Below are 56,055 nucleotides of genomic sequence, written 5' to 3' on the forward strand. Positions count from 1 at the left end.
GCGGCCAGTGGGGGAAGGGCGGGCGGCGGCCGATCAGATCGTTCTCGGAGAAGCCGGTCATCGCACAGAAGGCGGGGTTGACGTAGGTGATGCGCGCGTCCATGTCCATGGCGCGCATGCCGGTCAGCATCGAGTTTTCCATCGCGCGACGGAAATTGGTCTCCGACACCAGGGCGTTCTGCATCTGCAGCCGCCGGCGCATATGGCGCCAGGTGCCCAGCAGCATCCACACCGTCAGGCCGGACAGCGATAGCACCATCCAGAACAAGGTGTTGCTGATCAGGCCTATGGACGTGCGGTAGCCCTGGCCGCGCAGCACCAGGCCGTTGACGGCCGGCGCCAGCGGCACTTCGTGCAAGATGGATGGGCGGCGCGGCACCTGGCCGGGCATGGGCGTGACGGTGCTGGTCAGCACCTGGTCGCTGGCGTCCAGCACGGCCACCGGATGGCGGGCCGACACCTCGCTGGGCACGTAGTAGCGCAGCAGGGCCTCGACCGAGTACTCGGCGATCAGGGTGCCCGAGAAACCACTGCGGTCCAGCAGCGGCACATGGATCTGGAACACATTGGCGCCGCTGGCGTCGGTGAACGGCGGCGAGTAGATCGGCTGGCGCCGTTCCTTGGCATTGGTGAAGGCGATTTCCGAGGGGGCGCCGGAGTCGGCCACCGGCATAGAGGGATCGCGCTTGTCGGAGATCGGGTCGGTCTCCGGGTGGAAGCTTGAGGCCGTGATGCTGGCCTTGCGCTCGCGCCGCGCATTGACCCAGGTGATCTGCGTGATCTCCGGGCTCTCGCGGGTGAAGCTGGCGGTCTGGGCGATGAATTCCTGCGTGTCTATGCTGCGTGTCACCAGCTCGCGGGCAATGCGCACCAGCTGCTCCTGGTTCTCGATCAGGCGCAGGCGTATCTGCTGCTGGGCGATCTCGGTGTCGCGCTTGACGGCCTCGGCCTCGCGCTCGTTCTCCTCGTTCCGCAGATACCAGAAGGCGGCAATGATGGCCGCCAGGAACAGCATCACCGAGATCAGCGGGCCCAAGGTGGCGAAGCGGTCCTGCCGGGCCGGCGACTGGCGCCGCCACCAGGTGGCATAGCGGCGCTTGAGCAGCAGGCCGAATTCGCGCAGCGCCGTCGGGACGGAAAAGGAGAGTTGCATGGGGCGATTATCCAGGGCCCCGGGGCAGGCCGAAAAATACGTAGATCCCACATAATGAAATCGACTAGCGCTATTTGAAATTACAAAAACTTGTGCGAAACTTCGCTCGCGACAAAATAGTTGTGTATGCCTAATTCAGGAGACGAGCATGAGCGCCATCCCCCAACCCTATCTAGGCGCCAGCGCCAATGATGAGGATTCGCAAGAAACCCGCGAGTGGCTGGACGCCCTGTCCGCCGTCATTGGCAGCGAGGGCGGGGACCGCGCCCACTTCCTGCTCGAGCAACTGATCGATCACGCCCGCCAAGCCGGCATCGACGTGCCGTTCTCGGCCAAGACGGCCTACGTCAACACCATCCCGACCCACCAGGAAGAGCGCTTCCCCGGCAATATCGAGATCGAGGAACGGCTGCGTGCCTATATGCGCTGGAACGCGATGGCCATGGTCGTCAAGGCCAATCGCCTGCACCCCGAGGACGGTGGCGACCTCGGCGGCCACATCTCCAGCTTCGCCTCGCTGGCGACGATGCTGGGCTGCGGCTTCAACCATTTCTGGCATGGCGACAGCGAAGGCCATGGCGGCGACCTGCTCTACATCCAGGGCCACAGCGCGCCCGGCATCTATGCCCGCGCCTTCCTGGAAGGCCGCATCACCGAGGAGCAGCTGCTGAGCTTCCGCCAGGAGGTGGACGGCAAGGGCCTGTCCAGCTACCCGCACCCGAAGCTGATGCCCGAGTTCTGGCAGTTCCCCACCGTGTCCATGGGCCTGGGTCCCTTGATGGCGATCTACCAGGCACGCTTCCTGAAGTACCTGCATGCCCGCGGCATTGCCGACACCAGCAAGCGCAAGGTGTGGGTGTTCCTCGGCGATGGCGAGATGGACGAGCCGGAATCGCTGGGCGCGATCGGCCTGGCCGCCCGCGAGAAGCTCGACAACCTGATCTTCGTCGTCAACTGCAATCTGCAGCGCCTGGACGGCCCGGTGCGCGGCAACGGCAAGATCATCCAGGAGCTGGAGGGTGAATTCCGCGGCTCCGGCTGGAACGTCATCAAGCTGATCTGGGGCGGTTACTGGGACCCGCTCTTGGCCCGCGACAAGGACGGCCTGCTGCGCAAGGTGATGATGGACACCGTCGACGGTGACTACCAGGCGATGAAGGCCAATGACGGCGCCTTCGTGCGCAAGAACTTCTTCGGCCAGCACCCCAAGCTGCTGGAGATGGTTGCCAAGATGAGCGACGACGACATCTGGCGCCTGAACCGCGGCGGCCATGATCCGCAGAAGGTCTATGCCGCTTATCACAAGGCCGTGAACACCGTCGGCCAGCCGACCGTGATGCTGATCAAGACCGTCAAGGGCTTCGGCATGGGCAAGAGCGGCGAAGGCAAGAACACCGCCCACCAGACCAAGAAGCTGACCGACGAGGACATCAAGAGCTTCCGCGACCGCTTCAACATCCCGGTCAACGACCAGCAGATCGCCGACGGCATCCCCTTCTACAAGCCGGCCGACGACACGCCCGAGATGCGCTATCTGCACGAGCGCCGCGAGAGCCTGGGCGGCTACCTGCCCAAGCGCCGGCCGAAGTCGGACGAGCAGCTGGTGGTGCCGGGTCTTGACACCTTCAAGGCGGTGCTGGAGCCCACCGCCGAGGGCCGCGAGATTTCGACCACACAGGCCTATGTGCGCTTCCTGACGCAGCTGCTGCGCGACAAGGATCTGGGCCCGCGCACCGTGCCCATCCTGGTGGACGAGGCGCGCACCTTCGGCATGGAAGGGCTGTTCCGCCAGATCGGCATCTACAACCCCGATGGTCAGAAGTACACCCCGGTCGACAAGGACCAGGTGATGTACTACCGCGAGGACAAGGCCGGCCAGATCCTGCAGGAAGGCATCAACGAGGCCGGCGGCATGGCCAGCTGGATTGCCGCGGCGACCTCGTACTCGACGAACAACCGGGTGATGATTCCGTTCTTCGTCTATTACTCGATGTTCGGCTTCCAGCGCATCGGCGACCTGGCCTGGGCGGCGGGTGATATGCAGGCGCGCGGCTTCCTGCTCGGCGGCACGTCCGGTCGCACCACGCTGAATGGCGAAGGCCTGCAGCACGAGGACGGCCACAGCCACATCCTGGCCGGCACGATACCGAACTGCATCAGCTACGACCCGACCTTCGCGCACGAAGTGGCGGTGATCATGCAGCATGGCCTGAAGCGCATGGTCGAGAAGCAGGAGAACGTGTACTACTACATCACCCTGCTGAACGAGAACTACCCGCAGCCGGGCCTGAAGCCGGGCACCGAAGAGCAGATCATCAAGGGCATGTATCTGCTTGATGAAGCAGCCAAGCTGACCCCGCGCGTCAACCTGCTGGGCTCGGGCACCATCCTGCGCGAAAGCCAGGCCGCCAAGAAGCTGCTGGAAGACGATTGGGGCGTGGCCGCCAATGTCTGGAGCTGCCCGAGCTTCAACGAGCTGGCCCGCGACGGCCAGGACGCCGAGCGCTGGAGCCTGCTGCATCCGCTCGAAGCGGCCCGCGTGCCCTTCGTGACGCAGCAGCTGCAGCCACACAATGGTCCGGTGATCGCCTCGACCGACTATATGAAGAACTACGCCGAGCAGATCCGAGCCTTCATCCCCAAGGGCCGTACCTACAAGGTGCTGGGCACCGACGGTTTCGGCCGCAGCGACTTCCGCAGCAAGCTGCGCGAGCACTTCGAGGTCAACCGTCACTACATCGTCGTCGCCGCGCTGAAGGCGCTGGCCGATGAGGGCACGGTGCCGATGGCCAAGGTGGCCGAGGCGATCGCCAAATACGGCATCAAGGCCGATCGCATCAACCCGCTCTACGCCTAATCGGCCGCGCACCGGAGACAAGACATGGCATTGGTAGACATCAAGGTCCCCGACATCGGGGACGTCAAGGACGTGGCGGTGATCGAGCTGCTGGTCAAGGTGGGCGACACGGTCAAGGCCGAGCAGAGCCTGATCACCGTCGAATCCGACAAGGCCTCGATGGAGATTCCGTCATCGGCCGAGGGCGTGGTCAAGGAGATCAAGCTCAAGGTCGGTGATGTGGTCAACGAGGGCTCGGTGGTGCTGGTGCTGGAAACGGGCGCCGCGTCAGCGGCGATACCGACGTTGGCTGTTGCAGCGGCGCCGGCACCGGTGGCTGCGCCTGCTGCTGCTGCTGCTCCGGCGGCCGCGGCGCCTGCCGGGCTGGTCGAGGTCGTTGTGCCTGATATTGGCGACTTCGAGTCCGTGGCCGTGATCGAGGTCTTCGTCAAAGTCGGCGACACGGTCAAGGCCGAACAAAGCCTGGTCACCGTCGAGTCGGACAAGGCCTCGATGGAGATTCCGTCCTCGCATGCCGGCGTGGTCAAGGAGCTGAAGGTTGCGCTGGGCGACAAGATCGCCAAGGGCAGCCTGCTGGTGGTGCTGGAGGTGGCCGGTGCCGTTGCGACTGCCGCCCCAGCGGCAGCCGCCGCCGCTCCCGTGGCTGCAGCAACAACGGTTGCCACACCTGCAGCAGCCCCGGCCGAGCGCCAGGTGCCCACCGCCGCCTTGCCGGCCCACGAGCCGACTGCGCCAACTGGCAACTTGCCGCACGCATCGCCGAGCATCCGCAAGCAGGCTCGTGAGCTGGGCGTGCCGCTGGCCGAGGTCAAGGGCACAGGCCCCAAGGGCCGCATCACCGAGGGCGATCTGCAGGACTTCGTCAAGCGCATCATGAGCGGCGAACAGCAGACCACGGCGCAGAAGGCCAAGGTGCCGGCAGCGGCGGCCACTGCCGGTGGCGCGTTCCCCGGCCTGCTGCCCTGGCCGCAGGTGGACTTCACGAAGTTCGGCCCGGTCGAGCGCAAGGACCTGCCGCGCATCAAGAAGATCTCCGGCGCCAATCTGCACCGCAACTGGGTCGTCATCCCTCATGTCACCAACCATGACGATGCCGACATCACCGAGCTGGAGGCCTTCCGTGTGGCCACCAACAAGGAGAACGAGAAGTCGGGTGTCAAGGTGACGATGCTGGCCTTCATGATCAAGGCGGCGGTCGCTGCGCTGAAGAAGTTCCCCGATTTCAACAGCTCGCTCGACGGCGATCAGCTGGTGCTGAAGAACTACTTCCACATCGGCTTCGCCGCCGATACGCCGAATGGGCTGATGGTGCCGGTGCTCAAGGATGCCGACAAGAAGGGCATCTTCCAGATCAGTCAGGAGATGGGCGAGCTGGCCAAGAAGGCACGCGACGGCAAGCTGGCGCCGGCCGAGATGAGCGGCGGCTGTTTCACGATCTCGTCGCTGGGCGGCATCGGTGGGCGCTATTTCACGCCCATCATCAACGCGCCCGAGGTGGCCATCATGGGCGTGTGCAAGAGTGCCATCGAGCCGAAGTGGGACGGCAAGCAGTTCGTGCCGCGCCTGATGCTGCCGCTGAGCCTGAGCTGGGATCACCGCGTGATCGACGGCGCTGCGGCCGCTCGCTTCAACGTCTACTTTGCGTCACTGCTTGCAGACTTCCGCCGCATCGTGCTCTAAGGCGTGTTCGTAGCCCGGATGCACTCCGGGACCGCCCCACAAGCAGAACCCCGGATTCCATCCGGGCTACCCATTTCTCGGAGAAATCCATGGCGTTGATTGAAGTTCAAGTCCCCGACATCGGCGACTTCAAGGATGTGCCCGTGATCGAATTGCTGGTCAAGCCCGGCGACACGATCAAGGTCGAGCAGAGCCTGGTCACCGTCGAGAGCGACAAGGCCTCGATGGAGATTCCGTCGTCCCATGCCGGCGTGGTCAAGGAGTTGAAGGTCGCCCTGGGCGACAAGGTCAATCAGGGTACGGTGCTGCTGATGCTGGAATCCGATGCGGCCGCAGTGCCGGCGCCGGCGCCGGCGCCGGCGCCTGCTGCTGCGCCTGCACCGGTTGCCGCCGCAGCACCTGTGGCTGCGCCCACCGCCGCCACCTACACCGGCACGGCCGATCTGGACTGCGACGTGCTGGTGCTGGGCGGTGGCCCCGGCGGCTATTCGGCCGCCTTCCGTGCCGCCGACCTTGGGCTGAAGGTCGTGCTGGTCGAGCGCTATGCCACGCTGGGCGGTGTGTGCCTCAACGTCGGTTGCATCCCCTCCAAGGCTTTGCTGCATGTGGCGGCGGTGATGGACGAGGTTTCGCACATGGCCGATCTGGGCGTGGACTTCGGCGCGCCGACGGTCGATGTCAACAAGCTGCGCGGCCACAAGGAAAAGGTCATTGGCAAGCTGACCGGCGGCCTGGCCGCGATGGCCAAGATGCGCAAGGTCACCATCGTGCGCGGCTATGGCAGCTTTGCGGATGCCAACCATCTGCAGGTCGAGGAGACCACGGGCTCCGCGCAGCAGAAGAGCGGCACGAGCAAGACCGTGCACTTCAAGCAGGCCATCATCGCTGCCGGCTCGCAGGCGGTGCGCCTGCCCTTCCTGCCGGACGACGCGCGCATTGTTGATTCGACCGGCGCGCTGGAACTGGCCGGCACGCCGAAGAAGATGCTGATCATCGGCGGCGGCATCATCGGCCTGGAGATGGGCACGGTCTATTCGACCCTGGGCGCGCGCCTGGACGTCGTCGAGATGCTGGACGGCCTGATGCAGGGCGCCGACCGCGACCTCGTCAAAGTTTGGCAGAAGCTCAATGCCAAACGCTTCGACAAGATCATGCTGAAGACCAAGACGGTGGGGGCCGAGGCCACGCCCGAAGGCATCAAGGTGCAGTTCGAGGGCCTGGACGGCGCCAAGAGCGAGGGCGTCTATGACTTCGTGCTGCAGGCCGTGGGCCGCACGCCCAACGGCAAGAAGCTTGCCGCCGAGAAGGCCGGCGTGGCGGTCACCGACCGGGGCTTCATCAACGTCGATGTGCAGATGCGCACCAATGTGCCGCACATCTTTGCCATCGGCGATGTGGTGGGCCAGCCCATGCTGGCGCACAAGGCCGTGCACGAGGGCCATGTGGCGGCCGAAGTTGCCGCCGGCACCATCCTGGGCGACGCCAAGCTGGCGCGCAGCCAGTTCGACGCCCGCGTGATCCCCAGCGTGGCCTACACCGATCCGGAAGTGGCCTGGGTCGGTCTGACCGAGGACCAGGCCAAGGCCCAGGGCATCAAGGTCAAGAAGGGCCTGTTCCCCTGGACGGCCTCGGGCCGCGCCATTGCCAACGGCCGCGACGAGGGCTTCACCAAGCTGCTGTTCGATGACAGCCCGGAAGCCCATGGCCACGGCAAGATCCTTGGCGGCGGCATCGTCGGCACCCATGCCGGCGACATGATCGGCGAGATCGCCCTGGCCATCGAGATGGGCGCCGACGCGGTGGACATCGGCAAGACCATCCATCCGCACCCGACCCTGGGCGAGTCCATCGGCATGGCGGCCGAGATCGCGCACGGCTCGTGCACGGACGTGCCGCCGCCGCGCAAGAGCTGAGCCTTCAGCCCATGCAGTCGCCGTTGCGCCGCGTCCGCGGCGCCGGCGCCTGCCCCGGCAACTCCAGCGCGTAGTGCAGCGACAGCAGCTGCCAGCCCTGCGGGCCTAGCTGCCACTGGCTGCTGTTGACACCTGTGAAGGCGGCCGGGCCGTCGGCGCTGTTGTAGCGGGTCTCGACCACGCTATAGACCTGGGCATGGGCCCCATAGCGTCGCAGCTCGCGATGGACTTCGCACTCGAAAACCGCCTTGGGCGTGGCCTCGTTCAGCGCGGCCAGGAACTCGGTGCCCGACCAACTGCGCATGTCGAGACTGGCGTCTTTCAGGCGCTGGCCCCAGACACGTGCCTGTGGATGCAGCAGCGGGCGCAGCAGCTCGGCGTTGGCCTTGCCGCCGGCGGGGCTGTTGAAGGTGCGCCACAGATCGCCGATGCGCTGTTGCAGTTGGGCCTGGCTGTGGGCCTCGGCCTGAGGGCCCAGTTCGGCCAGCAGGGCGGGCCAGCTGACCCGGTAGAGCTGCGACAGCCCTGCAGCATGTTGGCCCGGGCGGGTGGAGGCGAATATCAGCCACTGGCCGTCGCTGCTGACGGAAGGCGTGAACTCGAAGCCCGGGCTGTTGACCGGGGCCGGCAGGCGTATCGCCGGGCCGAACTCGGCGCCGACGCGTTCCGCCAGGAACAGGTCGCCGTCCTGCCTGGCCTTGCTCTCGCTGCGGTCGCTCCACCACAGCGCGTAGCGGCCATCCGGCGACAGCGTGAAGTCGCTGTTCGACGGACCCAAGTTGATCGGTGCGGGCAGCGCAAGCGGCGCGCTGTGTTCGCCACCGGCCAGGCTATCGCTTTGGTAGATGGCCAGCTCGCCCGGCCCGCCCTTGCGGTAGGACGCGAAGTACAGGCGTTCGCCATAGCGCTCCGGCCCCAACTCGTACGCGGGGCTTTGCACGGCCTCGGCCAGGCGCTGCGGCGCGCTCCATTGGCCATCGGCCCAGCGGGATTCGAACAGGTCCAGCTGCCCCAGCGGCTTCTCGCCATCAAGGGGGCGGTCGGAGAGGAAGGTCAGCGTCTTGCCGTCGCCGCTCAGGTGAGGGTCTGGGTCGCGCCAGCGCGGGTCGGCGAAAGGCAGCGCCTGCGGAGCCTGCCATAGCCCGTCGACACGGCGCTGCCAGAAGATGGCGGACTTCTTGAATCCCGCTGCCGAGCGCGCAAACACGCGCAGCTCGCGCTGCTCCTGCAGGTTGTAGCTTTGCAGGCTTGGGTCGGCCGGACCCGTTTGAACTGGCTCGACGAGAAGTTCGGCGGCGTGGGCCGATGCACTGAGCGCCAGCAGCAGGCTGGTCGCAAGGAGACGGTTTTGCATGAAGAATGGGGCGTGCCGGGAAGGGCCGTATGCTAGGGGCCGGCCTGTCGGGCAGGGACCGTCAAGCGACCAGATCGGTGCATGCGCGACGGAGCGGCGGCTGGATGGGATGACTTCGGCATCAAGGTCACGGCCAAGCAAGACCTGACACTTGTCGTCGGCCAGAATGCCGGTATTTAAGACCTGAGCGGGAATGCAAACAATGAAGATGCTGCGCATCACGGGCCGGGCCTGGGCCCTGGTCTGTCTGGTGGCCTTGAGTGCCTGTGGCGGCGGAGGCGGCTCCGCACCCGCCCCCGCACCGACCCCCGAACCTCCGCCCGTCGAGCCCTCGCTGAGCACCCAGTGCCAGACTGGCTCGGTGGCCCGGCTCGAGCTGCCCGCTGGCGCCCAGGTGGGGCGCAACGCCGAACTGAGCCTGCTCGGCTGCGCCGCCGGGCAGGTCTTCAGCGAGCTGCGCTGGACGCAGGTGGCGGGGCCCACGCTGAGGCTGATGTCCGCACGCTCGCAGGCACTCACGCTCGAGCCGTCCGAGCCGGGCAGCTATCGCTTCGAGGTGAGCTTCCAGGACGCGCAGGGCAGGGTGCGCAGTGGCCAGGCCGAATTCAATGTGGCGGCGGCCGCGGATACCGGCCTGCTGCTGCGCGGCGAGCCCTCGGCCTACAGCAATGGACCGCTGTCGGTGCGGGCCTGGGCGGCGAGCCTGAGCCAGGACGAACGCGATACCGCCACGGTGAACTGGACGGTGGTCGATGGCCCCAGCACCGCCTTGCAGGAAAGCACCGGCTGGCGCGTGCTGCTGAAAGCGCCGGTGGTGAGCCAGGACAGCCTGCTGCGCCTGCGCGCCCAGGTGAGCCTGACCGGGGGGCGCCAGCTCAGCCAGGACTTCCGGCTGCTGGTGCAGGCCCCGCCGCGGCAGGCGGCCTCGGATGCGCTGTTCCCTGCCAGCGACCCGGTCTCACGCGTCTATCCCTATCTTGCCGGGGGTCCCCATGCCCAGGCGCTGAAGGACTGCATCTACACGCCCAGCCTGGACCGCAACAACACCTGCACGCTGGGGCGTCTGCCGCTGCTGGGCCAGGAAACCCGCGGCGAGCTGCCGACCGTCGAGCAGGTGATGCGTCGCGTGCTGGTGTCGAACGACTGGATGGGCGAGGCTTTCGAGGCCTTTCTGCGCGAGCAGGACAGCCATGGCGATTTCCGTCGCCTGCTCAATGCCAGCACGGCGGTGGTGATAGGCGGGCGTGTGCGGCCGGCGTTCTACTGGGGCGCCACCGGGGCTATCTATCTCGATGCCGGCTATCTGTGGTTGACGCCTGAGCAGCGCGACACCATCAGCGAGACGCCCGATCCGCGCAGCGACTATGGCGCGCAGTTGCGCTACAGCGCGCCCTGGCGCTATGTGTTGAACAACGCCCATGCCGATGGCGTCTATCCGGTGGCCGAACGCAGGCCGCGCGAGCTGTCCAGGCTTGCCTACACGCTGGGGCCTTTGCTGTATCACGAACTCACCCATGCCGCGGATCTGGTGCCGCCCCGGTTGCACACACAGCTCAGCGGCAGCCTGCGCGTCTGGCAGGCCGGTCCGGCGCTTACGCCCGCGGCGGATCTGGCGCAGCGTCTGCCCTTCTACTCGCAGGAGATGGTCGCCCTGGGGCGGGTGCAGTTCTTCGGGGTGACGGCCACAGCGGAGCAGATCGCCTATGGGCCCGAGGACGTGGCCCGCTTCTTCAGCCTTGACCGCGTCAACGACGACTACAGCTATTCGATGCCGATTGGCGAGACGGTGTCGGCCGAGGATCCGGCCATGCTGGTCGAGGAGGCGATGATGCAGCTGCGCTACGGCGTGTTGCGTGACTTCGCCGTCACGACGCCCCGGCCCGCGGGCGGCACCAGCACCGACCTGATCGTCAGTTGGGGCCAGCGGGGTCGTATCGGCGAGCCGGCGATACGACCCCGTGTGGCCCTGGTGCTGGAGCAGATCATGCCCTGGCTGGACGCCGGCACCACCGACCGCCTGGCGCCGCCGACACCGCTGCGGGCCGGTTTGAGCTGGGGACAGAACCTGGACCAGGCCGCGATTGCCGCCAACCGGCCGCGCGTGCTGACGGCGCGTGAGCGCCTGATCGAGGCCGAGCAGGAGCAGCGGCGTGGCATCGAGCGCGCGCGCCGCGCCCAGGCCCAGGCCCTACAGGGCGGCGGTCCTCGCGTCCGTCAATGAGCCGTTGAGCGCTGGCCCGGCACGCTGCCGCAGTGGGCCACGCCGTGGCGGTCCACCTGCAGGAGAAAGCTGAGGTCCGGGGTCACGCCTTGCCATTGGGCCAGCGGCAGGCGGCAGGTCCAGGTCTGGCCCGAGGCGGCGCGCAGCCGGATCTCATAGCGTTCATGCCGCTTGCCCGGGCGCTCGGCGCCGAGCGGGGGCGGGTCGGGGACCGGCGCCAGAGAGAGCTTCGGCCACAGCGGTGGCGCCGGGGCCCGACCCTCGGCCATTGCGCTGTGCAGCGCACGCCACTGCGGACCGGTGTAGCGGCAATGCTCGGCAGGGGCGGTGCGCACGCCGCTGGGATCGATCATGGTGCGCCGCAGTGTGACGCGCACGCCGCTGGGCACTTCGTCGCACCAGCTTGAGCCATGGTCCTCGACCAGGGTCTCGATCTCGATCGCCAGCTGCCAGGTCTTTGTTTCCACCCGCACGCTCACGCCGGCGGGCTTCAGCAGCCACCAGACCAACGGCAGCAGGGCCGGGCTCATCCACAGCAGGGCAAAGAGCCGGCGGCGGTGCTTGATGGAGGGCGCTTGGGGGCGGGGCGGCATGGCGGGCATTGTCGGTGCTGGCACGCTTGGTGCAACTGCCCGAAAAGAGGACGCTCTCTCAGGGCCTACCCCAATCAAGCATTGGGTGCAGCGCTGCTAGCATGGGTTGTCACTTTGGTCACACACCGTCATTGGCTTTGCGGAGGTTACCCATGCAAGAGCAAGCGTTACGCACACTGATCGAAGACGTGCGTGAGGGTCGACTGGCCCGCCGGGCCTTTGTCCAGCGCATGCTGGCGCTGGGACTCACCGCCCCGATGGCCGGCCAGATGCTGATGCATGCAGGCATCGCCCAGGCTCAGGCGCCTTCGGGCTACAAACCGACCAAGCGCGGCGGTGGCGGGGCCTTGAAGCTCCTGTGGTGGCAGGGCGCCACCTTGCTGAATCCCCACTTCGCCACCGGCACCAAGGACCAGGAGGGCGCGCGCATCTTCTACGAGCCCTTGGCGGCCTGGAACGCCGATGGCGACCTGGTGCCGATACTCGCTGCCGAGATTCCCTCTGTGCAGAACGGCGGCCTGTCCAAGGACGGCATGTCGGTGACCTGGAAGCTCAAGCGCGGCGCCACCTGGCATGACGGCAAGCCCTTCACGGCCGATGACTGCGTGTTCAACTGGGAGTACGCCAGCCACCCCGACACCGCGGCGGTCACGGTCGGCACCTACAAGGACTGCAAGGTCGAGAAGATCGACAGCCATACCGTCAAGGTGACCTTCAAGAAGCCGACGCCGTTCTGGGCCGACCCCTTTGTCGGCACCCGCGGCATGCTGATTCCCAAGCATCTGTTCGCCGATTTCATCGGTGCCAAGTCGCGCGATGCACCCGCCAATCTGAAGCCGGTGGGCACCGGCCCCTACAAGTTCGTCGACTTCAAGCCGGGTGACATGGTGCGTGGCGCCATCAACACCAGCTACCACTTCGACAACCGCCCCTTCTTCGACACCATAGAGATGAAGGGCGGCGGCGACGCGGTATCGGCCGCGCGCGCGGTGATACAGACCGGCGAGTTTGATTACGCCTGGAATATGCAGGTCGAGGACGAGATCCTCAAGCGCCTGGAGGCCGGCGGCCGGGGCAAGGTGACGATCACCCCGGGCGGCAATATCGAGTTCATCGTGCTGAACATGGCCGACCCCTGGACCGAGGTCGACGGCGAACGGGCCCACCCGAAGAGCCGCCACCCGATCATGTCCGACCAGGCCGTGCGTCAGGCCTTGAATCTGCTGGTCGATCGCGGCGCGGTGCAGGAGTTCATCTACGGCCGCACCGGTGTGGCCACGGCCAACTTCCTGAACAACCCCGAACGCTTCCGCTCCAAGACGATGAAGTGGGAGTTCAATGTGGACAAGGCCAGCGCCGTGCTTGAGGCGGCCGGCTGGAAGAAGGGCAACGACGGCATACGCGAGAAGGGCGGCAAGAAGCTCAAGCTGGTGTTCCAGACCTCGATCAATGCGCCGCGCCAGAAGACCCAGGCCATCATCAAGCAGGCCGCGCAAAAGGCAGGCGTCGATCTGGAGCTGAAGGCCATCACCTCGTCGGTCTATTTTTCGTCCGATGTGGGCAACCCCGATACCTATACCAAGTTCTTCTGCGACGTCGAGATGTACACGACGACGATGACACAGCCCGACGCCGAGCTGTTCATGAACCAGTTCGTGTCCTGGGAGTTTTCGACCAAGGAGAACAAGTGGCAGGGCCGCAATATCGCCCGCTGGAAGAACGACGAGTACGACAAGGCCTTCCGCGCGGCGGAGAACGAGCTCGATCCTGTCAAGCGCGCCGCACTGTTCATCCGGATGAATGATCTGATCTGCAGCGACCCGGTGGTGATTCCGGTCGTCTATCGGCCCCGCGTGGCCGCCGTGGCCAGCAAGCTCTATGCGCCGCTGAGCGGCTGGGACAACGACCTCTGGAATCTCAAGGACTGGTTCCGTGAAGCCTGAGAGGGTGAGAACTTTATAGCGACGATGACACCGAGCTGAATGTTCCAGTACCTGCTGCGCCGACTCCTCTACGCCTTGCCCAGTTTGCTGGGCATCAGCGTGGTCCTGTTCACCATCCTGGCGCTCGCGCCCGGTGATCCGTTCGAGGAGTTGGCCACCAACCCCAATGTGCCGGCCGAAGTGCGCCAGATGCTGCGCGCCAAGTTCGGCCTGGACGATCCGGTCTGGCAGCGCTACTTCCGCTGGCTGTTCGCCATGCTGCAGGGCGACTGGGGCTTCTCGTTCGTGAGCCGCGTCGATGTGGACCAGCTGATACTGCAGCGCCTGCCCACTACGCTGGTGGTGATAGGCAGCTCGCAAGTCCTGGCCCTCTTGATCGCGATCCCGGTAGGCGTGTTCGCCGCCACCAGGCCGTATTCGATTTTCGACCAGGTCGCCAACACGCTGGCCTTCGTCGGCTTTTCGCTGCCGACCTTCTTCACCGGCCTGCTCTTCATCCTGCTGTTCTCGATCACGCTGGACTGGCTGCCCTTCGTCTATCGCGCCGACATCGCCGCCACCGGCTGGGCCTGGTGGTGGGAGCACATCAAGCAGTCCATCATGCCGGTGCTGGTGCTGGGCCTGTTTCAGGGTGCGAGCTGGACGCGCTATGTGCGCTCGGCCGTGCTCGACGTGATCAGGCTCGACTATGTGACCACCGCCCGCTCCAAGGGCCTGTCCGAGGGCGGGGTGGTGATCAAGCATGTGCTGCGCAATGCCCTGATACCCGTCGTGACCCTGGTGGCGCTGCAGATGCCGGCGGTGTTTGGCGGCGCCATCGTCACCGAGCAGATCTTCCGCATTCCGGGCATAGGCTCGCTCTTGATCAGCGCCATCCTGGCCAATGACACGCCGGTGATCATGGCCGTGACCTTCGTCTTCGCCTGTCTGGTGATCTTCTTCAATCTCATGGCTGATCTGCTCTATGGCTGGCTCGATCCCCGCATCAGCTACCGCTAGCGCGGCGGCGCAACATGTCTCGCCCTGGGGCGAGGCCTGGCGGCGCTTCAAGCGCCACCGCATGGCCATGCTCAGCCTGGTGATACTGGCGCTGATGGTGGCCGCCGTGCTGCTGGGCCCCATGGTGTGGAAGCTGGCCATCAATGACATTGACTTCACCGCCCGGCTGAAAGGCCCGTCGCTGGCCCATCCTCTGGGCACCGACGACCTGGGCCAGGACCTGCTGGCCCGCCTGCTCTACGGCGGCCGCATCTCGCTGGCCGTGGGCCTGGCAGCGATGCTGATGGCGGTGGTGGTGGGGGTGCTGATCGGCGCAATTGCCGGCATCTCGAGAGGCAGTGTTGACGCCGGCCTGATGTGGCTGACCGATCTGTTCCTCTCGCTGCCGCAGCTGCCCCTGCTGCTGCTGATCATCTACCTGTTCCGCGACGGCCTGAAGGACACCTTCGGCCCCGAGGTCGGCGTATTCATACTGATCGTCGTCGTCATCGGCGGCTTTCGCTGGATGCCGGTGGCGCGCTTGGTGCGGGCGCAGTTCTTCTCGCTGCGCGAGAAGGAGTTCGTCGAGGCGGCGCGGGCCCTGGGCGCCAGCACGCCTCGCCAGGTGACGCGCCACATCCTGCCCAATGCGCTGGGCCCGGTGATCGTGGCCGGCACCATCGACGTGGCGGCGGCCATCATCGCCGAATCGACGCTGTCCTTCCTGGGCCTGGGATTCCCGCCCGACATCCCGACCTGGGGCCGCATACTGTTCGACGCCAAGGACTATCTGGACATCGCGCCGCACTGGGCGATGTTCCCCGGCCTGGCGATCTTTCTGGCGGTGCTGACGATCAACTTCATTGGCGACGGACTGCGCGACGCGCTCGATCCGCGCAAGGTCATGTGATGAGCCAGGAAGCCCCATTGCTCGAGATCCGTGGCCTGAAGACCCATTTCGCCACCGATGCCGGTTGGCTGCACGCGGTCGACGGCGTGGACCTGACGGTGAACCGCGGCGAAACCGTCTGCGTGGTCGGCGAGTCCGGCTGCGGCAAGTCGGTCACGGCGATGAGTGTGTTGAAGCTGCTGCCGATGCCGCCCGGCCGCATCGCCGCCGGGCAGATTCTCTGGCAGGGCAGGGACCTGGTGACCTTGCCCGAGAGCGAGATGCGCCGCATCCGCGCCAAGCAGATCGCGATCGTGTTCCAGGAGCCGATGACCTCGTTGAACCCGGTCTATACGGTGGGCCAGCAGATCGCCGAGGTGCTGCGTCTGCAAGAGGGCTTGAACCGCAGCGATGCGATGGACCGCGCGGTCGAGATGCTGCGCCTGGTCAATATCCCGACGCCGGAGCGCCGCGTGCGCGACTATCCGCACCAGTTCTCCGGAGGCATGCGCCAACGCGTGATGATTGCGATGGCGCTGAGCTGCAACCCGCAGCTGCTGATCGCAGACGAGCCGACGACGGCGCTGGACGTCACCATCCAGGCCCAGATACTGGAGCTGCTGGCCGAGCTGAAGGCGCGGCTGGGCATGAGCATCCTGCTGATCACCCATGCGATGGGCGTCGTTGCCGAGGTCGCGCAGCGGGTGATCGTGATGTATGCCGGCAAGGTCATCGAGGAGGCGACGGTGGAGCAGTTGTTCGCCAACCCTCGCCACCCGTACACCCAGGGCCTGATCCGCTCGATCCCGCGCATCGACCTGGCCGCCACGCACAAGGTCCGGCTCGAGGCGATTGCCGGCACGGTACCCAAATTGATCAACCCGCCCGAGGGCTGCCGCTTCGCTCCGCGCTGCAAGTACGCCAGTGCTGCCTGCACCGCCGAGACGCCGATGCTGCGCGAAATCGAACCCGGCCACAAGGTAGCCTGCATCCTATGAACGCTCCGCTGCTGCGCGTCGACAAGCTGGTCAAGCACTTCGGCATCAAGGGCGGCTTTCTGGGCCGCGAGCAGGCACGGGTGCATGCGGTGGACGGGGTCACGTTTGAACTCGCGGCCGGCGAAACGCTGGGCCTGGTCGGCGAATCGGGCTGCGGCAAGTCGACCACCGGGCGCTGCATCCTGCGGCTGATCGAGCCGACCTCGGGCCAGGTCTGGTTCGACGGCCGCGAGGTCACGGCGCTGGGTAAGACCGAGCTGCGCGCCTTGGCGCGCGACATGCAGATCATTTTTCAGGACCCCTACGCCTCGCTGAACCCGCGCATGACGGTGGGCGCCATCATCGGCGAGGCGCTGACGATACACAAGCTGACCAAGACCCGGGCCGACTACGAGGCCCGCATCGTCGATCTGCTGGAGACGGTGGGCCTGTCCGCCGACCATCTGCGCCGCTATCCCCATGAGTTCTCCGGCGGCCAGCGCCAGCGCATCGGCATTGCCCGCGCGCTGGCGGTGAGCCCGAAGCTGATCGTCTGCGACGAGGCGGTGTCGGCGCTGGATGTGTCGATCCAGGCCCAGGTCATCAACCTGCTGGAAGACCTGCAGGCCAAGTTCAATCTGACCTATCTGTTCATCGCGCACGACCTCTCGGTGGTGGAGCACACTAGCACGCGGGTGGCGGTGATGTACCTAGGGCGCATCGTCGAGATCGCCAGCTCGCGCGAGCTCTACAGCCGGCCGCTGCACCCCTACACCGAGGCGCTGCTGTCGGCCGTGCCCATCCCCGACCCGACCCTGAAGCGCAAACGCATCATGCTGCAGGGCGATGTGCCCAGCCCGATCAACCCGCCGACCGGCTGCCACTTCCACACCCGCTGCCCGGTCAAGCAGCTGCCGCTGTGCGCCAGCGAGTCACCCGAGCTGAAGCAGAGCAGCGACGGGCACTGGGTGGCCTGTCACCTGCGTGGCTGAGCCCGGACACGGGGTCCGGAAGGAGCCCGTGCCTGGCGAAGGACTTGCGGCGATACAAGCCGCAAGGCCGGGCTGGTCTGAAGAGGGCTCAGGCGTCCGGCAACTGAATATCGCTGCTGCCGGGGCAGACCCAGCGCGGGCTTTCGCGGGTGCGGTCTATGCAGCCGCCGTCCAGGTACTGGCGGGCCGGGTCGCGCAGGCGCAGCATGGTGGCCAGCACCGCCTCGGTGGCTCGGGCATCGCTCAGCGTGCGCTGCACATGCTCGGTCACGCGGGCCTCGTCGATGCGAGGTTCTCCTTCGGCATCGAGATAGACGGCATCGCGCCAATGGTAGATCTCGACGCATTTGCTGCGCAGCGTGAAGGGCTGGTCGCGCTTCCAGAAATTGCAGAACAGGCCCTGACCGAGGTAGAACACCCAGGAGCCCTCATAGCCGGACACATCGGACGAGGCCGGGTCGGGGTTGCGGAACCAGACCCGGTCGCCGGGCACGTAATAGGCCGGCGGCAGCGGCGCCTCGGTGCTGCCCAGCTCGCGCAGGAAGACGTCGTGAAAGCGTCCCGACATCACCGCGCGCCGCTCGCTCTGCAGCTGCAGCCGCGCGTACAGGGCCGGATGGTGAAGCTTTGCCTCCTGTGCAATGGCCAGCAGGATCACGTACTCGGTGGCCCGGTAGCAGGAGAAGTCATAGAGCTGGCCGCTGCGCTCGGGTTGGGTGGCGCGCTCCAGCGCGTCGATCAGCGAACAGCCGGGCTGGACGGTGAAGCCGGTCTCACGGGCATAGGTCCACAGGCCGGCGGGGCGTTCGGCGACGCTGGTCTGGAAGGCCAGCGCCGTCTTGCGCGCCGCGTGCACGATATTGACGCGCATGCGCACCGCAGCGGCCAGTTCGGCAAACGAGGGGAAGCTCTGCTGCAACGGCGTGGCCAGCAGGGCCAGCCAGATCTCGCGCTGCAGATCGGCCTCGCTGGCCTCCGTGTCCAGGCCCAGCGCCTGGCTCAGGCCGGTGGTGTCATGGCCGGGCGCAAGCTGCTGCACGGCCTGCGGCAGCAGGGTCAGCCCGCCTTGTTCCGGCACTTGCCGGAGGTACGGGTCCAGGCCCAGGGTTCGCAGCGCATCGACACCGCGGGCCAGTTCCTGCCGCGGCAGCTGCAGCTGTCCAAGCTCTGTCGTGACCTGCTCAACCAACGCGCTCATACACCGTCCTTGTGGGGTCGCCGGTGACCGCGCTTTGTGCAAAGGAGCGAACCCGTCCCCGCCATTATCCCGGCGCCGCTCGGGGGGGCCGCGCAGGGGCTTTCCCGCATTTACCGCAAGGTCGTCTTGCGCCTTCAAGCCAGCAGGGTAGCTGCGGCATTCAACCCGGTGACGGTTGCCCAAGGCGGTTGCGCAGCCGCGGCGTGGCAGCCTCTATCGGTGCCAGCAGCAGTGGCCAGATACGCTCGCCCAGCTCGCGGCGGAACAGGGAGAAGTGGCCGATGGTCCGCGCCCCCACGGCCTGCGGCGCCAGGGTGTGACGCGCCACCGCCGCGCTGCGGAACTGCGCCGCCAGATGATCGACACCCCGCGCTGGACCGAACAGATGATCGTCGCTGATGTTCCACAGGTGCACCGGCCCGGTGAAGTGGTGATAGCCCAGATCGGTCTGCAGGCTCGGGTCGGTGAACATGAAGCCGCGTCGCCGGCCCCAGCGGGCCCATTCGAGTGCCGCCGCCTTCGGCATGTCGTGGGCCCGGGCGCCCAGCACCCAGCCGGGGGCATGGCCGAAGGCATGGCTGAGCGCCGGCAACAGCGCGTGAAAGAACAGCCAGACCTTGGCCTTGTTCAGGCCGCGCCAGTTGCGCCAGTCGGCGGCCTGGGCTGCCACGCCGAGCAGCGCATCGGCCTGTTCATAGCCGGGGGCCAGACCCACCGCGTTGCCGCCGAACGAGTGGCCGATCAGCAGCAGGCCCAGCTCGCGGCCTTGCTGTGTCTGCTCCAGCAGCCGGCGCCGGTGGGCGGCGCGCAGCGCGGCCGCGATGTCCAGCTGGGCCCAGTCGCGCAGGCGGGCCGGCTCGTCCTGGACGCGGCCCTGCAAGGAGGCACCGACGCCCCGGTAGTCGTAGCACAACACGGCGTAGCCACGCCGCGCCAGCCACTGGGCGAATGCCCTGTAGAAGACGCTGGCCACCGCCGTGGCCGGGTTGACGACCGCCACCGCCCGCACAGGCCCGCTGGGTTCGTACCAGCAAGCGGTCAGCAGGCGGCCATCGGCGCAGCGCAACTGGGTGGGACGGGTTGGCGGCTCGGTGCCAGGGGGCTTGCGGCTCATCTGAAACTCCTGAAGGGGATGGAGTTCAGTCTAGATTGGCAACAAACAAGCGACTAGACTGATCGGAGGCCACACATTGCTTCCATTTTGATGACAAAGACCGCCAGGATTTCGCGCAACCGCCTCACCGCGGCCGACGCTGCGCTGGACGCCAATGCGCTGGAGCTGTTTGCCCGCATCGCCCAGGCCGGCAGCTTTGCCCAGGCCGCGCGCGAGTTGGGGCTGACCAGGGCGGCCGTCAGCCGGCGCGTGGCCGCCATCGAGGCGGCCGTGGGCCTGGCCCTGTTCGCCCGCAGCACCCGCAGCCTGGGCCTGACCGAGGCCGGGCGGCGCCTGCACGCCCGCGCTCGGTCGGTGCACGAGGCCGCCGAGGGCGCGCGCCTGGCCCTGCGCAGCCAGCGCGACCAACTGGGTGGCACGCTGCGCATCAGCGCGCCGCTGAGCTTCGGCCGGCATGTGCTGGCGCCGCTGCTGGCCCGCTTCCAGGCGCTGCATCCGGCGCTGCGCTACGAGCTATTGGTGACCGACCGGCGGGTGGACCTGCTGCGCGAGGGCCTGGACCTGGCCTTTCGTATCACCGGGCGTCCGCCCGAAGACTGGGTCGCCCAGCCAGTGCTGCGCTTTGCCGTGCGCGCCTATGGCGCGGCCGGTCAAACGGCGCTGTCCGGCCCCCAGTCCCTGGCCAGCTTGCCTTGCCTGCTGATCGGGCAGAACGAGGAGGCGCGACCCGGGCACTGGTGCCATGACGATGGCGCCGCCGAAGCGGTGATGCTGCAGGCTGCTGCCTGGGGCAATGACATGGACAGCCTGATGGAGATGGCCCGCCACGGCACCGGCATCGTGCTGCTGCCCGACTTCTGCGTGGGCCCGGCCAGCGGCCTGGTCGATCTGCTGCCGGGCTGGCGGCTGCTGGTCGATCAGGGCGAGTGGGTGCATGCGCTGACGCTACCGGTGCCTGCCGGCTCGGAGACGGCGCGGGCGCTGGTACGCTTTGTCAGAGATGCGTTGGTGGTGCCGGCGGCCTGAGCGGCTACACCCGCAGCAGCGTCGCCGGGTTGATGCCGAACATGCGCCTGAAGGTGCGCGTCAGGTGGGCCGAATCGGCGAAGCCGGCCTCGTGGGCGGCGGTGGTCCAGGACTGACCGGCCATGGCGCACTGTATCGCCGCGTTCAGACGCAGCCACAGCAGATAGGCACGAAAGGCGCTGCCGGTCTCCTGCACGAACAGGTGCCGGAATCGACCCGGTGACAGCGCGGCGGCTGAGGCAGCGTCGCTCAGCGTGATCGGCGCGTGCAAGTGCGTGCGGATGTAGTCCAGCGCCTTGCCTATGCGCGGATCCACCGGGTCGTCGGCCAGCGGCTCGTTGGTCAGCAGGGCCAAGGCGGCACGGGCCGTGGCCACCATTGCTTCGTCACCTGCGCCACGGCGGTAGGCAGCCAGCAGCAGGTCGGCCATGTCATCGCGCTCCGCGTCGGGCAGGGGGCTGATGCCCTGGGCGGCAAAGTGCCGGGTCAGCATCCGGCCCGCCGTGGTTTCCGGTTCGATGAACAGATGGGCCACCGTCGCGCCCTCGATCTCGAACTGGTGCTTGCAGTGCGAGCGCACCAGGGCGCCCGTGAACGACGACCAGCAACCGTCCTCCAGATCTCGAAACCGGCAAATGCCGTCCAGCGCCAGCGCGATCTGCAACGCATGGTGGTCGTGCCAGTCGGACAGCCCGCTGCCCTGGCCAATCCACAGGCTGCCACCTGGCCAGAAATGCACTCGGCCGGCGGACACGGTCAGCCGGCTGACTGCTGGTGCGATGGGCCGCGTTGAAGGGGTGACGTGCATAGGTGGCAGGCCGGTTGGAGCGTGCATAGCTTAGCCCTTTCATTCAAGTGCGGGCGGGCCGCGCTGCAGAGAATCGACTCTGTTCTCTTTCATCATTCATGGAGTCTCCTCATGCTGTCTCGCTCGCCCTCCTTGTTGCTCGCAGCCGTAGCCCTGGTGCTGACCGCCGGCTGCGCGAGCCCGCCCCCCGATCTCGACCTGTCGCTGCAACACCCCAGTGCGAACGGCCGGTTCATCGTGGCGCTGCAACCGCCACCCAAGCCGGCGGCCATCAACCAGCTGCACAGCTGGCAGATCCGGCTGACCACCGCCGACGGCGCGCCGGTGCAGGGCGCGCGCATCGCCATCGATGGCGGCATGCCCCAGCACGGCCACGGCCTGCCGACGCGCCCCCAGGTGACGCAGCAGTTGGCCGATGGCAGCTATCTGCTCGAAGGCATGAAGTTCAGCATGGGCGGCTGGTGGGAGATCAAGCTGAACATCGAGGCGGCGCAGGGCAGCGACAAGGTGACGTTCAACACCGTCGTCGCCCAGCCCAAGGCGGGCCTGTGATGGACGCCATCGGTTCACGGCTGTGCCGGTCCCTGCTGGCCGTCGTGCTGGCGGTGGCCGGCGGCATAGGCATTGCCGAGGGCGCCATCTGGGGCATTGAGCGCTGGACGGCGGACGAGCGCGAGCTGATCGCCTCGCTGCGTTTGAATCAGCTTGCGCCGCTGCCCGCCGACCCGTCGAACCGCTTTGAGCAGCTGCCGGCTGCCGCCGAATTGGGCAAGCGCCTGTTCAACGATGTGCGCTTCAGCCGCAACCAGGCCGTGTCCTGCGCCAGCTGCCATGCCCCGGACAAGCAGTTCCAGGACGGGCGGGCCTTGGGCAAGGGGGTGGGGACGGGCACGCGGCGCGCCATGCCCCTGATGGGCGCGGCGCACAGCCCCTGGCTGTTCTGGGATGGTCGCAAGGACAGCCTCTGGTCGCAGGCGCTGGGCCCGCTGGAGGACGCTGTCGAACATGGCGGCAACCGTGCCCGCTATGCCCATCTGCTGCAGGCCCACTACCGGGCCGAGTACGAGGCGCTGTTTGGTGCGCTGCCGGATCTGGCTCGTGTGCCGCAGGACGCCGGGCCCCTGGGCGATGCCGGCGAGCGGGCCGCATGGGAGGCGATGCCCCCGGCCGCGCGGGAGCAGGTCTCACGTGTGTTCGCCCATATGGGCAAGGCGATCGCGGCCTATGAACGCACGCTGGGCTACGGCCCCTCGCGCTTCGACCGCTATGCCCAGGCCGTGGTCGCCAACGACGCCGGTGGCCAGCAGGTGCTGACGTCCCAGGAGTTGAAGGGCCTGCGCCTGTTCATCGGCAAGGGCCAGTGCATCACCTGCCACAGCGGCCCGCTGCTCAGCGACCAGCACTTCCACAACACGGGCGTACCGCCCCTGGACCGCAGCCGCCCCGATGCCGGCCGCGCGGCAGCCATTGCCAAGGTGCAGGGTGACGAGTTCAACTGCCTCGGGTCCTTCAGCGATGCAGGCCCTCAGCAATGCCAGGAGCTGCGCTTCATGGTCACCGACGACCCTAAGCTGGAGGCGGCGTTCAAGACGCCCAGCCTGCGCAATGTCGCGCTGCGCCCGCCTTATATGCATGCCGGTCAGTTCACCAGCCTGGACGAGGTGGTGGCGCATTACGCGAAGTCGCCGCCAGCGGTGCGCGGTACCTCCGAGTTGGCGTCGGGCGGATCGGCCCATGCCGAGCGCAAGCCGATCCGGCTCTCGGTGCAGGAGATTCAGGATCTGGCGGTGTTTCTGGGCGCGCTGTCGGGCCCTATCATCGAGAGCAGGCCCTGACCCGGCGCAGGCCTTCAGCGCTGCTCGGGTGCAATCCCGCTGATGGCCGCAGCAAAGAGCGCATGGGCAGCCGCATCAACCGGCCGGTGCTTCACCGTCGTGCTGGCCGGGTGCTTGTCGAGGAAGTTGTCGCCCTTCCAGTTGCGCGCCGGCCGCACCGGCCGCGGCACGAAGCCGCCACCGCAATTGGGGCAGACATTGCCCAGCACCGCATCGACGCAGCCGGCGCAGAAGGTGCATTCGTAAGAGCAGATGCGGGCCTCGGTGGAGGAGGTCGGCAGCGCCTTGTTGCAGTGTTCACAGCTGGGGCGGAGTTGGAGCATGGCTTGTCCTGTGGGTCGCGGAGTCAGGCGCACAGCGTGCCCGAGCCGCAAGCTGCTGTCGAGCCGGCAGCGGACCAGAATCGGTCAGATCCGGACCTGGGCCGGGGGCGACATAGAATGCCGCCCCTTCTTCGCTCCTCGCTCCCCGCCCCGACATGAACATCACGGTACTTGAAGAACTGCGCGCCTATATCGACCCGCTGACGCCCGACGAACACCAGGCGCTGGAGCGCAGCATCCTGGCCGAGGGCTGCCGCGACGCGCTGGTGCTGTGGGGCGAGGTGCTGGTCGATGGGCACAACCGCTACGGCATCTGCCAGAAGCACGGCCTGTCATTCCAGACCGTGCAGAACGACCGTTTCACCTCCATGGACGACGTGCACCTGTGGATGATCGACCAGCACCTGGGCCGGCGCAGCGTGTCGGACTTCCAGCGCGGCGTGTTGGCGCTGCGCAAGAAGGCCATCATCGCGGCTCGGCGCAGCCAGGCGGCCAGCGAGCCCGCCCCGGTCGCCGCGGCAGCGGTCGAGGGCGCGCCGCCGGCGCCCGAGCCACTGAACTCGCGCGAGGCCATCGCCAAGGCCGCCCGCATCAGCAGCAACACGGTGGTGCAGATCGAGAAGATCCAGAAGAGCGCCGCGCCGGAGCTGGTGGAGGCGGTCAAGCAGGGCACGATATCGATCAATGCCGCGGCCGCCGTGGCCAGCCTGCCGAGCGAGGAACAGGTGGCGGCCGTGGCCGGTGGCAAGAAGGAGTTGCGCGAGGCGGCCAAACGGGTGCGTGAAGCCAGGTCGGCCTCGCGCCCGCCGGCCGAGGCGGCGCCGGAAGGCCCCGCCGATGCCGGCACTCCGCCCTGGGAAAGCGACACGCAGGTCGCCCAGCTGCAGCAGGCGGTGGACACGCTGATGGTCGAGAACACGGCCCTGAAGCAGCAGGTAGCGGCCCTGCAGGAGCGCCTGGCCGAGCTGACGGCCGTGGCGTCCTGAGGCCTCTTCGCGGGGCCCTGGCCCTGTAGACTGGCGGGTCAGCCTAACCCCGCAGCAGCCATGACGATACTCACCACCCCCCGCCTGCGCCTCGAACCGATCACCGACCGGCACCTGCACGGCCTGCACGCCGTCAACGGTGACGCCGAGGTGATGCGCTACATCACCGGCAAGGCCGAGACCCTGGAAGAGACGCAGGCGATGGTGGACCGCGTCAAGGCGCGCTGGGCCGAGTGGGGTTTCTCCTGGTGGGCCTTTGTCGAGCTGAGCAGTGGCGAGGTGATAGGCACCGGTTGCATCCAGTATCTGGCGCGCGACATGGCCAATCCGCTGGAGATCGGCTGGCGCTTGAGGCACGACAGGCAGGGTCAGGGCTATGCCTCCGAGGCGGCCAGGGCGATGGCCGCGTTCGCCTTCGAGGCCGTGCAGACGCCGCTGCTGCTGGCCGTCTGCGACCCGGCCAACACCGCCTCGTCGCGGGTGATGGAGCGGCTGGGCATGCGCTACCGTGGGCTGGAGCGCTGGTACGACAGTGATTGCGCCACCTACGAGATGACGCGCGACGCGTGGTCGGCGCGGCAGGCCTGAGGTGGCGATGCAACTGCTTGACGCCGATGCCACCGCCGCCGCCTTGCCCTGGGCGGCCCTGCTGACGGAACTCGAAACCGTGTGCCGCGAGCACGCGGCCGGCCTGGTCTTCTGCCCGACGCGCATGGTCGTGCCGCTGGGCGCGGCCGGCACCCTGCTGGTGATGCCCGCGGTGGGTCGCGGCCTGAGCATCACCAAGCTGGTGACCGTCCATGCCGGCAACGCCAGCCTGGGCCTGCCGACGATACAGGGCGAGGTGGTGGTCATGGACACCCGCACGGGTAAACGCCTGATGCAGCTTGACGGCCCGACCTTGACCGCGCGACGCACCGCAGCGGTCAGCCTGCTGGCCGTGCGTCTGCTGGGCGCGGCCGAAGCGCGAAATGCCTTGCTGATCGGCACCGGAGCGCAGGCGCTGGCCCATGCCCAAGCGTTGGCAGCGCTGATGCCGCTGACACGCTTGCATGTGCAGGGCCGCAGCGCGGCAGCGTCGAGTGCCTTCGCCGGCCAACTCCAGGCGATGGGCATCCAGGCGCAAGCCCTGACCCCCGAGCAGCAGGCCTCGCGGCCCTGGGATCTGATCATCACCGCCACCACCAGTGCGACACCCGTGCTCGCCGAGGCCGCCGCACTGAGCGCCCTGGTCGTCGCCGTCGGCGCCTATCGCCATGACATGGCCGAGCTGCCGCCGGCCCTGGTGAAGCGCTCAGCCCTGTTTGTGGATGACCCGGACGGCGCCCGTGCCGAGGCCGGTGACCTGTTGCAGGCAGGGGTGGACTGGGGGCAGGTGCGTGGCCTCGAGCACCTGGTGCAGGATCCGGCTGCGGCGCCGCAGCGGGGGGCGCGCGTCTTCAAGAGCGTTGGCTGTGCCCGCTGGGACCTGGCGGCTGCGCGCGTGGCGGCCCTTCACAATCCGAGCCCGTCGGATGCGTGAAACGCTGCTTTTGAAAGCTAACCGTAAAAATGACCGGCTGATGGCATGCTCTCGGGCTTTGACCCGAGCGCCTCATCGATGACAGCCGTTTCGTCCCCGCCCGTCCGATTGCTGCAACTTGATGCGCTGCGCGGCTTCGCCTTGCTGGGTATTCTGCTGGTCAATATCGGTGCCTTTGCGTCGGCCTACTTCGGTCTGGGTGTCGGCGATCCGCAGTTCGCCGGACCGCTGGACCGGGCGGTGCGCTGGGTGGTGGCTCTGCTGTTCGAGACCAAGTTCTACCTGCTGTTCTCGTTTTTGTTCGGCTATAGCTTCACTCTGCAGATGGACTCGGCCGAGCGCGCCGGCCAGGCGTTTGTGCCGCGCATGCAGCGCCGCCTGCTGGGCCTGCTGCTGCTGGGCCTGGCCCATGCGGTGCTGCTGTATCTCGGCGACATCCTCAGCACCTATGCGCTGCTGGGGCTGGTGTTGCTGGCGCTGCGCGGGTGCGCCGATGAGCAGCTGCTGCGCTGGGCGCGGCGGCTGATTGGGCTGACGGCCCTGGCCTGGGCACTGCTGGGCCTGTTGCTGCTGATGACATCGTCAGGCGGCTTTGCGCCCGAGCTCCAGGCCCAGGCACTGGCGGCGCAGCAAGCCTATGTGATGTCGCCGGCCTCGGTGGTGGCCCAGCATCTGCGCGAGCTGCCCAGCACCCTGGGGGTGGTCTGGCTGGTGCAGGCGCCCTGTGCGCTGGCCATGTTCCTGCTGGGCCGGCTGGCCGGTGGACGTCGCTGGTTCGAGGGCGAGGGCTGGCGCGAGGGCCTGCGGCAGTGGGCGCCCCGGGGTCGCCCCGCGCTGGGCCTGGCGCTGGGGCTTTTGGGTTCGGTGTGCTATGCCAGCGTGGCCGCCATGGCCCTCGGCGATGGCTGGACCCTGCTGGCCCTGGCTCTCGATCTGCTGACGGCGCCGTTCCTGACGCTGAGCTATGTGATGGGCCTGATGGCGCTGTTCCAGCGGCCGGCCGGCGTCCGCTGGCTGGCCTGGCTGGCCCCGGCGGGACGCATGGCCCTGTCAAACTATCTGCTGCAATCGCTGGTCTGCGCGCTGATCTTCACCGCCTATGGTCTGGGATTGATGGGGCAGGTGGCGCCGCTCGGCGGCGTGCTGATCGCACTGGTGCTGTTTGCCGCCCAGCTCTGGCTGAGCCGCCGGTGGCTTGAGCGCTTTGCCTACGGCCCGGTGGAGTGGTTGCTGCGGGCACTGACCCTGGCCTCATGGCCGCGCATGCGCAAGCAAGCAGGTTGACGTCGCCTCAGGCGGTGGGCGCCGCAAACGCCTCGTGCAGCGTGTCCATCCAGTCGGTCACCTCCATCTCGGTGACGCCCAAAAAGTCCATGCAGGCCGGACCATGGGCCAGCCAGTCGGCCTCGGATTCGAGCGTGTCGTAGCGGTGCACCATATGGTCGGCCACCAGATTGGCCGCCACCAGGCTGCGCACCTCCAGCGGCAGCTGCTCGTCGCCGAAGATGTTGAAGTCGTGGTGCAGGCGCACCGCCAACTGGATGGTCGGCGCCAGCCGCCAGGTGCGTGCCACAAGGGCGCCGACCACGGCATGGTCGGTGCGGTGGGCGGCGTTCTCGGTGGCGATGAAGGAGCGGTCGATGCGCGCCTGCGCCTCCACCAGGGTGCTGCTGTAGCCACGCAGGCCCTGCAGCATTACCGGTATGCCGACATGGCTGAACAGTCCCATCGTGTGGGCCAGATCGGGTTCGAGGTTGTAGAGCTGGCGGGCGATATGGCCCAGGGCCAGGGCGCGCCGGCCCGAACGTTCCCAGAACTGACCCAGCAGCGGTGAGTTGACCGGCAGGCTGGAGCGCACCAGAAAGCCGGTCAGCATCGCAGCGGTCTGGCGCAGTCCCAGCGTGGCCATGGCCTGTTCGACGGTCTGAACCGGCCGGCTGCGGGCATAGAGCGGGCTGTTGACCAGCTTCAGCAGGGCCGCTGACATGGCCACATCGCTGCCGGCAATGCGGGCCACGGCGTTCAGGTCCGGGTCCTCGGCTTCCATCACGCGCTGCAACTGGCTCAGCAATTCGGGGCAGGGCGGTATCACCAGGGTCTTGGTGGGGCCGCTGTCGCGCGCGCGTTCGAGTTCTTGCTGGATGTCTTGGGGCTGCATGGTGACGGCGGATGGGCAGGATTTCAGCAAACTACGGCACGGAGTTCGGCATTCGCTGTGGCCGGGGCCGGCAGCGGGGCCACAAATTTGATCGGGCGGCGGTCAGCCGTGGTAGAAACATTTGTGAACAGACGCGTCGCTTCGGGATGCTCGCGTTCGGGATGAATCTTAAAGCGCCTCCTACCGATTGATCTGTGCCAGCCCCCACTACCTATCTGAGTCCATGCCAAAGGCACGATTCTGGCCTGTTTCAGGGCCGGCTGGGCGCCTTCCATGGCGGCCCGATTCGCTGGCTGCTGCGCGTGCTGGCGGCGACGATGCTGGGCCTGGGCCTGAGCGGGGCGGCCAGCTGGGAGCAGGACCGCATGCTGGACGCCGCTGCGGCCTTGGGCCCGCGCGCCACCGTGGCGGCGCGGTTGCTGCAGCAGGTGATCGAGCGTGCCGCGCCGCTGGACGAGGCTGCCAAGCTGGCGGTGGTGAACAACTTCTTCAACCAGCGCGTGCAGTTCCGCAGCGATGTCGAGGTCTGGGGCCAGGAGGACTACTGGGCCAGCCCGCTGGAGTTCCTGGACAAGGGCTCGGGCGATTGCGAAGACTATGCGATCGGCAAGTACGCGAGCCTGGTGGCGGCCGGCGTGCCGGTGCCGCGGCTGCGCCTGGTCTATGTGCGCGCCCAGCTGGCCGGCAGCTCGCAGGCGCATATGGTGCTGGCCTACTATGCAAGCCCCGATGCCGAGCCGCTGATCCTGGACAATCTGGTGCCCGAGCTGAGGGCGGCCTCCAGGCGCCCCGATCTGATGCCGGTCTTCAGCTTCAACAGCGAAGGCCTGTGGCAAGGTGTGGGGGCGCAGACCGCCGGCAATCCGCTGGTGCGGCTGTCGCGCTGGCGCGAGGTGCTGGCCAAGGTGCGGGCGGAGGGATTCTTATGATGGAGCACAAGGTGGAGCACTCAAGCGTGCCAACTGCTGTGGGGGACAGGTCATGTCATTGATACGCCAGATCTGGCTGCTGTTGCTGGGCGTGGTGCTGCTGTCGCTGGTGGGCAGCGCGGCGGTGTCGGCGGGCTCGATACGCTATGTGCTGCAGACCCAGTTGCAGCTGAAGAACAGCGACAACGCGCTGTCCCTGGCCCTGGCCATGTCGCAGCAGCGCGGCGACGAGCAGCTGATGGAGTTGCTGATCGCGGCCCAGTTCGACAGCGGCTACTACGAGAGCCTGCAGTGGCGCAAGGCCGACGGCAAGGTCGGCTTCGAGCGCCATGCCGCGCCGACGCCCAGCATCGCTCCGCGCTGGTTCGTGGCGCTGACCCCAATCACCGTGCAGCCCGGCGTGGCCCAGGTGTCCAACGGCTGGAAGGCGGTCGGCGCGATCGAGGTATCCAGCCAGTCGGCCTATGTGCATGACGAGTTGTGGCGCAGCACCATGCGCACCGCCGGTCTGCTGGCCGTCGTCGGCCTGGTTGCCGGAGTGCTGGCCCTTCTGGTGATGCGGCGCATCCGCAAGCCGCTGGACAACGCCGTGGAGCAGGCCAAGTCGCTGGTCGAGGGCAGCTTCATGATGATCGAAGAGTCCCATGTGCCTGAGCTGCAGCGGCTGACGCGGGCGATGAACACCATGGTCGCGCGGATGAAGGGCATGTTCGAGGCCCAGGCCGCGCAGCTGGAGGCGCTGCGCGTGCAGGCGCATTGCGACCCGCTGACCGGCTTGAGCCATCGCAAGCATTTCCTGGCCCAGTTCGAGTCGGCGCTGGAGCGCGAGGATGGGCCCGCCGAGGCCGGTCTGGTGCTGCTGCGCCTGCGCGATCTGCAGGGCCTGAACCTGCGCCTGGGCCGGCCCACCGCCGACCGCACCCTGATGGCCGTGGCCAATGCGGTGAAGGCCTATCCCGAGCGGGTGCAGGGCTGTGTGGCCGGCCGGCTCAATGGTGCCGACTTCGCGCTGTGGCTGCCGGCGCCCGAGGTGGCGATCGAGACGGCCCGCTCGCTGGCCGAGGCGCTTCGCGTCAGCCTGCCGGCCTTCGGGCCGCACATCCATGTGTCCTTCGGCGCGGTCGAGATGTCCCGCAGCCGGCCCTCGGGCGCCTGGTTCGGCGAGGCCGATGCGGCGCTGGCCCGGGCCGAGGCGCTAGGTCCGTTTGCGGTCGAGATGGCCCCGCCGGCCACCCCCGATGTGCCGCTGCAGGGCGAGCGCGTCTGGCGCCAGCAGATCACCGATGCGATCAAGGAGCGGCGCACCCGCCTGGTCCAGTACCCGGTGATAGACCGTGGCAACCATGTGCAGCATCTGGAATGCCCGCTGCAGATGCAGCTCGACTCGCATGGCGATTTCGAGCCGGCGATGCGCTGGCTGCCGCTGGCCGTGCGCAGCCGCCTCACCGCCGACGTGGACACCCACGCGGTGGCGCTGGCCCTGGAGGCGATCAGCCGCGACGGTCAGCAGCGCTGCGTCAATATCTCGCCGATGTCCTTGCTCGACACCGGCTTCACCGCCCGTCTGCGCGATCTGGTGTTCCAGTCACCGCAGGCCGCCCGCAAGCTGGGCATGGAGGTGGCCGAGATTGCCGCCATCAACAGCTTTGACCTGCTGTATGAGATGGGCCGCCAGCTGCGGCCGCTGGGCGTGCTGATCGGCATCGAGCATGCCGGCGCGGGCCTGTCCCAGGTCGAGCGCCTGTACCAGGCCGGGCTGGACTATGTGAAGCTTGACGCTTCGGTGGTGCAGGGCGTGGCCGGCGACGCAGCGCGTGCCGCATTTGTGCGCGGCATGGTCATCATGCTGCGCAGCCTGGCGCTGAAGGTCTATGCCGAGGGCGTGACCGACCCCATGGATGTGCAGGCGCTGTGGGACTGCGAGGTCGATGGCGTGACCGGGCCCTGGGCGAGCGCGCAGATTGGCAGCGCCTCGGGCAAGACGGCCCGCTAGGCGATATCTCCGCAATAGACTTCGAACCGACCCTCGCGCCTATCCGCAAAATACCGCTGCAAGGTCTCCCGCACGGTACGGAACGCCAGTTCGTCCCAAGGCACCTCATGCTCGTGGAACAGCCGCGCCTCTATCGTCTCGGGGCCTGGATTGAACTCGGTGCCCAGCAGCCGTGCGCGGTAGAAGAAATGCACCTGTCCGACGCGCACCACGTTCAGCACCGTGTACAGGCCCTGCAGCTCGATCTGCGCACCGGCCTCTTCATCGGTTTCCCGCAGCGCGCCCTCGGCGGTTGACTCGCCCAGCTCCAGAAAGCCTGCGGGCAGGGTCCACATGCCGTAGCGGGGTTCGATATTGCGTTTGCACAGCAGCACCTGGCCCTCCGGGCCTTCGCCCCAGACGGGCAGGGTGCCCACCACATTGATCGGGTTCTGGTAGTGGATGGTGTGGCAGACGGTGCAGGTGGCGCGCTCGCGATTGTCGTCAGCCGGGATGCTGTACTCAACCGCGCCGCCGCAGGCCGGGCAATGGTGGAAGCGCTTGAAAAACTGCATATGGGCCAGTGTATCGTGCGTGGCATGATGGCCGCGGCCATGCTTTCATTCAGGATTCCCGCCCATGGAACTGTTCAACTACTTTCGCTCCTCTGCCTCATATCGCGTGCGCATCGCGCTGGCCCTGAAGGGGCTGGACTATGACTACCGCGCCATCCATCTGCTCAAGCAGGAGCAGCACAGCGAGGCCTACGCCGACCTGTCGGCCGCGCGTCTGGTGCCGCTGCTGCGCGACGGCGATGCGGTGCTGAGCCAGTCGCTGGCCATCATGGAGTACCTGGAAGAGACCCATCCCGAGCCGCCGCTGCTGCCCGCCGATGCGCTGGGCCGGGCCCGGGTGCGCTCGCTGGCGCTAGACATTGCCTGCGAGATCCACCCGCTGAACAACCCGCGCGTGCTGCGCTATCTGGTGCGCGAGCTGGGCGTCAGTGACGACAACAAGGACCGCTGGTACCGCCACTGGGTCGAGACTGGCCTGGAGGTGGTGGAGCGCCGCCTGGTGAACGAGGCCGGCACCGGCAGCTTCTGCCATGGCGAGCAGGCCACGCTGGCCGATTGCACCCTGGTGCCGCAAATATTCAATGCCCGTCGCTTCGACTGCAAGCTCGACCATGTGCCCACGGTGATGCGCATCTTCGAGCACTGCATGGCGCAGCCGGCTTTCGCCAACACCCAGCCAGCGGCCTGCCCGGATGCCGAGTGAGATGCAACGTCCTCATCCGGATTGGCTGCAGCCCGACTGGGATCTGCCCCACGTCAACGCCTTCATGACCACCCGGGCCGGTGGCGTCAGTCAGGCGCCCCATGCCAGCATGAATGTCGGCGCCTCGGTGCAGGATGCGCCCGAGCATGTGGCTACCAACCGTGCGCTTGTCAGCGGCGCGTTGCAGGCCCGGGCGGTCTTCATCCACCAGGTTCACGGCGCCGATGTGCTCCATCTGCAGCCCCATCATGCCGAGCCGGCTTGGCTGCCTTCCAGGCATGACGCCAGCATCAGCACCACGCCGGGCTTGGGCGTGGCGATACAGGCGGCCGACTGCCTGCCGGTGCTGTTCGCCGCGCCGGCTGGCGTGGGTGGCGCCCATGCCGGCTGGCGCGGCCTGGCCGCCGGCGTGCTGGAGAACACGGTCTCGGCGCTGAGTGCCGCTGCGGCTTGCGCGCCCGGCGAGATCCAGGCCTGGATGGGCGCCTGCATTGGCCCCGAGGCCTTCGAGGTCGGCGCCGATGTGTTGCAGGCCTTTGGCGCCGATCCGGCAAGACCCGACCCGCGCTTTTTCGTCTACCGGCCCAATGCCGCTGGCGAGCCGCGCTGGCGCGCCAATCTGGTGGCCCTGGCCCGACTGCGCCTGCAGGCCGCCGGCCTGACCCGTATCAGCGGCGGCGAGTGGTGCACCTACAGCCAGGACTCACGGTTCTTTTCCTACCGGCGCGTGCCCCTGGGTGGCCGCATGGTTGCCGCCATCAGCCTGCGCTGAAGCCGCTTCAGCGCGCCGCCGCGCCTGGCGGCGCCGGCCGCTGCCCATGATGTAGACCAGGATGCTCACAGGCAGCACGCCGTAGAGCACGAAGGTGACGATGGCGCCCAGCACCGTGCCCTGGCTGCTGGTGGCTTCGGCGGCGGCCATCATCACGGCCACATAAATCCAGGCGATCGCTACCAGGTACATGTCTCGGACTCGATATTGGGTCTGCGATGGTATGTCATCGTCACGAAAGTTTTTTGGCGTACAAACACGGCAAAGCGCAAAGCGCTTGTAGCATGCACTCAAGGGCTCGAACACGTCACACAGACGTGCCGAATCGAGTACCGACAGAGTGTGAGGAGACATATGAAGCGCAAGTCTGCCCCGTCCGCCCCGGAGACGGCAAACCCGGCGGCGAATCCCGCCCTGGACGCTCTGCCCGGCATGGGCGAGATGTTGAAGTCGCTGAGCAGTCTGCAGCTGCCCATGGACGCCCTGGCCCAGCTGCAGAGCGACTATCTGAAGCAGGCCACCGAGCTGTGGAACGGTTCGGTGCAGCGCCTCTCGGGTGAGGGTAAGGAGGCCAAGCCGGCCCCGGCCCTGCCCGACCGGCGCTTTGCCAACCAGGCCTGGGCCGAGAACCCGGCCACCGCCTATATGGCCCAGATGTACCTCCTGAATGCCCGCACCCTGATGGAGATGGCGGACAGGATGGAGGGCGACGAAAAGACCCGGGCGCGGGTGAGATTTGCCGTGCAGCAATGGGTCGATGCCGCTTCGCCGAGCAACTACCTGGCCTTCAACCCCGAGGCCCTGGCCAAGGCGCTGGAGACCAAGGGCGAGAGCATTGCCAAGGGCGCCAAGCAGCTGTGGGAAGACGTGCGCAAGGGCCATGTGTCGCAGACCGACGAGTCGGCCTTCGAGGTGGGCCGCAATGTGGCCACCACCGAGGGCGATGTGGTGTTCGAGAACGGACTGTTCCAGTTGCTCGAATACAAGCCGCTGACGGCCCAGGTCTTCGAGCGGCCGCTGCTGATGGTGCCGCCCTGCATCAACAAGTACTACATCCTCGACCTGCAGCCCGAGAACTCGCTGATTCGCTATGCGGTGTCGCAGGGGCATCGCGTGTTCGTCGTCAGCTGGCGCAACCCCGACACCTCTTGCGTGCAGCTGACCTGGGACGACTACATCGAAGACGCCGCGATCAAGGCGATCGAGGTGGTGCAGGAGATCAGCGGCGCCAAGACCATCGACACCCTGGGCTTCTGCGTCGGCGGCACGATCTTGAGCACCGCCCTGGCCGTGCTGGCCGCCCGCGGCGAGCAGCCGGCCGCCAGCGTGACCCTGCTGACCACGCTGATCGACTTCAGCAGCAATGGCGTGCTCGACATCTTCGTCGACGAGGCCTCTGTGAAGCTGCGCGACATGACCATAGGCCCCGACGCGCCGACCGGCCCGGGCCTGTTGATGGGCAAGGACCTGGCCGCCACCTTCAGCTTTCTGCGCCCCAATGACCTGGTCTGGAACTATGTCGTCGGCAACTATCTGAAGGGCGAGGCGCCGCCACCGTTCGACCTGCTGTACTGGAATGGCGACAGCACCAATCTGCCCGGGCCTATGTACTGCTGGTACCTGCGCCACACCTATCTGCAGAACGAGCTGATCGAGCCAGGCAAGCTGACCGTCTGCGGCGAGCCGGTGGACCTCACCCGCATCGAGGCCCCGGTCTATATCTACGGCTCCCGCGAAGACCATATCGTCCCCTGGGACAGCGCCTACCGCAGCACCCAGGTGTTCAGTGGCAAGAAGCGTTTCGTGCTCGGTGCCTCGGGCCATATCGCCGGCGTCATCAACCCGCCGGCCAAGGGGAAGCGCAGCCACTGGATAGGCAAATCGACCTTCCCCGAGAACGCCCAGGACTGGTTCAAGGGCGCGACCGAGTACCCCGGCAGCTGGTGGACCGACTGGGCCGAGTGGCTGGGCGAGCATGCGGGCAAGAAAATTGCTGCACCGAAGACGCCGGGTGGCCGCAAGTACAAGGCCATCGAGCCGGCACCTGGGCGCTATGTGAAGGAAAAGGCCTGAGGCCTTGCCGTGTCCCTACAAACTGAGCCCAACAAACTGAGCAGGAGAACCTCATGAGCACCGACATCGTCATCGTCGCCGCCACCCGCACCGCCATTGGCAAGTTCGGTGGCGCCCTGGCCAAGACACCGGCCACCGAACTGGGCGCGGCCGTGCTGGCCGAGCTGATCAAGCGCACCGGCATCGAGGCTGGTCAGGTCAGCGAAGTCATTCTGGGCCAGGTCTTGCAGGCCGGCACCGGGCAGAATCCGGCGCGGCAGTCGGTCATCAAGGCGGGCTTCCCGAACACCGTGCCGGCCATGACCATCAACAAGGTCTGCGGCTCGGGCCTGAAGGCGGTGATGCTGGCCGCCCAGGCAATACGCGACGGCGACAGCGAGATCGTCATCGCCGGTGGCCAGGAGAGCATGAGCTTGAGCCCCCATGTGCTGAATGGCTCGCGCGACGGCCAGCGCATGGGCGACTGGAAGATGATCGACTCGATGATCGTCGATGGCCTGTGGGACGTCTACAACCAGTACCACATGGGCATCACGGCCGAGAACGTGGCCAAGAAATACGGCGTGTCGCGCGAACAGCAGGACGCACTGGCCCTGGGCTCGCAGCAGAAGGCCGCCGCGGCGCAGGACGCTGGCCGCTTCAAGGACGAAATCGTGCCCTTCAGCATCGCGCAGAAGAAGGGCGACCCGATCGTCTTCTCGGCCGACGAGTTCATCAACCGCAAGTCCAATGCCGAGGTGCTGGCCGGACTGCGTCCCGCCTTCGACAAGGCCGGCAGCGTCACCGCCGGCAATGCCTCGGGCCTGAACGACGGCGCCGCCGCCGTGATGGTGATGAGCGCGGCCAAGGCAGCCGCGCTGGGCCTGAAGCCGCTGGCGCGCATTGCCTCCTATGCCAGCGCCGGGCTGGACCCCGCCTATATGGGCATGGGCCCGGTGCCCGCCGCTCGCAAGGCGTTGGAGCGCGCAGGCTGGAAGGCCTCCGACCTGGACCTGCTGGAAATCAACGAGGCCTTCGCCGCCCAGGCCTGTGCCGTGCACAGCGAAATGGGCTGGGACACCAGCAAGGTCAATGTCAACGGCGGCGCGATCGCGCTGGGCCACCCTATCGGCGCCTCGGGCTGTCGCATTCTGGTCACGCTGCTGCACGAGATGCAAAAGCGCGACGCCAAGCGCGGTATTGCCAGCCTGTGCATAGGCGGTGGCCTCGGCGTGGCGCTGACCGTGGAGCGCTGATATCGAGCACCGCAGCGCCGGCATGAGGGGGAACCCGATTGACCGGGCCAGCGGCCTGCGTGACCCTAGTTGACGGGTAGCTTGCCCAGACGAGCAGGCCCCGAGTTTTGGCAGACAGCGCTAGAAGCGCAAGGAGACATCAATGACGCAGAAATTGGCTTACGTCACCGGCGGTATGGGTGGCATCGGAACCTCGATGTGCCAACGCCTGCACAAGGAAGGCTTCAAGGTCATCGCCGGTTGCGGCCCCAGCCGCGACTTCGACAAATGGCTGGGCGAGCAGAAGGCGCTGGGCTACACCTTCTACGCCTCGGTCGGCAATGTGGCCGAGTGGGAGTCGACGGTCGAGGCCTTCGCCAAGGTGCGCGCCGAACACGGTGAGGTGGATGTGCTGGTCAACAACGCCGGCATCACCCGCGACGGCATGTTCCGCAAGATGAGCCGGGCCGACTGGGACGCCGTCATCAACACCAATCTGAACAGCATGTTCAATGTGACCAAGCAGGTCATCGAAGGCATGCTGGATAAGGGCTGGGGCCGCATCATCAATATCTCGTCGGTGAACGGCGAGAAGGGCCAGTTCGGTCAGACCAACTACTCGGCGGCCAAGGCCGGCATGCACGGGTTCACGATGGCCCTGGCCCAGGAAGTGGCCAACAAGGGCGTGACGGTGAACACCATCAGCCCGGGCTATATCGCCACCGACATGGTCAAGGGCATTCGCCAGGACGTGCTGGACAAGATCGTTGCCACGATCCCTGTCAAGCGCCTGGGTACGCCGGAAGAAATCGCGTCCATCCTGGCCTGGTTGGCCGGCGAGGATTCGGGCTTCACTACCGGGGCGGACTTCAGCTGCAATGGTGGCTTGCACATGGGGTGAAATGGGACAGCAAGCAGCCCTGCGGCTGCTTGCTCGCCTATTTCACGCCGAGGGCCTGCAGGCCCTCGGCCGGGGAGCATCAATCTCCAGGAAACCTCGCCCCATCTGCTTCCAGCGGCAGCTGCAGCGCATTGGTCAGATAGCTGACCGTGCGGTAGAAACCGGCCAGCATCAGCAGCTCCAGCATCGCCTCGTCGCTGAAGCCGGCCTTCAGCCCACGCCAGAGCGCGTCATCGACTTGGCATTCGCGGTGCAGCGACTCGCACAGGCGCAGCAGATCGCGCTCCTCTTCGATCCAACAGCCATCTCCCGATCCGCCCCTTGCCAGCGACCGGACCTGCGCAGCGTCGAAGCCTGCGCGCGCGCCAAACAGCGCGATATGCACCCCCCACTCGTACTCGGACCGGCACAGCGCCGTGGTGCGTGCAATCACGATCTCGCGCTGCCTCAACGTCAGGTGGCCGCGGTCCAGCAGTCCGCCGGCAAAGAACTTACCGAACAGCCGCGGGTCCCGCGCCAGCGTGGTGAACAGGCGCAGCGGCGCGCGGCCGGGCGGCATGGTGCGGTCCAGCGCCTGCTGGATCTCGGTGGGGAATGGGGCCTGGGCTTCGGGCATACGTGCCGACATGGTCTTGCTCCGCTATAGTTTGCATAGCAATGCTACTCATTTGCTATGAAAAGTAAAGCATGAAGACTCCAACGACCGGCACGCCGGTGCGTGGCTCGACGACCGGCCGCCCCATCATGGTGGCGCTGGACCTGCTGGGCCGGCGCGCGGCGCTGCGCATCTTGTGGGAGCTGCGCGGCGAGCCCTTGACCTTTCGCGCGCTGCAGCAGGCCTGCGACAGCAATCCCAGCCTGTTGAACACGCGGCTCAAGGAGTTGCGCGCCACCGGCCTGCTGGAGCATGCCGATGGCGGCTACCGGCTCAGCGCGAGCGGCCGCCAGCTGTTGACCGCGATGCAGCCCTTGTATGACTGGGCCGAGCAGTGGCAGGGTGGTGACGTCCCGCCGGCGCGACCTTGAGACAATCGAACCATGGCCGAGCTTCAGTCTGATCAACCCAAGAAACCAGCCCTGAGCGACAAGCGCGAGCGCGGGCTGCTGTGGCTCTTGGCCTTCACCCAGTTCACGGTGATCACCGATTTCGTCATCATGATGCCGCTGGGCCCGCAGATCATGGAGGCCTTCTCGGTCGGTCCGGCCGCGTTTGCCACCGCTGTGTCGGCCTACTCCTGGTGCTCCGGGCTCTCGGGCCTGATGTCGGCCACCTATATCGACCGCTTCGACCGCAAGCGCCTGCTGCTGGTGGTCTATGCGCTGTTCGCGCTGTCCAATCTTGGCTGTGCACTGGCCAGCAGCTTTTCGCTGATGGTCTTGTCGCGCGCATTTGCGGGGTTCACCGGTGGCGTGATGGGCGCGCTGGTGATGGCCATCGTGGCCGATGTGATCCCAGCGCAGCGCCGGGGTACCGCCACCGGCCTGATCATGACGGCCTTCCCGATGGCGGCCGTGGCCGGCGTGCCGCTGGGCGTGTTTCTGGGTGCACGCCACGGTTGGCAGTCGCCGTTCTATGTGCTGGTGCTGGTCTCGGTGCTGATCTGGGTGATTGCGCGCTACGCCTTGCCAAGGCTGAATGCCCATCTGGCGCAGCGGCGGGTGCCGATGGCGGAGGTGCTGCCTCAGCTGTGGGCGCTGCTTAGGGAGCCGCGGCATCTGCGGGCGTTTGCGCTGTCGGGACCGATGATGATGTCGGGCATGCTGGTGATTCCCTTCATCTCGCCGGTGTTCGTCGCCAATCTGCATCTCAAGCCCGAGGACCTGTCCTGGGTCTATATGGCCGGCGGGTTGGCCACGCTGTTCACCGCGCGGGCCGTGGGCCGCCTGAGCGACCGTTACGGCGCCGTGCGGGTGTTCCGGGTCTTGGCCCTGGTGTCCGCGCTGCCGCTGGTGGCCGTGACCTACCTGCCGGCCTGGCCGCTGTGGGGCCTGATGCTTTTCTTCCCGCTATTCATGGTGCCGGTGTCCGGCCGGGTGATCCCGATGCAGGCGCTGCTGTCCACCGTGCCGGCCATGGCCCAGCGCGGCGCCTTCATGAGCGTGAACAACGCCATCCAGTCGCTGGGCGTGGGCTGTGCGGTCTGGGTCGGCGGCCTGCTACTGAGCAATGGCCCCGGCGGCCGCGTCGAGGGCTATCACCTGAATGGTTGGCTGGCCCTGGCGCTAACAGCCTGGGCGATGTTCTGGATCGGCCGCGTGCGGCCCACCATTGCCGGTGCGCATTGAAATTTCAGTACCATCGCGCCCTGCGTAACCCAAACCGTTTGATGAGGATGAAGAACATGGCGATGGACGTTGTTGATTACGAGATCAAGGGCGCCGAAATGCAGTTTGTCGAGGTCGAACTCGACCCCGGCGAGGCGGCGATTGGCGAGGCCGGCAGCATGATGTTCATGGATGCAGGCATTGCCATGGACACCATCTTCGGCGACGGCTCGGCCGCCCAGGGCGGCTTTCTGGGCAAGCTGCTCGGCGCGGGCAAGCGCCTGATCACCGGTGAATCGCTGTTCACCACCGTCTACACCAATCAGGCCGGTGGCAAGCAGCGCGTGGCCTTTGCCGCCCCATACCCAGGCAAGATCCTGCCGATGGATCTGCGCCAGCTCGGTGGCACCCTGCTGTGCCAGAAGGATGCCTTTCTGTGCGCCGCGCGCGGCGTGTCGCTGGGCATAGCCTTTCAGCAGAAGATGTCAGTGGGCTTCTTCGGCGGCGAGGGCTTCATCATGCAGAAGCTTGACGGCGACGGCCTGGCCTTCGTCCATGCCGGGGGCACCGTCGTGAAGCGCGAGCTGCAGCCGGGCCAGACCCTGCTGGTGGACACCGGCTGCGTGGTCGCCTACACGCCCAGCGTCAACTTCGAGATCCAGTACGTCGGCAAGATCAAGACGGCCCTGTTCGGCGGCGAGGGCCTGTTTCTGGCCAAGATGACCGGCCCGGGCACGATCTGGCTGCAAAGCCTGCCGTTCTCGCGCCTGGCCTCGCGCATCTTCGCTGCGGCACCGCAGCGAGGCGGCAGCCGGGAGGAGGGCTCCTTGCTGGGTGGCGTTGCGGCTGGCGGCGTATTGGGAGGAGGGCTTTTGGGGGGCTTGCTGGGGGGCGATGACGAGTGAGTCGGCTGGACTCTGCTTGATCTGCATCAGGCTCGCAAGCCGAGCCTGATGCCCTCGCCGCCTACACTAGACGGTTCAGCTCCCAGACCCCGGATTGCCCTTGAACCTGCTTACTCTGACTTTGCGCCGCAGCCTGGCCCTGGTGGCCTGTGCCGTGGCTGGCCTGGCCCAGGCCGCCTCGCCGCCAATCTTCGTGCTCAACTCGCTGGACGCCGACATCAGCGTGATCGATGCGGACACCTTCACCCAGATCAAGCGCATCCCGACCGGCAAGGAGCCGCACCATCTGTACCTGACGCCGGACGAGAAGTCGCTGATCGTGGCCAATGCGCTGGGCGATTCGCTGACCTTCATCAACCCGGTCACGGCCGAGGTGCAGCGCACCCTGCGCGGCATTGCCGACCCTTACCATCTGCGCTTCTCGCCGGACATGAAGTGGTTCATCACGGCGGCGAACCGCCTCAACCACGTCGATCTCTACCATTGGCTGCCGCTGGAAACAAATCCGCTGAAGCTGATCAAGCGCATCGAAGCACCCGAGACGCCCAGCCACCTCTACATCGACAGCAAGAGCACGCTGCTCTATGTGTCCATCCAGGACAGCGACGAGCTGATGGTGATAGACCTCAACACCCAGACGCCGCGCTGGAAGATCAAGGTCGGCAAGATGCCGGCCGACATCTACCTGACGCCCGATGACAAGCACATCCTGGTGGCCCTGACCGGCGACAAGCTGGTCGAGATCTATGACGTCACCGGCGCCCAGCCGAAGCTGGTCAAGCGCCTGCCCACGGGCAATGGGGCCCACTCGTTCCGCGCCTGGGGCGACAAGCGCCATGTGCTGGTCAGCAACCGCGCCGGCAATACCATCAGCAAGATCGACCTGCAGGGCTTTGCCGTGGTCGATCAGTTCCCGGGCCCCGGCGGCCCGGACGATATGGAATTGCTGCCCGATGGCAAGACGCTGCTGGTCGGTTCCCGCTGGGCCGGCAAGCTGACGATGATTGACACGAAGACGCGCAAGGTCGTCAAGCAGGTCAAGGTGGGCAAGTCGCCGCATGGCGTCTGGACCCTGAACCATGCGCCGCGCTGAGGTGTGCCGGACCCTGCTGACGCTTGTTCTGGCCGGCCTGCAGGCCGGTGCCTGGGCCCAGGCCTGTGACAAACCGGTCTATCTGACCTTCGACACCGGCCATATGGAGGTGGCGCCGCTGGTCGCCGAGGTCCTGCAGCGCCATCAGATCAAGGCTACTTTCTTCCTGGCCAGCGAGATCACCAAGACCGGCGGCACCAGCCTCGACACCACCTGGGCCCCCTGGTGGAAGGCGCGTGCCGCCGAAGGTCACGATTTCGGCAGCCACACCTGGGAGCACGACACCTGGCTGGCCGATCGGGCCGATGGCGGCTTTCGTGTGCGCACCGGCACCGGGCCCGAGCCGGGCCGCATTCGAGAGGTCACGGCCGCGGCCTACTGCGAAGGTCTCAAGCGCAGCGCTGTGCGCTTCCAGGAGATGACAGGGCAAGTCATGGCCCCGATCTTCCGGGCCCCCGGCGGACGTACCTCACCGGCACTGCTGGCCACGGCTCAGGCCTGTGGCTTCACCCATGTCCCCTGGTCGCCCAACGGTTTTCTCGGTGACGAACTGGACAGCGACAAATACCCCAATGCCCAGCTGCTGGAGCGCGCGCTGAAGAGCGTGCGCAGCGGCGACGTGCTATTGGCTCATCTGGGCATCTGGAGCCGTCAGGCCCCCTGGGCGCCGGCCGTGCTTGAGCCGCTGATCGTCGGCCTGAAGGCCAGGGGTCTGTGCTTTGCGCCTTTGCGCGATCATCCGGTCTATGGCCCCCTGATCAAGAAACCCTAGATGGACAGCTTGTACGACACCGTGACCGACGCCTTTGGCCAGGTGCAGCAAGTCCTGTTCGAGGCGGTCGTGCAGCCGCTGGTGTTTGGCCTGGGCATGAGCAATCTGATGGAGGAGGCCTTTGCCGCCACCGGCTGGCTGCTGGTGGGCCTGCTGCAGATCGCCGTCATGCTGACGGTGATTCGGGCCTTGGAGCGGCGCCGTCCCGTCGAACCGGTGGTGGACCGCTCGGCGGTACGTGTCGATGTGATCTACACCCTGATCCACCGCCTGGGCCTGTTCCGCCTGGCGATGTTTTTCAGCATCGATCCGCTCTGGGATGCCCTGTTCGGCGCATGGCGCCTGGCGGGTGTGCCCACCTTCCAGCTCGATGGCATCTGGCCCGGCGTCAGCGATCAGCCGCTCATCAGCTTTGTGCTCTACCTGCTGGCCTTCGACCTGCTCGACTACTGGATCCATCGCGGCCAGCACCACTTCAACTGGTGGTGGAAGCTGCACGCGCTGCATCACAGCCAACGCCAGATGACGATGTGGAGCGACAACCGCAACCACCTGCTTGACGACCTGCTGCGCGACGCCATCTTCGTGCTGGTGGCCCGCTTCATCGGCATCGCCCCGGGCCAGTTCGTGGCCGTGGTGGCCGTGTCGCAGCTGATGGAGAGCCTGCAGCATGCCAATGTGCGGCTGTGGTTCGGCCCGGTGCTGGAGCGCATGCTGGTCAGCCCGCGCTTTCATCGCGTGCACCACGCCATCGGTGTCGGCCATGAGTCGGCGGGAAAGGGCACGCTGGGCGGCTGCAACTTCGCCGTGCTGCTGCCGGTCTGGGATGTGCTGTTCCGCACCGCGGACTTCGGCCTGCGCTACGAGCCCACCGGCATCCGCGATCAGCTGCCCGACGAGGGCGGGCGCGACTATGGTCGGGGCTTCTGGGCCCAGCAGTGGCTGGGGCTGAAACGCCTGGCCGGCCGCGCCTGAGCGCCGGCCCGCCGATCAATCGGCCGGCGCGAGTTTGATGCGGTTGCGACCGCTGGACTTGGCCTCGTACAGGGCCAGGTCGGCGCGGGCCATGATGGCCGTGGCGACAGTGTCCGGGCCAGGCGTCTGCACGGCCATGCCGATGCTGACCGTGACGGGCCGCAAGGGCCAGTGGCTGTGCTTCAGCGAGCTCATCATCTTCTGTGCCGTCACCCGTGCGCCGTCGACATCGGTATTGGGCAAGATGGCCGCGAACTCCTCGCCACCATAGCGGGCCAGACAGTCGCAGTTGCGCAGGCTCTGGCGCAGCGCCTCGGCCACGGCGGCCAGTGCGATGTCCCCGGCCGGATGGCCGAACTCGTCGTTGAACCGCTTGAATCTGTCGACGTCGATCATCAGCAGGGCCATCGATTGGCCGGCGCGCCGGTGACGGTTCCATTCTTCCTGCAGCCGCCGGTCCAATGCCCGGCGATTCCAGGCGCCGGTCAAGCTGTCGGTCAGGCTCTCGTGGGCCAGCTGGCGCATCGCCTGGCGCAGCTCCAGCTGCGCGACGACCTGGCGCGCCAGCGCCTTCAGGGCCAGCTGCTGCTGCGGCTCCAGGCGGCGGGGCTTGCTGTCGAGGACGCAGATCGTGCCAAGCGCCAGGCCCTGCGGGTTCACCAGCGGCGCGCCGGCATAAAAGCGAATGCCCAGCGGGCCGGTCACCAGGGGGTTGTCCTTGAAGCGCGGGTCCTGCGTCGCGTCGTTGACCACCATCGTGTTCTCAGGCTGCAGGATGGCATGGGCGCAGAACGCAATCTCGCGCGGTGTCTCGCGCGTGTCGACGCCGATCCTGGACTTGAACCACTGGCGGTGCTCGTCAACCAGCGATACCAGGGCGACCGGCGTGCCGCAGATCGTCGAGGCCAGGGTGGTGAGGTCGTCGTAGGCCTGCTCGGCATCGGTGTCGAGAATCTGGTAGCCGAGCAGCGCCGCCAGACGCTGGGCCTCGTTGGCCGCCGCCGGGGCGGCAGCACCGGGCCCGGGGGCAGTGCCTGGCTCGGGCTCGGGCTTGTCGGCCGTTTCGCCCAGCGGGGGGACGAGCTTCATTCGGTACTTCCTTAGGCGATTCTGTCGCCGCTCAGGGCGTTGCTCTCGATGATAGCCGTCTCGCGGCTGGCGCTTCTCGCGCCATTTCCATCGCGTATGCTTGAGCGCATGAATTTGCTGTTCGATGCCTTCTGGCGCGCCGTCGCCTATTGCCTGCATCCCAAGGTAATCCTGCTGTCGCTGCTGCCCTTGCTGATTGCCGCTGGCCTCAGTGGGGGGCTGGCCTATCTCTACTGGGAGTCGGCGGTCGAGGGCCTGCGCGCGACGCTGGACTCATGGCTGATCGTGGACAGCCTGCTGCGCTGGCTGGGCAGCATTGGCGGCGAGGGCTTCCGCACGGTGCTTGTGCCCATCATCATCATCGCGCTGGCGGTGCCGGTGATCGTTGTTGTGTCCCTCGTTCTGGTCGCGGTGCTGATGACACCAGCGTTGGTCACGCTGGTGGCCAATCGTCGCTTTCCGAATCTGGAGCGGCGCAAGGGCGCCGCCTTCTGGCAAAGCGTGCTGTGGTCGCTGAGTTGCACGGTGGCGGCGCTGTTCGCGCTGCTGCTGAGCGTGCCGCTGTGGCTGATACCGCCGCTGGTGATGATTCTGCCGCCCTTGATCTGGGGCTGGCTGAGCTTTCGCGTCTTTGCCTTCGATGTGCTGGCCGACCATGCCACCACCGAGGAGCGGCGCCAGCTGATGCGCGAGCACCGTGCGCCCATGTTGTTGATGGGCGTGATCTGCGGCTATCTGGGCGCCGCGCCGTCGCTGGTCTGGGCCTTCGGCGTGATTGCCGTCGTGCTGTGGCCGCTGCTGGTCGTTGTCACCGTCTGGATCTACACGCTGGTGTTTGCCTTTGCCGCGCTGTGGTTCGCCCATTACGCACTGGCGGCGCTCGAGAAGCTGCGCATGCTCGAGACCGTGCTGCCGCCGGCAGCCGATGGCAGCCCTCCAGCCGCCGAGTTGCCCGGCCCCGATCAACTCATTGCCCTACCTCCCATCTGACATGAACATTGGCCTGATCATCATTGGCGACGAAATCCTCTCGGGCAAGCGCCAGGACAAGCATCTGCCCAAGCTGATCGAGCTGTTGCAGGCCCGGGGCCTGAGCCTGGCCTGGGCCCGCTATGCCGGCGACGAGCGCGAGCGCATCACCGCCGACCTGCGCCATGCCTTTGCCAGCGGCGACCTCGTCTTCAGCTGCGGCGGCATCGGCGCCACGCCGGACGACCACACGCGCCAGTGCGCAGCGGCTGCGCTGGGCCGGCCGCTGGTCTTGCACCCCGAGGCCAGGGAGCTGATCCTGGAGCGCATGCGCGATGTGGCCGCCGAACAGGGCAAGCCTTATGAGCCGGACACGCCGGACAACCAGCACCGACTGAATATGGGCGTGTTCCCGGCAGGCGCGGCCATCATCCCCAACCCCTACAACAAGATCGCCGGCTTCTCGGTCGGTCATGTGCACTTCGTGCCCGGCTTCCCGGTGATGGCCTGGCCGATGATGGAGTGGGTGCTGGACACGCACTACCGCCACCTGCACCAGGCTGTTGGCGTGCTGGAGAAGTCGCTGATCGTGCAAGGCGCGATGGAGGCGACCCTGACCCCGCTTATGGAACTGGTCGAGCGCGATTACCCGGGCATCAAGGTCTTCAGCTTGCCCAGCGTCGATCACCCGCAATGGGGCCGCCATATCGAACTGGGCGTGAAGGGCGATTCCGGACAGCTGGACGCCGCCTACGCTGCGCTGAAGACCGGGCTGGCGCAGTTTGGTGCGCTGATCAGCGCCGAAATGGTGCGCTGAGGCGAAAATCAACGCACCAAAAATGGGCGCTCTGGCGCATCATGCTGGTGCGCTCGCGTTCGCAGGCCGCACGGCGTGGCGGGTCGGGCCGTATTTCCGGCCCCAGACCTGTCATCCGACGCTGGCACGCTATCTGCTAAATTGCAGTGCGATCACGAAATCGCGGCGCCTGCATGGGTGTTGCGACCGCTGAATTCGAAACCAAGCATTCCGTCCCCAATTAGCCCCTGCTGAGGAGATTTTGATGGCCAAGACCGTCGCCGATGTCATGAAAATGGTGGAAGAGAACGAAGTCAAGTTTGTTGACTTCCGCTTCACCGATACCCGCGGCAAGGAGCAGCACGTCTCCGTGCCTGTTTCGCACTTCGATGAAGACAAGTTCATTTCCGGCCACGCGTTCGACGGTTCGTCCATCGCCGGCTGGAAGGGCATCGAAGCCTCGGACATGCAGCTGATGCCCGACCCCGAAACCGCCAATATCGACCCCTTCTTCGAGGAGCCGACGCTGATTCTGACCTGCGACGTGGTCGATCCGGCCGACGGCAAGCCCTATGAGCGCGACCCCCGTTCGCTGGCCAAGCGCGCCGAGGCCTACATGAAGAGCACCGGCCTGGGCGACACCGCCTACTTCGGCCCGGAGCCCGAATTCTTCATCTTCGACAGCGTGCGTTGGGGCAACGACATGTCGGGCTGCTTCTCCAAGATCGAGGCCGAAGAGGCCGCCTGGAACACCGGCAAGGAATACGAGCACGGCAACAAGGGCTATCGCCCCACCGTCAAGGGCGGCTACTTCCCCGTGCCCCCGGTCGACAGCGGTCAGGATCTGCGCTCAGAGATGTGCCTGATCCTTGAAAACCTGGGCATCCCGGTCGAGGTGCACCACCACGAAGTGGCCAATGCCGGCCAGATGGAAATCGGTACCCGCTTCAGCACGCTGATCCAGCGCGCCGACTGGGTGCAGCTGCAGAAGTACGTGATCCACAACGTGGCCCATGCCTATGGCAAGACGGCCACCTTCATGCCCAAGCCCATCGTTGGCGACAACGGCTCCGGCATGCACGTGCACCAGTCGGTCTGGAAGGACGGCAAGAACCTGTTCGCCGGCGACGGCTATGCAGGCCTCTCCGACTTCGCGCTGTACTACATCGGCGGCATCATCAAGCACGCCCGCGCGCTGAACGCCATCACCAACCCCGGCACGAACTCGTACAAGCGCCTGGTGCCCGGCTTCGAAGCCCCGGTGAAGCTGGCCTACTCGGCCAAGAACCGCTCGGCCTCGATCCGCATCCCCTATGTGGCCAATCCCAAGGGCCGTCGTGTGGAAGCCCGCTTCCCCGATCCCCTGATGAACCCCTACCTGGGTTTCGCCGCGCTGCTGATGGCCGGTCTGGACGGCGTGGAGAACAAGATCCACCCGGGCGAAGCCGCCACCAAGGACCTGTACCACCTGCCGCCGGAAGAAGACGCGAAGATCCCGACCGTCTGCCACAGCCTGGACCAGGCTCTGGAGCATCTGGACAAGGACCGCGCCTTCCTGACCAAGGGCGGCGTGTTCACCGATGCTTACATTGATGCCTACATCGACCTGAAGATGCAGGAAGTCACGCGCTTCCGCATGGCCACGCACCCGGTCGAGTTCGATATGTACTACTCCGCCTGATCTGCATGCCGGGGGCCTCAAACCCCCGGGCAGACACAGCAAGGGACAACCTCGGTTGTCCCTTTTCCGTTATGGCCCTGGCTTGGGCCACAATCCGGCGGTGGCCGATAGAGGCCGGGTACTGACATCGGTTGCGGCATGCGCTGCGACCTGGAGGCTTTGAATGACCAGGGATACATCGTCGCGCTCAATCGGGATTTTCGGACTCACGGCCGTGATTGCAGGCCTTTGTCTGCCCGTGGCTGCCGCCGCCCAGGGCAACTCCATCGTCTATCGCTGCCCCGGCCCGCCGGTGCTCTACACCGACGCGCTGAGCGCCAAGGAGGCCCAGGACAAGGGTTGCCGCACGATAGAGGGCGCGCCGATCACGGTGGTGCAGACCAGCAGGCCCAAGGCAGCGCCGGCACCCGCCAACGCGGCGCCTTCCAGCGCAGCTTCGCGCCCCGGCGACACCCGCATCGACCCGGCTCAGCAGAAGAGCCGCGACACCGATGCCCGCCGCATCCTCGAGGCCGAGCTGCGCAAGGAGGAGGAGCGCCTGCAGGCACTGCAAAAGGAATACAACGGCGGCGAGCCCGAGCGCCGGGGCGACGAGCGCAACTACCAGCGCTATATCGACCGCGTGGCCGAAATGAAGGCCAGCATCAGCCGCAAGGAAAGCGATATCGCGGCGATCAAGCGCGAGCTGAGCAAGCTGGGCTCCTAGCCCGATGCCACCTATGGATGATCCAGTCCGGGAGCCTCACCCGCACTTCTCTGCATTCGACCTGCTGACGACGATGGTCGCCGTCGTCGGCGCCGATGGGCAATGCCTGTTCGCCAATGCCGCCTTCGAGACCAATCTGGGCCTGTCGCGCCGGGCGATGCTGAAAAGCAATCTGTTCGACACCTTCACTGACGCCAAGACCGTGCGCGACACCGTCCATGCGGTGGCGCAGAACCAGTTCTCGAACAGCCGCTTCGAGGGCCAGCTGCGGCGTGGTGCCAGCCTGCACACCGATCTGCTGCCGGTGCATGTGATCGTCACACAGATGGACGGCCCCAGCCAGGTGCTGCTGGAGCTGATCGAGATCGAGCAGCAGACCCGCCAGGATCGCGAGGAACGGGCGCTGGGCCAGGCCCAGGCGACCAAGGAGCTGATACGCAATCTGGCGCACGAGATCAAGAACCCGCTGGGTGGCATACGCGGCGCCGCCCAGCTGCTGGCGATGGACCTGGAGTCCCCCGAGCTGACCGAGTACACCGATGTGATCGTCCACGAGGCCGACCGCCTGCAGACCCTGGTCGATCGGCTGCTGGCCCCGCATCGCAATGCCCAGGTGGTGGGCGACGTCAATATCCACGAGGTCTGCGAGCGGGTGCGCTCGCTGGTGCTGGTCGAGTACCCGCGCGGGCTGAAGATCGTGCGCGACTACGACACCTCGCTGCCCGACTTCCGTGGCGACCGCGAGCAGCTGATACAGGCGGTGCTGAACATCGTGCAGAACGCCGCCCAGGCGCTGGCTGAGCGCATCGCGGCGGGGGATGCCTGTATCGTTCTGCGCACACGTGTGGCGCGCCAGGTGACTTTGGGCAAAACCCGTTGGCGCCTGGCATTGGAATTGCATGTAGAGGACAACGGCCCGGGTGTACCCCCGGACATCCGCGATCGCATTTTCTATCCCTTGGTGACAGGGCGCGACGGCGGCTCTGGCTTGGGGCTCACACTGGCGCAGACCTTTGTCCAGCAACATCAGGGGACGATCGCCTGCGACAGCGAACCAGGACGGACCGATTTTCTGATCACCTTGCCCTTGCCCTGACCGTAGTGGGGAGGGCGCGCTGGGAGTCCCGCATGAAGTCGATCTGGATTGTTGACGACGACCACTCGATACGATTTGTTCTCGAAAAAGCACTGGCCCGCGACAACCTGCCGGTGCGCAGCTTCAGCAATGCCCGCGACGTGCTTGCGGCCCTGGAAGACGACAGTCCCCAGGTGCTGGTCTCCGATATCCGCATGCCCGGCGGCTCCGGCCTGGACCTGCTGGCCCAGGTCAAGGAGCGCCTGCCGAAATTGCCGGTGATCGTGATGACGGCCTATTCCGACTTGGACAGCGCCGTGTCCGCCTTCCAGGGGGGCGCGTTCGAATACCTGCCCAAGCCCTTCGACGTGCCGCGCGCCGTCGAACTGATACGCCGCGCCCAGGAAGAAAGCCTGCGCGAGGCGGTGCAGGAAGAGCGCGACGCGCTGATGCCCGAGATGCTGGGCCAGGCGCCGGCGATGCAGGATGTGTTCCGCGCCATCGGCCGGCTCAGCCAGTCGGTGGTCACGGTACTGATCACCGGCGAGTCCGGCTCCGGCAAGGAGTTGGTGGCCCGTGCCTTGCACAAGCACAGCCCCCGCGCAGAGGGGCCATTTGTTGCCATCAACACGGCGGCGATTCCTAAGGACCTGCTGGAGTCCGAGCTGTTCGGCCATGAGCGCGGGGCCTTCACCGGCGCCCAGGCATCGAGGCGCGGCCGCTTCGAACAGGCCGATGGTGGCACCCTGTTCCTTGATGAGATCGGCGATATGCCGCTGGACCTGCAGACGCGGCTGCTGCGTGTGCTGAGTGACGGTCAGTTCTACCGCGTCGGTGGCCACAGCCCGCTGAAGAGCACAGTGCGCGTGATCGCCGCCACCCACCAGAATCTGGAGGACCGGGTCAAGCAGGGGGCCTTCCGCGAAGACTTGTTCCACCGCCTGAACGTGATACGCCTGCGCCTGCCGGCCCTGCGCGAGCGCCGCGAAGACATCTCCACCCTGGCGCGCTTCTTCCTGCAGAAGAGTGCGGTCGAGCTGGGCGTCGAGGCCAAACGTTTAAGCGATGCGGCACTGGCCCGGCTGGAGGTGTTCGACTTCCCCGGCAATGTGCGCCAGCTGGAGAATATCTGCCACTGGTTGACGGTGATGGCGCCCACCCAGGTGGTCGAGCCTAAGGACCTGCCGCAGGAGTTGCTGCAGGACGAGGCCGCGGCCGAGGCCTCGACGGTCGAAGCACCGCCGGCGGGCACGGCGGCGCAAGCCCAGCTGCCCACGCCGCTGGTGCCGCTGCGCGAGCTGGGCACCGGTGTGCAGGACCCCTGGCTGATGGAGCTCAAGCGCGAGGCCCAGCATCTGCTGGAGCGTGGCGTGAAAGACGTCTGGGACGTGCTCAGCAAGCGCTTCGAGGCGCAGCTGATTCACTGCGCGCTGGAGCAGACCCGCGGCCGCCGCATCGAGGCCGCGCAGAAGCTGGGCATTGGCCGCAACACCATCACGCGAAAGATCCAGGAGCTGGGTTTGGACGATTGATACGCTGACTGGTCCCGGATTGCATCCGGGCTACGGTGAGTGTGTAGCCCGGATGAAATCCGGGGCCTAAGTCGTCTTGTCCCGATCCAGCCAGATGCCCAGCCCCTGGGCATTCAGCTCCACATCCATCGCCAGCAGATCGTCGATGCAGGCCTCGGCCAGCAGGCAGCCGTGCGCGCGCAGCGAGCGGCGGTAGAGCAGGGCCAGGTCTTGCTTGATGCTGGCATGGCGGTCAGGCGCGTCGAGCTGCGCCAGGCCTATGGCCACCGTTGCGTCCAGATGCTCCAGCAGCAACTCGCTCAGGCGAGGCAGGTCGCTGATGCGTCCGTAGTGGGTCAGCTGCATATGCAGCGGCCCCTGCCGCATCATGCGCGCTATGCTGGTGCGCAGGGCCTCGGGGTCGAACTGCACCGGGGTGCTGGTTGGGATGATCCAGGGGCCCTTGGCGGTGTCGAACTCGCGGTAGCTGAGGCCGAAGGTGTCGCCGGTGAACCAACTGCGCGAGCGCTCGTCCCAGATGCAGTGATGGTGGCGGGCATGGCCCGGCGTGTCGGCGAACAGCAGTGGGCGGCCGCCGAGCTCCAGCTGCAGGCCGTCGCTGGTGCTCAGCACCCGAGCGGCGTCGACACCGACCAGCGTGCCGTAGGAGCGCTGCATTTCCTCCTCGCCATAGACGGCCAGCGCCCCCTGATAGAGCGCAGCGGGATCTATCATGTGCCGCGCACCACGGGGGTGCACGGCCACCCGGGCCTGTGGCAGGGACTGCATCAGCAGGCCCACGCCGCCGGCATGGTCCAGATGCACATGGGTGGGTATCACCCAGTCGACCTGCTCGGGCCGCAGGCCCAGATACTCCAAGGCGCCGAGCAGCCGGGGCACCGCATGGTTGGTGCCGGTGTCGATGAAGGCGGCACGGCCATCCTCGACGATCAAATATGCGGCGTCGAACAGCGGGCGCTGAAAGCCGGTGTCGATGGCGTACACGCCGTCGCCGAGGTCTTGCAGATAGTCGGGCATGGGTCGTTTGGGAGAGTCTCGTCTGATAGTAATCTACGGCTCCTGTGCGGCCCGGGCCGCGCCTCTCAATCTGAGTAAACATGGCCATCCACGAGATCCTGAAAATGGGCGATCCCCGCCTGCTGCGCATCGCCCCGCCGGTGCAGGCCTTCGACACCCCCGAGCTGCATGCGCTGATCGCCGATATGTTCGAGACCATGGCCCACGCCCAGGGCGCGGGCCTCGCCGCACCGCAGATCGGTGTCGATCTGCAACTGGTGATCTTCGGCTTCAAGAGCAATGTCCGCTACCCGGAAGCGCCGCCGGTGCCACCGACGGTGCTGATCAACCCGGTCATCACGCCGCTGTCCGACGAGCGGGTCGATGGCTGGGAGGGTTGCCTGTCGGTGCCGGGCCTGCGCGGCGTGGTGCCGCGTTTTGCGCGCATCCGCTACACCGGCTTCGATCAGTACGGGGTGGCCGTCGATCGCGAGGCCGATGGTTTCCATGCCCGCGTGGTCCAGCACGAGTGCGACCATCTGATCGGCACGCTGTACCCGATGCGTGTCAAGGACTTCAGACAATTCGGTTACACCAGCGTCCTGTTCCCCGAACTGGACCCGAACGACGACGATTGATTCGTAACAAGCCGTATGCGTCGTCAGCCCGATGTTGGCGGCCGGCGTTGTGGCACTGACGTCCTGCCTCCAGTGCAGGGCAATCCGGAGCCCTGTGCCATGACATCCCCCCGCCCCACCGGCCTGATTGCGCAGCGCCTGCGCCGATTCAGCACCGTCCTGTTCCTCGGCCTGAGCCTGGTGGCCGGCGCCGCCTTTGCCGACCCTCCCGGTCGTGTCGGCCGCATCGCCGAGATCGAAGGCCGGGTCTGGCTGTTCGATGCCGAGACCAATGAATGGATCTCGGCGTTGCGCAACCGGCCGCTGACCGCCGGCGACCGGCTCAGCACCGACGGCGAAGCCCGTGCCGTGCTGCGGGTGGGGCCGACCAGCCTGCTCGTCGACGGCCAGACCGAGCTGGAGGTGCTGCAACTGGACGACGAGCGCGTGCGCGTGCAGGTGCACAGCGGCAGCATTGCGCTGCGGCTGCGCACCCGCGAGACGGCGCAGGAGTACCAGGTGATCACCAACGAGGGCACGTTCAGCCCCGAGCGTGCCGGCCACTACCGCATCGACCGCCGCGACGACATCAGCTACGCCAATGTCTGGCAGGGTCAGCTGCGCTATGAGGGCCAGGGCCAGGCGATGAGCCTGGGCGCCGGTCAGCGGGTTGAACTGATGGGAGACAGCAGCCGTCTGGTCGCTCTGGGCAATGACCCATTCACCGACTGGGTGATGCGCCTGGAGACCCGCGAGGAGCGCTCAGTCTCCGAGCGCTATGTCTCGCCCGAGATGACCGGTGCCGAAGACCTGGACCGCTATGGCCGCTGGGAGCAGACCGTGGACTACGGCGCGGTCTGGATACCGCAACGTGTCGAGCCCGGTTGGGCGCCGTACCGCCATGGCCGCTGGGTCTCGGTGGCGCCCTGGGGCTGGACCTGGGTCGACGACGCTCCCTGGGGCTTTGCCCCCTTCCACTATGGCCGCTGGGCCCAGCATCGTGGCGTCTGGTGCTGGGTGCCGGGCACCTATGTGCGCCGACCGGTCTATGCGCCGGCGCTGGTGGCCTGGGTCGGAGGGCCGCAGGTCAGCGTGGGCGTCACCGTCGGGCCGCGCCGGCCGCCGGTGGTGGGCTGGTTCCCGCTGGGGCCGCGTGAGGTCTATGTGCCAGGCTACCGGGTCAGCCCCGGCTATGTGCGCAACGTCAACATCCATCATGTGCATGATGCCAACGTCATCAACCGCGCCATCGACGGGCCGCGTCGCCCGCCGCATGAGTACTACGGCAACCGTGACGGGCGCGATGCCATCACGGTGGCGCCGATTGCCCAGATCGGCCGCGGCCAGCGCATCGACCGCATCGCCGACCAGGGTACCGTGCAGGAGCTGATACGCGGCCCGGTGCACAGCGAGCCGGGCCTGCCGGTGCGATTGGCACCTGAGGGACGCGACCGGCCGAGGGATGGCGGCCGTCCGGGCATTCCGCGCTCCGACGATGATCGCGGGCCGCGTCGTTCGCCGCCGGTGATGGCCGTTCCGTCGCCGGTTCCCGCGCCAGCAGGCCAATCGGCGCTGCGCGAGTACCAGTCCGGCGTGCAACTGCCTGCCCCGGTGCAGCAGCCTCGCGATCCGATGCCGATGCGCGAGCCCGGGCGTGAAGCGGGGCGGGAGCGTCCGGGCATGCCCAGTGCCGCAGTTCCGAGCCTGCCGATACCGGCGATGCAGATACCAACGGCGCCCGCCGTACCCACGGGCGAGCCCATGGGGGCAAGGGACCGCGCGCAGCAGCAGTACGAACAGAATGTGCGGGAGCAGCAGCGTCGCGAGCAGCTGCAGCGGGATCAGATGCAGCGGGAGCAGATGCAGCGGGAGCAGATGCCGCGTGAGCCACGCGAGCGTGCCGCCCCGCCGACGCCCATGCCTCAGCGCGAAGCGCCGCAGGGTCTGCCCGTGGCGCGGCCGGCGGCTCCGCCCAGCCCGCCGGCCGCCATGCCGGCGCCACCGACGGTGCAGCGCGGCGAGCCGCCGCGGGCACCCGCGCCGCAGGCCCGGCCCGAGCGCGAAGATCAGCCCGGCAGGCGTGACAAGGAGAACCGGCGCGAGCGCACCAGCTCTCAGTGAGAGCCGTGATCGCTGAAGGGCCGGCAACAGCCAACAGCTGCGAGTAGTTGGGGTCGGAGCTGTCGGGGGTACCCGCCAGGTCCAACCCGCAACGACTAGAGCTGGCCCTTCAGCACCGCCCAGACGTTGTCCAGCATCTGCGGATGGGCCTTGGCCAGCGGGTGGATGCGGTCAGCCTGGAACCAGGCCTCGGCGTCCTTGCGCTCGGCAATGCCCTGCAGCAGAAAGGGCACCAGCGGTGCCGATTGGGCCTTGGCTACCTTCGCGAACAGGCCGGCGAACTCCTCGCCGTATTGTCTGCCGTAATTGGGTGGCACCTGCATGCCCACGATGATGGGCTTGGCGCCGGCCGCCTTGCAGGCGCCGACGATGGCCAGCAGATTGTCCTGCGTCATGCTCAGCGGCAGGCCGCGCAGGGCGTCGTTGCCACCGAGTTCGACAAGCACATGGCTGGGCCGGTGTTTCTGCAGCAGAGCCGGCAGGCGCGAGCGGCCGCCGGAGGTGGTGTCGCCGCTGATGCTGGCGTTGACCACGGTCACCGCCTGCTTGTTCTTGGCCAGGCGCCGCTCCAGCAGGGCAACCCAGCCCTCGCCGCGGCCGATGCCGTATTCGGCCGACAGGCTGTCGCCCAGCACGAGTATCAGCTTGACGTTCGGTTTGGCTGCGGCCGCCTGGGCGTCGGCCGCCAGCAAGGGGGCTTGCATCATGCCGAGCGCCAGGCTCAGGCCCAACAAGCTACAGTGCTTCACCAGCCCACGTCGACGCATTGCTTGCCCACCTTCCCATGTCAAAACCCATCATCGA

The 56,055-nt window shown here is 66.9% G+C and carries 52 protein-coding genes (2 of these 52 running past the window's edge); 38 read left to right on the forward strand and 14 right to left on the reverse strand.

Annotated elements, in window-relative coordinates; genetic code table 11:
• Nucleotides 1–1,153: the 5' end (the start) of a PAS domain S-box protein gene (locus DES47_RS15945; RefSeq protein ID WP_133701734.1), read on the reverse strand. It extends 1,400 nt beyond the left edge of the window; only the first 1,153 of its 2,553 coding nucleotides appear in the window; its start codon is at nt 1,151–1,153; its stop codon lies off the left edge, out of view.
• Nucleotides 1,154–1,301: 148 nt separating this feature from the next.
• Between DES47_RS15945 and aceE the strand changes: the two genes are divergently transcribed.
• The 3 genes from aceE (at nt 1,302) to lpdA (ending at nt 7,603) form a co-directional block, all read left to right on the forward strand.
• Nucleotides 1,302–4,010: a pyruvate dehydrogenase (acetyl-transferring), homodimeric type gene (gene aceE / locus DES47_RS15950; RefSeq protein WP_133701735.1), complete on the forward strand. Its 2,709-nt coding sequence runs from the start codon at nt 1,302–1,304 to the stop codon at nt 4,008–4,010.
• Nucleotides 4,011–4,034: 24 nt separating this feature from the next.
• Nucleotides 4,035–5,690, forward strand: coding sequence for a dihydrolipoyllysine-residue acetyltransferase (gene aceF / locus DES47_RS15955; RefSeq protein ID WP_133701736.1), 1,656 nt, complete (start codon nt 4,035–4,037; stop codon nt 5,688–5,690).
• 89 nt (nt 5,691–5,779) lie between these two features.
• Entirely contained in the window at nt 5,780–7,603 is a 1,824-nt protein-coding gene (gene lpdA, locus DES47_RS15960) for a dihydrolipoyl dehydrogenase (protein ID WP_133701737.1), read from the forward strand.
• 4 nt (nt 7,604–7,607) lie between these two features.
• Here lpdA and DES47_RS15965 read toward each other — a convergent pair whose 3' ends face one another.
• Nucleotides 7,608–8,957: a PD40 domain-containing protein gene (locus DES47_RS15965; protein WP_166652031.1), complete on the reverse strand. Its 1,350-nt coding sequence runs from the start codon at nt 8,955–8,957 to the stop codon at nt 7,608–7,610.
• A 193-nt stretch (nt 8,958–9,150) separates the two neighbouring features.
• Between DES47_RS15965 and DES47_RS15970 the strand changes: the two genes are divergently transcribed.
• On the forward strand, nt 9,151–11,178 hold the full coding sequence (locus DES47_RS15970; RefSeq protein ID WP_133701739.1) for a hypothetical protein: 2,028 nt from the start codon (nt 9,151–9,153) through the stop codon (nt 11,176–11,178).
• Here DES47_RS15970 and DES47_RS15975 read toward each other — a convergent pair.
• Nucleotides 11,172–11,771, reverse strand: a complete 600-nt coding sequence (locus DES47_RS15975) for a hypothetical protein (protein WP_133701740.1) — start codon at nt 11,769–11,771, stop codon at nt 11,172–11,174. The genes DES47_RS15970 and DES47_RS15975 overlap by 7 nt on opposite strands.
• A 152-nt stretch (nt 11,772–11,923) precedes the next feature.
• Between DES47_RS15975 and DES47_RS15980 the strand changes: the two genes are divergently transcribed.
• The 5 genes from DES47_RS15980 to DES47_RS16000 are packed head-to-tail and all read left to right on the forward strand — an operon-like array spanning nt 11,924 to nt 17,550.
• Nucleotides 11,924–13,714, forward strand: a complete 1,791-nt coding sequence (locus DES47_RS15980) for a peptide ABC transporter substrate-binding protein (RefSeq protein ID WP_133701741.1) — start codon at nt 11,924–11,926, stop codon at nt 13,712–13,714.
• A 39-nt stretch (nt 13,715–13,753) separates the two neighbouring features.
• Nucleotides 13,754–14,713, forward strand: a complete 960-nt coding sequence (locus DES47_RS15985; RefSeq protein WP_133701742.1) for an ABC transporter permease — start codon at nt 13,754–13,756, stop codon at nt 14,711–14,713.
• Nucleotides 14,679–15,602, forward strand: coding sequence for an ABC transporter permease (locus tag DES47_RS15990; protein WP_133701743.1), 924 nt, complete (start codon nt 14,679–14,681; stop codon nt 15,600–15,602). The genes DES47_RS15985 and DES47_RS15990 overlap by 35 nt, the downstream gene beginning before the upstream one ends.
• Complete coding sequence (locus tag DES47_RS15995) at nt 15,602–16,579, forward strand: ABC transporter ATP-binding protein (RefSeq protein WP_133701744.1); 978 nt, start codon at nt 15,602–15,604, stop codon at nt 16,577–16,579. Before DES47_RS15990 ends, DES47_RS15995 begins: the two co-directional genes overlap by 1 nt.
• Complete coding sequence (locus DES47_RS16000) at nt 16,576–17,550, forward strand: ABC transporter ATP-binding protein (protein WP_133701745.1); 975 nt, start codon at nt 16,576–16,578, stop codon at nt 17,548–17,550. Before DES47_RS15995 ends, DES47_RS16000 begins: the two co-directional genes overlap by 4 nt.
• An 88-nt stretch (nt 17,551–17,638) precedes the next feature.
• Here DES47_RS16000 and DES47_RS16005 read toward each other — a convergent pair whose 3' ends face one another.
• Both DES47_RS16005 and DES47_RS16010 read right to left on the reverse strand, forming a co-directional pair.
• Nucleotides 17,639–18,748, reverse strand: a complete 1,110-nt coding sequence (locus tag DES47_RS16005; protein WP_133701746.1) for a hypothetical protein — start codon at nt 18,746–18,748, stop codon at nt 17,639–17,641.
• A gap of 160 nt (nt 18,749–18,908) precedes the next feature.
• Entirely contained in the window at nt 18,909–19,862 is a 954-nt protein-coding gene (locus tag DES47_RS16010; RefSeq protein ID WP_133701747.1) for an alpha/beta hydrolase family protein, read from the reverse strand.
• 90 nt (nt 19,863–19,952) lie between these two features.
• Here DES47_RS16010 and DES47_RS16015 point away from each other — a divergent pair, with 90 nt between their 5' ends.
• Nucleotides 19,953–20,888: a LysR family transcriptional regulator gene (locus DES47_RS16015; protein WP_133701748.1), complete on the forward strand. Its 936-nt coding sequence runs from the start codon at nt 19,953–19,955 to the stop codon at nt 20,886–20,888.
• 4 nt (nt 20,889–20,892) lie between these two features.
• Here the strand turns inward: DES47_RS16015 and DES47_RS16020 are convergent, their stop codons facing one another.
• Entirely contained in the window at nt 20,893–21,642 is a 750-nt protein-coding gene (locus DES47_RS16020) for a helix-turn-helix domain-containing protein (protein ID WP_208115027.1), read from the reverse strand.
• A gap of 165 nt (nt 21,643–21,807) precedes the next feature.
• On the opposite strand from DES47_RS16020, the gene DES47_RS16025 reads away from it, so the two are divergent.
• Together DES47_RS16025 and DES47_RS16030 are read left to right on the forward strand one after the other, a co-directional pair.
• Nucleotides 21,808–22,248 (forward strand): FixH family protein, encoded by a 441-nt coding sequence (locus DES47_RS16025; protein WP_133701749.1) that lies wholly within the window; start codon nt 21,808–21,810, stop codon nt 22,246–22,248.
• Complete coding sequence (locus tag DES47_RS16030; protein WP_133701750.1) at nt 22,248–23,531, forward strand: cytochrome-c peroxidase; 1,284 nt, start codon at nt 22,248–22,250, stop codon at nt 23,529–23,531. The genes DES47_RS16025 and DES47_RS16030 overlap by 1 nt, the downstream gene beginning before the upstream one ends.
• A gap of 14 nt (nt 23,532–23,545) precedes the next feature.
• Here DES47_RS16030 and DES47_RS16035 read toward each other — a convergent pair whose 3' ends face one another.
• Nucleotides 23,546–23,854 (reverse strand): DUF1272 domain-containing protein, encoded by a 309-nt coding sequence (locus DES47_RS16035; protein WP_133701751.1) that lies wholly within the window; start codon nt 23,852–23,854, stop codon nt 23,546–23,548.
• Nucleotides 23,855–24,009: 155 nt separating this feature from the next.
• Between DES47_RS16035 and DES47_RS16040 the strand changes: the two genes are divergently transcribed.
• The 4 genes from DES47_RS16040 to DES47_RS16055 all read left to right on the forward strand — a co-directional run bounded on the left by DES47_RS16040 (nt 24,010) and on the right by DES47_RS16055 (nt 27,646).
• The gene (locus tag DES47_RS16040; protein ID WP_133701752.1) at nt 24,010–24,840 is read left to right on the forward strand and encodes a ParB N-terminal domain-containing protein; all 831 of its coding nucleotides are present in this window, start codon (nt 24,010–24,012) and stop codon (nt 24,838–24,840) included.
• A gap of 60 nt (nt 24,841–24,900) precedes the next feature.
• Entirely contained in the window at nt 24,901–25,428 is a 528-nt protein-coding gene (locus tag DES47_RS16045; protein WP_133701753.1) for a GNAT family N-acetyltransferase, read from the forward strand.
• A 7-nt stretch (nt 25,429–25,435) separates the two neighbouring features.
• The gene (locus DES47_RS16050) at nt 25,436–26,362 is read left to right on the forward strand and encodes a delta(1)-pyrroline-2-carboxylate reductase family protein (RefSeq protein ID WP_243748329.1); all 927 of its coding nucleotides are present in this window, start codon (nt 25,436–25,438) and stop codon (nt 26,360–26,362) included.
• A 78-nt stretch (nt 26,363–26,440) separates the two neighbouring features.
• Complete coding sequence (locus tag DES47_RS16055; protein ID WP_133701755.1) at nt 26,441–27,646, forward strand: DUF418 domain-containing protein; 1,206 nt, start codon at nt 26,441–26,443, stop codon at nt 27,644–27,646.
• 7 nt (nt 27,647–27,653) lie between these two features.
• On the opposite strand, the gene DES47_RS16060 is transcribed toward DES47_RS16055, so the two are convergent.
• Nucleotides 27,654–28,520: an HDOD domain-containing protein gene (locus tag DES47_RS16060; RefSeq protein ID WP_133701756.1), complete on the reverse strand. Its 867-nt coding sequence runs from the start codon at nt 28,518–28,520 to the stop codon at nt 27,654–27,656.
• Between the two features lie 194 nt (nt 28,521–28,714).
• Between DES47_RS16060 and DES47_RS16065 the strand changes: the two genes are divergently transcribed.
• Together DES47_RS16065 and DES47_RS16070 are read left to right on the forward strand one after the other, a co-directional pair.
• Nucleotides 28,715–29,449 carry a transglutaminase-like cysteine peptidase gene (locus DES47_RS16065; RefSeq protein WP_243748330.1) on the forward strand — a complete coding sequence of 245 codons (735 nt, stop codon included), beginning with the start codon at nt 28,715–28,717 and terminating at the stop codon, nt 29,447–29,449.
• A gap of 52 nt (nt 29,450–29,501) precedes the next feature.
• Complete coding sequence (locus DES47_RS16070) at nt 29,502–31,442, forward strand: bifunctional diguanylate cyclase/phosphodiesterase (protein WP_133701757.1); 1,941 nt, start codon at nt 29,502–29,504, stop codon at nt 31,440–31,442.
• On the opposite strand, the gene DES47_RS16075 is transcribed toward DES47_RS16070, so the two are convergent.
• A complete protein-coding gene (locus tag DES47_RS16075) occupies nt 31,439–31,996 on the reverse strand; it encodes an NUDIX hydrolase (RefSeq protein ID WP_133701758.1) in 558 nt (185 codons plus the stop codon). The two genes, DES47_RS16070 and DES47_RS16075, sit on opposite strands and share 4 nt — an antisense overlap.
• Nucleotides 31,997–32,060: 64 nt before the next feature.
• On the opposite strand from DES47_RS16075, the gene maiA reads away from it, so the two are divergent.
• Nucleotides 32,061–32,699 (forward strand): maleylacetoacetate isomerase, encoded by a 639-nt coding sequence (gene maiA, locus DES47_RS16080; RefSeq protein ID WP_133701759.1) that lies wholly within the window; start codon nt 32,061–32,063, stop codon nt 32,697–32,699.
• Nucleotide 32,700: 1 nt separating this feature from the next.
• Nucleotides 32,701–33,471 carry a peptidoglycan editing factor PgeF gene (pgeF, locus tag DES47_RS16085; RefSeq protein WP_243748331.1) on the forward strand — a complete coding sequence of 257 codons (771 nt, stop codon included), beginning with the start codon at nt 32,701–32,703 and terminating at the stop codon, nt 33,469–33,471.
• On the opposite strand, the gene DES47_RS16090 is transcribed toward pgeF, so the two are convergent.
• Entirely contained in the window at nt 33,403–33,663 is a 261-nt protein-coding gene (locus tag DES47_RS16090) for a hypothetical protein (RefSeq protein ID WP_133701760.1), read from the reverse strand. The two genes, pgeF and DES47_RS16090, sit on opposite strands and share 69 nt — an antisense overlap.
• A gap of 162 nt (nt 33,664–33,825) precedes the next feature.
• Here DES47_RS16090 and DES47_RS16095 point away from each other — a divergent pair, with 162 nt between their 5' ends.
• The 3 genes from DES47_RS16095 to phbB all read left to right on the forward strand — a co-directional run bounded on the left by DES47_RS16095 (nt 33,826) and on the right by phbB (nt 37,659).
• On the forward strand, nt 33,826–35,544 hold the full coding sequence (locus DES47_RS16095) for a PHA/PHB synthase family protein (protein WP_243748332.1): 1,719 nt from the start codon (nt 33,826–33,828) through the stop codon (nt 35,542–35,544).
• Between the two features lie 53 nt (nt 35,545–35,597).
• Nucleotides 35,598–36,779 (forward strand): acetyl-CoA C-acetyltransferase, encoded by a 1,182-nt coding sequence (locus DES47_RS16100; RefSeq protein ID WP_133701761.1) that lies wholly within the window; start codon nt 35,598–35,600, stop codon nt 36,777–36,779.
• 142 nt (nt 36,780–36,921) lie between these two features.
• The gene (phbB, locus tag DES47_RS16105) at nt 36,922–37,659 is read left to right on the forward strand and encodes an acetoacetyl-CoA reductase (protein WP_133701762.1); all 738 of its coding nucleotides are present in this window, start codon (nt 36,922–36,924) and stop codon (nt 37,657–37,659) included.
• A gap of 79 nt (nt 37,660–37,738) precedes the next feature.
• On the opposite strand, the gene DES47_RS16110 is transcribed toward phbB, so the two are convergent.
• Nucleotides 37,739–38,287 carry a carboxymuconolactone decarboxylase family protein gene (locus tag DES47_RS16110; RefSeq protein WP_133701763.1) on the reverse strand — a complete coding sequence of 183 codons (549 nt, stop codon included), beginning with the start codon at nt 38,285–38,287 and terminating at the stop codon, nt 37,739–37,741.
• Between the two features lie 59 nt (nt 38,288–38,346).
• On the opposite strand from DES47_RS16110, the gene DES47_RS16115 reads away from it, so the two are divergent.
• From DES47_RS16115 to DES47_RS16140, 6 genes are all read left to right on the forward strand, one after another.
• The gene (locus DES47_RS16115; RefSeq protein ID WP_133701764.1) at nt 38,347–38,685 is read left to right on the forward strand and encodes a winged helix-turn-helix transcriptional regulator; all 339 of its coding nucleotides are present in this window, start codon (nt 38,347–38,349) and stop codon (nt 38,683–38,685) included.
• A gap of 12 nt (nt 38,686–38,697) precedes the next feature.
• A complete protein-coding gene (locus DES47_RS16120; protein WP_133701765.1) occupies nt 38,698–39,945 on the forward strand; it encodes an MFS transporter in 1,248 nt (415 codons plus the stop codon).
• 56 nt (nt 39,946–40,001) lie between these two features.
• The gene (locus DES47_RS16125) at nt 40,002–40,829 is read left to right on the forward strand and encodes a TIGR00266 family protein (protein WP_133701766.1); all 828 of its coding nucleotides are present in this window, start codon (nt 40,002–40,004) and stop codon (nt 40,827–40,829) included.
• Between the two features lie 106 nt (nt 40,830–40,935).
• Nucleotides 40,936–41,922: a YncE family protein gene (locus DES47_RS16130; RefSeq protein ID WP_425057456.1), complete on the forward strand. Its 987-nt coding sequence runs from the start codon at nt 40,936–40,938 to the stop codon at nt 41,920–41,922.
• Entirely contained in the window at nt 41,909–42,694 is a 786-nt protein-coding gene (locus DES47_RS16135) for a polysaccharide deacetylase family protein (protein WP_133701767.1), read from the forward strand. Before DES47_RS16130 ends, DES47_RS16135 begins: the two co-directional genes overlap by 14 nt.
• Nucleotides 42,695–43,669: a sterol desaturase family protein gene (locus tag DES47_RS16140; RefSeq protein WP_133701768.1), complete on the forward strand. Its 975-nt coding sequence runs from the start codon at nt 42,695–42,697 to the stop codon at nt 43,667–43,669.
• A 15-nt stretch (nt 43,670–43,684) separates the two neighbouring features.
• On the opposite strand, the gene DES47_RS16145 is transcribed toward DES47_RS16140, so the two are convergent.
• Nucleotides 43,685–44,758, reverse strand: a complete 1,074-nt coding sequence (locus DES47_RS16145; RefSeq protein ID WP_133701769.1) for a sensor domain-containing diguanylate cyclase — start codon at nt 44,756–44,758, stop codon at nt 43,685–43,687.
• A gap of 108 nt (nt 44,759–44,866) precedes the next feature.
• On the opposite strand from DES47_RS16145, the gene DES47_RS16150 reads away from it, so the two are divergent.
• The 6 genes from DES47_RS16150 to ntrC all read left to right on the forward strand — a co-directional run bounded on the left by DES47_RS16150 (nt 44,867) and on the right by ntrC (nt 51,517).
• Nucleotides 44,867–45,748, forward strand: a complete 882-nt coding sequence (locus DES47_RS16150; RefSeq protein WP_133701770.1) for an EI24 domain-containing protein — start codon at nt 44,867–44,869, stop codon at nt 45,746–45,748.
• A 1-nt stretch (nt 45,749) separates the two neighbouring features.
• The gene (locus tag DES47_RS16155) at nt 45,750–46,544 is read left to right on the forward strand and encodes a competence/damage-inducible protein A (protein ID WP_133701771.1); all 795 of its coding nucleotides are present in this window, start codon (nt 45,750–45,752) and stop codon (nt 46,542–46,544) included.
• 244 nt (nt 46,545–46,788) lie between these two features.
• Nucleotides 46,789–48,204 (forward strand): type I glutamate--ammonia ligase, encoded by a 1,416-nt coding sequence (gene glnA, locus DES47_RS16160; RefSeq protein ID WP_133701772.1) that lies wholly within the window; start codon nt 46,789–46,791, stop codon nt 48,202–48,204.
• 214 nt (nt 48,205–48,418) lie between these two features.
• On the forward strand, nt 48,419–48,910 hold the full coding sequence (locus DES47_RS16165; RefSeq protein WP_243748333.1) for a hypothetical protein: 492 nt from the start codon (nt 48,419–48,421) through the stop codon (nt 48,908–48,910).
• A 13-nt stretch (nt 48,911–48,923) separates the two neighbouring features.
• On the forward strand, nt 48,924–50,006 hold the full coding sequence (gene glnL / locus DES47_RS16170; protein WP_133701773.1) for a nitrogen regulation protein NR(II): 1,083 nt from the start codon (nt 48,924–48,926) through the stop codon (nt 50,004–50,006).
• A gap of 32 nt (nt 50,007–50,038) precedes the next feature.
• Nucleotides 50,039–51,517, forward strand: a complete 1,479-nt coding sequence (gene ntrC / locus DES47_RS16175) for a nitrogen regulation protein NR(I) (protein WP_133701774.1) — start codon at nt 50,039–50,041, stop codon at nt 51,515–51,517.
• Between the two features lie 66 nt (nt 51,518–51,583).
• Here ntrC and DES47_RS16180 read toward each other — a convergent pair whose 3' ends face one another.
• On the reverse strand, nt 51,584–52,534 hold the full coding sequence (locus DES47_RS16180; RefSeq protein WP_133701775.1) for an MBL fold metallo-hydrolase: 951 nt from the start codon (nt 52,532–52,534) through the stop codon (nt 51,584–51,586).
• Nucleotides 52,535–52,614: 80 nt separating this feature from the next.
• Between DES47_RS16180 and def the strand changes: the two genes are divergently transcribed.
• Nucleotides 52,615–53,151: a peptide deformylase gene (def, locus tag DES47_RS16185; protein ID WP_133701776.1), complete on the forward strand. Its 537-nt coding sequence runs from the start codon at nt 52,615–52,617 to the stop codon at nt 53,149–53,151.
• A gap of 99 nt (nt 53,152–53,250) precedes the next feature.
• Nucleotides 53,251–55,251 carry a DUF6600 domain-containing protein gene (locus DES47_RS16190; protein ID WP_133701777.1) on the forward strand — a complete coding sequence of 667 codons (2,001 nt, stop codon included), beginning with the start codon at nt 53,251–53,253 and terminating at the stop codon, nt 55,249–55,251.
• A gap of 95 nt (nt 55,252–55,346) precedes the next feature.
• On the opposite strand, the gene DES47_RS16195 is transcribed toward DES47_RS16190, so the two are convergent.
• On the reverse strand, nt 55,347–55,958 hold the full coding sequence (locus tag DES47_RS16195) for an arylesterase (RefSeq protein WP_243748334.1): 612 nt from the start codon (nt 55,956–55,958) through the stop codon (nt 55,347–55,349).
• Between the two features lie 77 nt (nt 55,959–56,035).
• Here DES47_RS16195 and DES47_RS16200 point away from each other — a divergent pair, with 77 nt between their 5' ends.
• Nucleotides 56,036–56,055, forward strand: partial view of an ABC transporter ATP-binding protein gene (locus tag DES47_RS16200; protein ID WP_133701779.1) — the 5' portion only. It continues 673 nt past the right edge of the window; the window shows 20 of its 693 coding nt (coding positions 1–20); the start codon lies at nt 56,036–56,038; the stop codon falls past the right edge of the window.

It is taken from the genome of Roseateles toxinivorans (assembly GCF_004362525.1).
Taxonomy (GTDB): domain Bacteria; phylum Pseudomonadota; class Gammaproteobacteria; order Burkholderiales; family Burkholderiaceae_C; genus Paucibacter; species Paucibacter toxinivorans.

Coding starts and splice junctions, on each gene's coding strand:
- DES47_RS16180 (WP_133701775.1), bottom strand. CDS start 52,534: ATGCCCGACTATCTGCAAGACCTCGGCGACGGCGTGTACGCCATCGAC.
- glnA (WP_133701772.1), top strand. CDS start 46,789: ATGGCCAAGACCGTCGCCGATGTCATGAAAATGGTGGAAGAGAACGAA.
- DES47_RS15985 (WP_133701742.1), top strand. CDS start 13,754: ATGTTCCAGTACCTGCTGCGCCGACTCCTCTACGCCTTGCCCAGTTTG.
- DES47_RS16125 (WP_133701766.1), top strand. CDS start 40,002: ATGGCGATGGACGTTGTTGATTACGAGATCAAGGGCGCCGAAATGCAG.
- DES47_RS16050 (WP_243748329.1), top strand. CDS start 25,436: ATGCAACTGCTTGACGCCGATGCCACCGCCGCCGCCTTGCCCTGGGCG.
- DES47_RS16035 (WP_133701751.1), bottom strand. CDS start 23,854: ATGCTCCAACTCCGCCCCAGCTGTGAACACTGCAACAAGGCGCTGCCG.
- lpdA (WP_133701737.1), top strand. CDS start 5,780: ATGGCGTTGATTGAAGTTCAAGTCCCCGACATCGGCGACTTCAAGGAT.
- DES47_RS16075 (WP_133701758.1), bottom strand. CDS start 31,996: ATGCAGTTTTTCAAGCGCTTCCACCATTGCCCGGCCTGCGGCGGCGCG.
- DES47_RS16010 (WP_133701747.1), bottom strand. CDS start 19,862: ATGAGCCGCAAGCCCCCTGGCACCGAGCCGCCAACCCGTCCCACCCAG.
- DES47_RS16145 (WP_133701769.1), bottom strand. CDS start 44,758: ATGAAGCTCGTCCCCCCGCTGGGCGAAACGGCCGACAAGCCCGAGCCC.
- DES47_RS16005 (WP_133701746.1), bottom strand. CDS start 18,748: ATGAGCGCGTTGGTTGAGCAGGTCACGACAGAGCTTGGACAGCTGCAG.
- DES47_RS16015 (WP_133701748.1), top strand. CDS start 19,953: ATGACAAAGACCGCCAGGATTTCGCGCAACCGCCTCACCGCGGCCGAC.
- aceF (WP_133701736.1), top strand. CDS start 4,035: ATGGCATTGGTAGACATCAAGGTCCCCGACATCGGGGACGTCAAGGAC.
- phbB (WP_133701762.1), top strand. CDS start 36,922: ATGACGCAGAAATTGGCTTACGTCACCGGCGGTATGGGTGGCATCGGA.
- maiA (WP_133701759.1), top strand. CDS start 32,061: ATGGAACTGTTCAACTACTTTCGCTCCTCTGCCTCATATCGCGTGCGC.
- DES47_RS15965 (WP_166652031.1), bottom strand. CDS start 8,957: ATGCAAAACCGTCTCCTTGCGACCAGCCTGCTGCTGGCGCTCAGTGCA.
- DES47_RS16140 (WP_133701768.1), top strand. CDS start 42,695: ATGGACAGCTTGTACGACACCGTGACCGACGCCTTTGGCCAGGTGCAG.
- DES47_RS16040 (WP_133701752.1), top strand. CDS start 24,010: ATGAACATCACGGTACTTGAAGAACTGCGCGCCTATATCGACCCGCTG.
- DES47_RS16135 (WP_133701767.1), top strand. CDS start 41,909: ATGCGCCGCGCTGAGGTGTGCCGGACCCTGCTGACGCTTGTTCTGGCC.
- DES47_RS16120 (WP_133701765.1), top strand. CDS start 38,698: ATGGCCGAGCTTCAGTCTGATCAACCCAAGAAACCAGCCCTGAGCGAC.
- DES47_RS16195 (WP_243748334.1), bottom strand. CDS start 55,958: ATGATGCAAGCCCCCTTGCTGGCGGCCGACGCCCAGGCGGCCGCAGCC.
- DES47_RS16055 (WP_133701755.1), top strand. CDS start 26,441: ATGACAGCCGTTTCGTCCCCGCCCGTCCGATTGCTGCAACTTGATGCG.
- DES47_RS16190 (WP_133701777.1), top strand. CDS start 53,251: ATGACATCCCCCCGCCCCACCGGCCTGATTGCGCAGCGCCTGCGCCGA.
- DES47_RS16000 (WP_133701745.1), top strand. CDS start 16,576: ATGAACGCTCCGCTGCTGCGCGTCGACAAGCTGGTCAAGCACTTCGGC.
- DES47_RS16155 (WP_133701771.1), top strand. CDS start 45,750: ATGAACATTGGCCTGATCATCATTGGCGACGAAATCCTCTCGGGCAAG.
- DES47_RS16150 (WP_133701770.1), top strand. CDS start 44,867: ATGAATTTGCTGTTCGATGCCTTCTGGCGCGCCGTCGCCTATTGCCTG.
- DES47_RS16030 (WP_133701750.1), top strand. CDS start 22,248: ATGGACGCCATCGGTTCACGGCTGTGCCGGTCCCTGCTGGCCGTCGTG.
- DES47_RS15995 (WP_133701744.1), top strand. CDS start 15,602: ATGAGCCAGGAAGCCCCATTGCTCGAGATCCGTGGCCTGAAGACCCAT.
- DES47_RS15970 (WP_133701739.1), top strand. CDS start 9,151: ATGCAAACAATGAAGATGCTGCGCATCACGGGCCGGGCCTGGGCCCTG.
- pgeF (WP_243748331.1), top strand. CDS start 32,701: ATGCAACGTCCTCATCCGGATTGGCTGCAGCCCGACTGGGATCTGCCC.
- DES47_RS16115 (WP_133701764.1), top strand. CDS start 38,347: ATGAAGACTCCAACGACCGGCACGCCGGTGCGTGGCTCGACGACCGGC.
- ntrC (WP_133701774.1), top strand. CDS start 50,039: ATGAAGTCGATCTGGATTGTTGACGACGACCACTCGATACGATTTGTT.
- DES47_RS16095 (WP_243748332.1), top strand. CDS start 33,826: ATGAAGCGCAAGTCTGCCCCGTCCGCCCCGGAGACGGCAAACCCGGCG.
- DES47_RS15990 (WP_133701743.1), top strand. CDS start 14,679: ATGGCTGGCTCGATCCCCGCATCAGCTACCGCTAGCGCGGCGGCGCAA.
- aceE (WP_133701735.1), top strand. CDS start 1,302: ATGAGCGCCATCCCCCAACCCTATCTAGGCGCCAGCGCCAATGATGAG.
- DES47_RS16045 (WP_133701753.1), top strand. CDS start 24,901: ATGACGATACTCACCACCCCCCGCCTGCGCCTCGAACCGATCACCGAC.
- DES47_RS16090 (WP_133701760.1), bottom strand. CDS start 33,663: ATGTACCTGGTAGCGATCGCCTGGATTTATGTGGCCGTGATGATGGCC.
- DES47_RS15975 (WP_133701740.1), bottom strand. CDS start 11,771: ATGCCGCCCCGCCCCCAAGCGCCCTCCATCAAGCACCGCCGCCGGCTC.
- glnL (WP_133701773.1), top strand. CDS start 48,924: ATGGATGATCCAGTCCGGGAGCCTCACCCGCACTTCTCTGCATTCGAC.
- def (WP_133701776.1), top strand. CDS start 52,615: ATGGCCATCCACGAGATCCTGAAAATGGGCGATCCCCGCCTGCTGCGC.
- DES47_RS16025 (WP_133701749.1), top strand. CDS start 21,808: ATGCTGTCTCGCTCGCCCTCCTTGTTGCTCGCAGCCGTAGCCCTGGTG.
- DES47_RS16110 (WP_133701763.1), bottom strand. CDS start 38,287: ATGTCGGCACGTATGCCCGAAGCCCAGGCCCCATTCCCCACCGAGATC.
- DES47_RS16100 (WP_133701761.1), top strand. CDS start 35,598: ATGAGCACCGACATCGTCATCGTCGCCGCCACCCGCACCGCCATTGGC.
- DES47_RS16070 (WP_133701757.1), top strand. CDS start 29,502: ATGTCATTGATACGCCAGATCTGGCTGCTGTTGCTGGGCGTGGTGCTG.
- DES47_RS16060 (WP_133701756.1), bottom strand. CDS start 28,520: ATGCAGCCCCAAGACATCCAGCAAGAACTCGAACGCGCGCGCGACAGC.
- DES47_RS15980 (WP_133701741.1), top strand. CDS start 11,924: ATGCAAGAGCAAGCGTTACGCACACTGATCGAAGACGTGCGTGAGGGT.